The sequence below is a fragment of the Ideonella lacteola genome (assembly GCF_038066555.1).
Lineage (GTDB): Bacteria > Pseudomonadota > Gammaproteobacteria > Burkholderiales > Burkholderiaceae_C > Ideonella > Ideonella lacteola.
Map to the genome: position 1 here is coordinate 1 of NZ_JBBUTG010000022.1, position 57,671 is coordinate 57,671.

Consider the following 57,671-nt stretch of genomic DNA (forward strand, 5'->3'; position numbering starts at 1 on the left):
CAGGGCGCATGGCGGCGTTGCCCAACTTGCCCAGGCACCAGCCTGGGCGGCGTCGGGCGCCTTGCCCTGCATCCCTGGACAACCCGTTCGCACGGGGCTGCGTAGTGTGAACACGCCCTGGCCGGGCCGGCCCCGGCCTCCACCGCTTGAGCCTACCGTGCTGCCGGCTTCACGACCTTGACCGCCGTGCCGGTGCTGAAGCTGGCATCCGCGGCGTGCCATTGCTGGCCGTCAGCCGCCCGGTCGGCGTTGGCGAAGCGCACCGCGAAGCGGACGTCGCCACCATTCTTGGCAAAGGCATCGGGCGCGGCCAGCGACACATCGTAGGTGCCGGCAGGGGCGTCCGCGGGAATGGGCACGCTGACGTCGAAGCGGCTGGAGCCGGTGGCTTGAGCGGCCAGCTTGCTCAGCTTGCCGCCTCGCCCCGTCAGCACCTCGCCGGAGCTGCGGTGGGTGAGGCGAACTTCCAAGGCGCGGTCGACGAACATGCGAGCCCAGCCGACGTTGCGCAGGTCGACATGCACCGTGAGGTTGCCGCCTTGCTTGATCTTGCCGGGGTGGTTGAGCCGATCCAGCTGGATCCGGTACCCCATCTGGGCCGACACCGTCGAGTAACAGCCCTCGGACTTCCAGGTGTTCAGCACCGAGGGCGCGTAGTCGGCATTCAGCCATGCCAGGTGGTATTGCGGGCCTTCCTTGAGGATGTCGGCGCAAGAGCTTCGCACCGGTGTGTCGGCGTTTTCGCAAGTCTCACCACCGAAAGAGGCCTTGCGCGTCAGCTCCTGGATGTAGGTGCGAAGGTCGGGTGACGGGTAGGTGCCCGAATCGGTGGGGCCGGCCAGGAAGCAATCGTTGTGGGACGCGACCTGTTTCGGCGCATTCACATCCGGATACCAAAGCTTCAGGTCTCCGGGGTACCGGAAGGCGATTTGCGTGGTGGCGGGCACATTGGCCAACAGGGCGTCGCGAACGATCAACCGGTTGGCATCGGCCGTGTCGCAAGAGGTGTCGCCTGAGTGGTATCCGCAGGAATTGCCTGATTTCGACGAATGCCATTCACCCCATGCCCCGATGAAGCCCGCGCGCATGTACGGAATGACCTCGGCATGCGCCGCCAGCACCGGCTTCAGCTGCGCCAGGTGGCGCGCGATCTGGCTGGCTGTGGCGTCATTGCCGCCGGCGGTGAAATCGTAGGCCACCAGCAATTCGGCCTTCATGCCTTCTGCGCGGATCGCCTCCAGCCGAGAGCCCAGCGTCGTCAGCACCGAGGCGGGAATGTCCGTTTGCCGATACGCGGCCAACGACACCGGCGCATGCACCAACCGCTGCCCACGCGCATAGCCCGCTTTGACACTGCCGATGTCGAAATCGGTGATCAGGTCACTGCCGGCCCAGCTGTAAAACCCGCGATCCGGGTTCGGCAGATCGGCCGACGTGGGCGAGAAGGTGGCTGACACGGAGGCCGCCAGCGCGAGGGGCGTCGCGAGCGCGCAAGCCGCCGCGAAGGCCAGGGCGGTGACAGACGGCTTGGAGGATCGACGTGGGGTCATGGGGCGCCGGGTGGTGAGGTGAAGGTCAGCGGTATCGCATGGGAAGCGAAACGGCATGTTTCAAGCGGCAAGGCGTGACACAAAGTCCGCCGTCATGGCCCTGTCGTCCTGCGGACGCAGGTTGGGCGATGGCGCGGGGCGCCGGGTACGGCCACGGTACGATGCCCGTTCAACACCGATGAATGACGGAGGAAAGCATGTCCATCGTTTGGCGTGGCGCGGCCACCTGGGCCCGCACCGTGGTTTCCCTGGCGGCTTTGTGGGCGGCCCATGGCGCCATGGCGGCACTGCCGCTGTACAGGATTTCGGTCGTTCCCACCGAGGGTGACCTGGCGAGCGCGGAAGCGATCAACGACCAGGGCGTGATCGTCGGCACCTTGCACGGGGACAAGGCTCGGGCTTTTCGCTGGCGCGAGGGGCGGGCGGTCGAGTGGGCACCGCTGGATGACCCCCGCCGGGAACAGTTCGCGGTGTCGGTCGACGAGCAAGGGGCCATGTCGTATTGGGTCCAGTGGCCCGGCAACGTGTGGCCGGGCAAGTTCCTGCGCACGGAGGTCTGGGCCAAGGGGACGACGCCCGCCAAGAAGCTGCGCGGCGTGTTCTCGTACTTCGGCAACACCGCCGGTGATCTGATCGTCGATGGCCAGGAACGCACCTACGCGCTGCGCGAGCGCGATGGCACGGTCACCGAACTGGGGCTCGCCGACGACAAGGTCGAGCTGAATGACCTGAACAACCGGCAACAGGTCGTGGGCCATCGGAAATCCGGGCGGCCGGTGATGTGGACGCGGGGCGCGGGCTTCACCGACATTCCTGCGCTGCCCGATGAGCCGCAGGTCTCTGCACGGGCCGTCAACGACCGGGCCGAGGTGGCATTGATGACCGGCCCGTTCGACCTCTCTCTCAATGGGCCCGACAACGCGCCCAACGCGATCTACCTGTGGAGCGTCGGCAACGGCGTTCAATCGCTGGGATCGTCCGCTGACTGCGCGTGGTACCAGCCGATCAAGCTCGGAGCGCACGGCACGGTGGTCGGCCAGTGCTATGCCCAGCCTTCGCCGGTGAGTGCGCAACATGCCTTTGCAGCGGACGCCACCCACGGCGTCTACCTGCTGGAGTCTTGCGTCGACCCTGCCGACCCCCAGGCCGGGCGGTACGACATCTGGAAGGCCGTCGGCATCAATCAATCGGGACAGATCGCCGCGGAGGCGTACGACCGGGTCCAGCGTGTGCAGAAGGTGATCTTGCTGACGCCCGTGCGCTGAGCGCGGACGGTTCGAAGGCCAGACGGCCACCCCGGGGGCTTCGCGTTCCCGGTGTCACCCACCCCGGCAGCTGCCTCGTCGCCCAGCCCACGATGTCGAAATCACAGGGCGGTGGTCGTCGTGGGGGTGAGGGTCCTCCTCGGCCGACCACAGGAGATGTCATGGTTTCAAGAAAGCAGATCCAGTTCTCGACATTCATTGCCGCGCCGGTGTCCACGGTGTTCCGCACGATGATCGAGCCCGGCAGCTACCGACAGTGGGCCGCAGCCTTCATGGAAGGCTCGACCTTCGAAGGCACTTGGCAAGCCGGCGAGCGGATTCGATTCGTGGGCCCGGAAGGCGATGGAATGCTTTCCGAGATCGCGGCGAATCGGCCCGACGAGTTCATCTCGATCCGGCACCTGGGCTTTGTCACCAAGGGCGTCGAAGACACGACCAGCGACGCTGCCCGTGCCTGGGCGGGCGCCTGCGAGAACTATTCTTTCGCCGCCGTGCCGGGTGGCACCCAGCTGACGGTCGACCAAGACGTGGTCGCCGAGTTCGAAGGCTATTTGAGCGAGGCTTGGCCCAAGGCGCTGGCCAAGCTGAAGGCGCTGAGCGAGAGCCAGTGAGCAGGCCACCCTGGCTGGAAGGCGGCCGGGCTGCCTTTACGGTGCCTTGGCTCGTCGTGGCAACGTGGATGGCTGGCTGTGTTCCGTATCCGGTCTACAAGACGCTGCAGCCGGCGTCGACCGCGACGGTCCGCGATGAACAAGGTCGGCCGGTGGCCGATGCTGCCGTGACGCTGGTGTCCAGTGCCTACCCCTACGGCCGCGAGAAGTCACGCGAAACCCAGCTGACCTTGCCCGATGGCGTGGCCGCGTTTGCCGCCCGCCGCGAGTGGAGGACCGAGGTGCTGGCCTTGCACGGGTGGGAAGAGTACTTCTGGAATTGGTGTGTTCAGAAGGAAGGCTTTGCCACCTACCGAACCCGCTATGGAGCGGCGGCAGACTTCCCCACCGATGTGAATGTGGTCCTTCGGGCCGGTGAATCGCAGCCGTGCGCGGCAGGGCTTTCCGCAGATCAGCCGGGGAGCCCGCGGTAGACGAAGTCCTGGAATCGGGCTTCACCGCGGCCTGCACTGAACAGCGCGATGCGCAGGCTGAGGAAGCCGCCGAAGACGTTGTGGTGCAGTCCGGAAACCTCCATCTGCCAGGGGTGCGGTTTCCAGGTGACGCCGTCGGTGGAATGCGCGAAGTGGGCGACGTGGTCGCGGTAGGTCACCCGCAGGTGCACTCGGCCGCCGGCAAAGGGCTCGCGCATCCATCGCTGCTCCTGGCCGTAGCCATAGGTGATCGACTCGCGGGTGCTGAAGCCCAGGCCGACGCAGGCGCGCTGGTCGTAAAAGAGCGCCAGGCCGGCGTGGCCGTCGCCAGAGACGTCGAGCGTCACCCGCGCCTCGTAGTGGCGATCGCCGACGATGCAGGTCAACGGTGAGCAATCGGGCAACGATTCGCCGCGGCCTTGCATCACCACGCCCCGGCCGTCGTGGCGCAGCCGATCGGCCTCCTGCGGGCCGGCGGCGAAGAAACTCCAGCGCAGGCCCAGCGCGCCGCGTGAGAAATCGTCGGAGAGTGCCAGGCCAGCCGGCACCGCCTGGCCGCCCCGCGGCTTGCGCATCGGTGCGGACAACGTGCCGCCTCGGGCCCGAAACCAGCCATCGGCCGTCCACTCGATGGGCTCCAGCAGAGCCTGCCGGCCGAGGGTGCGGTAGCCGTTTTCGTAGCCGTGGTAGACCATCCACCAATCACCCGCCGGGCCTTCCACCACGCTGGCGTGTCCGCGAGACCACCAGGGTTCGTCGGCCGCTCGGGTGCGCACGATGGGGTTGTGCGGGCAGTGTTCCCAGGGCCCATGGATGGAGCGCGAGCGGGCCGCCACGACCATGTGGCTTGTGGGTGGGCCGGCGGTGCCACCCACTGCCGAGACGAGGTAGAACCAATCGCCGCGACGGAAGATCTTCGGTCCTTCGGGGGCGAACATCTCCACCACCCAGTCTTCCGGATAACGCCATGGCGTGCACGCGTGTTCAAGCGGGCCATCGGTCGACAGGCCGTCGTCGGCCAGTCGGACCCGCCGGATGCCATTGACGAAGAGATAGCGTTTGCCGTCTTCACCCACCGCGTGGCCGGGGTCGATGCAGCCGGGCAGTTTCAGGTCGACCGGGTCGCTCCAGGGGCCGCGGATGTCGCTGGCGTGGGTGACGAAGATGGTGGTGCCGTCGTCACGCAGCACGGGGATGTAGAGGTAGTACCGGCCGTCGTGCTTGATGAGGTCCATCGCCCACACCGTGCCGATCGGGCGGGTGAGTGCGGCGGTGATGGGCGCCCAGTTCACCAGGTCGCGCGAGTGCCAGAGGATGGCGCCGGGGTACGACTGGAAGGACGAGAACGTCATGTAGTAGTCGGCCCCGTCCTTGAGGATGGTCGGGTCCGGCCGGTCGCCGCTGACGATGGGGTTCAGGAAGCGTCCATCGCCCAGGTCGGCGCGGCGCTGCCCCTCGACGCCGGTGGCAAATCGCGGCGGTGCCGCGCAGGTGGCACGGGCCGCGACCACGGCGGCCGGTGCCTGGACGGCGGCCGTCCCCGCCAGGGCGGTGACGAGGGCATCGCGCCGGGAGAGTCGGGGTGAGGCCGCCACCATGATCACTTCGCCGCGTTGACGATGGCGCTGACGACGCCAGCGTGCACCTGGGCGCCGGTCGTGCGGTTGAACAGGCCCATGGTGTGGTCGCCGGTGTAGCCGTTGTCCCAGTAGACCGGGACGATGCGGCGGGTGAAGGCCGAGCGGGTGATGGTCTGGTCCCAGTAGGTGCGGTAGCGTTGGCTGCTGTCGACCGACAGGCGCGAGATGGCGCCGTATTCACCCATCAGCACGCCCATGCCCAGGCCGTCGATGAAGCGAGTCTTCATCTTGTTCATCTGCGCGTCGACATAGCTTTCGTTGGCCCAGGTTTCGGTGTTGCCGGCGCTGGTGGCGATGCTGCCCCATTGCCAGATGGTGTCGTTCGAATCGTTGAGGGTGAAGTTGTACGGGTCGTAGTAGTGCACCTCGACCATCAGCTTCTTCGTGGCCGAATCCGTGGGCACGGTGAAGAAGTTGATCGTGTGGTCGATGTTGGTGTTGAAACCTTGCACGATGAGGTGGCGGCTGGCGTTGTAGCCGCCGGTGGCGCGCACCGCATTCACGAAGGTCTGGTTGAAGCTGTTCTGCACGGTGACGTATTCGGTGGTGGGGGTGCCCCAGTCGCCCTCCTTCATCACCTCGTTCGTGCCGGCGAACATCAGGTAGTCGTCGTAGGTCTTGAAGTTGTTGGCGATCTGGGTCCAGAACTTGGTGATGCGGGCGTTGACCGTGGCCTGCTGCGCATAGGTCGGCTGCATCCAGCCGCCATCCCAGTGGATGTTGATGATGGCGTAGAGCCCGGCGTTGCGAGCGTAGTTGACCACCTCGGTCACGCGGGCCATCCAGCTGGCACTGATGTTGTCGTTGGCGTCGGCGTACTGCTTCCAAGACACCGGGATGCGCACGCTCTTGAAGCCGGCCGACTTGATGCCGTTCATGATGGCCTGGTTGGCCTTGGGGTTGCCCCAGGCGGTTTCACCGCCGATGGCTTCGAGCGTGTTGCCCAGGTTCCAGCCCGGCGACATATTGGCCGAGATCTGCAGGCTCGTCAGGCTGCGCATGCCGGCGCGGGCCGTGGCGGCGGTGTTGGAGTTGTAGCTGGTGCTGCCGACGCTGAACTTGACCCAGTACCAGTACGGCGTGCCTGAGGTGGCGCCCGTGTCGGTGTAGCTGCGGGCGCTGTTGGCCAAGGTGGCGAGTCGGCCGCGGCCCGCGGGGTCGCTGTCGGTGTCGCGGTAGACCTGCACGTTCGTGATAGCGCCGCTGGCCGTCCAGCTCAGCTGAACGTTGCTGGCACTGCCGGTGGCGGTGAGACACACGGTCACGCCGCCGCCGGTGCCGCAGCCCTGCGCGTGCGCGCCAATGCTGGCACCCAACGCCAACGTGATGAGGAGTTTCGATACCCAGGACTTCATCTCGCTCTGACCTTTCTTGGTAAGTGCCCGGCCCGGTTGTCTCCTCCGGGTGGCGGGCGGTGGGGGAGCACTTCAGCCAGGTTCGCCGACGCGTACGACGACGATCGATTTCGGGGGCAGTTCGAGCACCATCCCGCCAGACGCGGCGGGCGCTTCGAAGCGCGATGGCTCCAGCGCGTGCGGCTGCGAGAAGCTGTTGTGGGCGTCCATGGCGGCGGCGGTCAGCAGCCGACCCTCGGCCGGCCCGGCGAGGTTGGCGGTCACGCGGGCCGGGCGCTGCGGGTCGAGGTTGACGAGCGCGAGCCAGACGCGGCCGTCGGTGGCGCGGGCCACGCTGGCATCCACGGCGGGGAGGTCTTGCCCAGACTCTTTTCCGATCTCTCCCCAGCGAGGCGTCTGCAGTTGCAGCTTCAGCGGCGTGGCGCCTTTGAAGGGCTGGTACAGATCGAAGGCGTGGTACGTGGGGGTGAGCAGCATGCGTGGCCCATCGGTCAGCACCAGGGCCTGCAGCACATTCACCATCTGCGCCACATTGGCCATCTTCACCCGGGTGGTGTGGCGATGGAACACGTTGAAGGTGAGGGCGGCGACGAGGGCGTCGCGCAGCGAGTTCTGCTGCTGCAGAAAGCCGGGGGTCGACCCGGGCTCGGGGTCATGCCAGGTGCCCCACTCATCCACGTACAGGGCCACGCGGCCGGCAGGGTCATGCCGGTCCATGATGCGGCGCGTGGCTTCGATGCGCGCCTCGATGCCCATCGCACCGCGAAGCGCCCGGGCCCAATACTCCGGCGTGAATCCGAGTGCGCTGCCCTTGTGCTCCCATGACGGGCCCGGCACGGTGTAGTAGTGCAGGGTGATCGCATCCATGTCCTGGCCGGCGCGCGCCATCAAGGTGTCGATCACCTCGTCGCGACCCTCGCCGTCGCCCGAGGCCACCCTCACCACCGGGGTGTGCAGCCAGGTCACGTACTGGCGGTGCAGGTCGGCCTGGTATTCGGGCCGCATGTGGCCGCCGCAGCCCCAGCTCTCATTGCCGATGCCGAGGTACTTCACCTTCCAGGGCTTGTCGCGGCCGTTGCGGCGGCGCTCTTCGGCCAGGCTCGACCGGCTGTCGGAGGTCATGTACTCCAGCCACTGCGACAGTGCGCGTGGCGTCATCGAGCCCATGTTGCCTGCCAGGTAGGCCTCGGCCCCCAGTTGCTCGACGAGGTCCATGAACTCGTGCGTGCCGACCTCGTTCGGCTCGGGCACCATGCCCCAGAACTTGTTCAGGCGCACGGGTCGCTGAGAGCGGGGCCCGATGCCGTCACGCCAGTCGTAGTCGTCGGCAAAACAACCGCCGGGCCAACGTACGACCGGCACGCCGATGCGCTTGAGTGCCTGGATCACGTCGTTGCGCCAGCCGCGCGTGTGGGGGATGGTCGAACCGGTGCCCACCCAAAGGCCGCCATAGATGCCGGTGCCCAGGTGTTCGGCAAAGTGGCCGTAGACCGTCGGCTCGATCACCGGGCCGGCAGCTTCAGCACTGACCTGCAGTCGAACCTGGGCGGGGGCGAGCGGCTCGGCCGCCGCGGGGGCACCCGCGGCGAGCAGGGCGTTCGCCCCGCCGGCCAGGGCGAGGCCGGCCAGCAGCCGGGTGATCGAGGTCTTCACGTCGTTGGCTTGGTGGACTGAAAAGTTGCTGCAGGCTGCCTGGTCAGACGCGCCCGCGGCGGGATTCCAGTTGGTTGCGGATCAACTGCATGCCAGCCTCGGTGAGCGGCAGGCGCATGAGGATGACGATGGCGATCAGGAGGCCGATGGCCGGCACGCCCGACAGCAGGATCCGGATGAGAAAGAGCGCCTCGTCGCTCTGCAGCGGCAGCTTGGCGTCGAAGCCGGTGAATTGCAGGATCCAGCCGGAGGTGCCATTGCCCAGGGCCAGGCCCACCTTGCTGATCCAAGACTGGCAGGCCGCGAACGAGCCCTCACGCCGCAAGCCGGTGTTCAACTCGTCGTCGTCGACGACGTCGGCCAGGGTCGAGCCATAGATGATCCAGAAGCCCGCTCCGGTGAAGGCCACGCAACCGCTGGCCAGCAACTGCAGCCAGGGCAGCTCAGGGTTGTAGAAGAACCAGTCGCCGATGAACGCGCAGATGGCCAGCGCCAGGATGATGGCCAGCGCGTTGCGCTTGCCGAAGCGCCGCGCCGCCCAGGCGGCGAAGGGGATGCCCGCAAAGCCCATCACCATGCCCGAGATGCCCATCATGGAGTTCCATCGGGCACCGGCCGCCACATCTCCCTTGCAGACGTAGTACACCGTGGCGTAGTAGCCCAGCAGGCCGACCATCGAGGTGGCCACGGCATAGGCCAGCATCGTGCCCAGCAGCGCGCGGAACGGGCGGTTCTTCAGCGTGCGGTACAGGGTGTCCTTGAAGGGCACCTTGTTGAAGGTCTGCGTGACGACGACGGTCTCGTAGTAGCGCTCGCGCACCAGCACGAAGATCGCGATCGACATCGCCACCATGATGGTCCCGAGGATGCCGGTGTAGACCTGGGCGCCCAGCAGGATGTCGGGCTTGCCGTCGGCGCCGTTGAAGATGGCCAGCGTGGTGAACTGCGCCGCGACGAACATCGCCAGCTCGGGGATCTTCTGGATCGCGTTCTTCACCGACATCACGCTGGTGCGCTCGTGGTAGTCGGGCGTCATCTCCGAGCCGAGGCTGACCCACGGCATGTTGAAGGCGCTCATGACCGGCACGTACAGGACGAGCGAGATCAGCATGAACCAGAAGTACTGCTGGTCGCTCCAGCCCCGCCCGACAGCGAACATCAGCGGCAACCCGATGCCGGCCAGCACGCCGCCGATCAGGATGAACGGCCGGCGCCGGCCCCAGCGCGAGCGCAGGTTGTCCGACAGCCATCCGAAGAGGGCATCGGCCGCCGCGTCGATGAAGATCTTGATCCCCAGCACCGTGGAGATCAAACCAGGCGCCACGCCCAGGCCGACGTTGAACACGTGAAAGGCCAGCGACTGGTACAGCCAATGGCCCCACATGTCCAGGAACGAGCCCAGGCCGTAGCCCACCTTCTGTTTCAGGGGCACGCGGTCGCGTGGGGCGGGTGCCGTGCTCGCGGGCGAGGCCGGCTGGGGTAAGTCGAGGGCAGCAGAGTCGGCCACGGGTGTTCCTTCAGAGCACGGTGCGCGTGCGCATCACGTCGGTGTAGTAGCGGGCCGAGAGTTTCGGCGTGCGGGCCTGGGTGTCGAAATCGCAATGCACGATGCCGAAGCGGCGCTGGTAGCCGTCTTCCCACTCGAAGTTGTCGATGAACGACCACAGAAAGTAGCCGTCCACCGGCACGCCATCGGCAATGGCACGGTGCACTTCGCGCAGGTGGTTGCGCAGGTAGTCGCGCCGGTGCAGGTCGATCACCTCGCCGTTGACGACCGGCTCTTCGTTGTAGCCGCAGCCGTTCTCGGTGATGTAGATCGAGCCATGGCCGTACAGCTCGTGGCACATGCGGGTGGCCCAGTAGATGGCCTGCGGCACCAGGTGCAGCCAGGCGCTGTCGGCGCGCGGGTAGTTCGGCGGCAGGTTCAGTGCTTCGTACGGCTGGCCTTCGCGGCCAGCTCGCACATAGGTGGCGGTGTAGATGTTCAGGCCCAGGAAATCGGTGGGCAGGCTGATCAGGTCGAAGTCACCCGGCTCGACCTTCGGCGCGTCGGCCCCCACGCGTTGCAGGTAGGCGGGCGCGTAGCCACGGCCGTGGATGGCGCCCAGCACATGCAGGTTCTTGTCGAGGAACCAGGCCTGCGCGGCGGCGATGTCGGCGGGGGATTCGGTGACGGGCACGCTCACGTCGCAGTTGTCGGTCAGGCCCACGCGAGCGCCTTCTCCGCCGTGCGCGCGCACCGCCCGCACGCCGTGCCCGTGGCACAGCAGCGCATGGTGAAAGGTCTGGTTCACCACGGCCGCGCTCTCGCGGCGGCCAGGGGCCTTGGTGCCGTAGCCATAGGCCAGCATCGTGAAGCAGCGGATCTCGTTGAGGGTGATCCAGTTTTTCACGCGTTGGCCGAATTCACGAACCACCGTGTCGGCGTAGCGCGCGAAGGCGTCCACCGTGACGCGCGAGGTCCAGCCGCCACGGTCTTCGAGCGATTGGGGCAGGTCCCAGTGGAACAGCGTGACCCAGGGTGTGATGCCGTGCCGCTCCATGCTGTCGAACAGGCGGTGGTAGAAGGCCAGGCCCGCCGGGTTGAGGTCTCCGTCGCCCTCAGGGTAGAGGCGAGGCCAGGCGATCGACAGCCGGTAGTGCTTCACGCCCATCGCCGCCATCAAGGCGAAGTCTTCGTCGAAGCGGTGGTAGTGGTCGCAGGCCACGTCCAGCGTGTCGCCGTGCGCCACCTTGCCGGGTTGGCGTGCGAATCGATCCCAGATCGACTCGCCCTTGCCATCTGCGAAGGCGGCGCCTTCGATTTGCGCCGAGGCGGCGGCCACGCCGAACACGAAGGTGTCCGGGAAGGGGCTGGAGTAGGTGAAGGTGGTGTCGATCATGATCGGAGACAGCATGGGCAGGGCTCTCGGAAGCTGTGGAAGCAGGCAGCGGTTCAGGGCAGGGCGGTCAGAAGGAGCGGGCCGGTGCGAAGCCGGCGGTGGCAAGGCAGATCAGGGGCATCGTGGTCAAGGCGGAAGGCAGGATCACAGCTTCGGGGTGGAGGCTCAGCGTGGCTGGGCCATCAGACGATCGAGGGTGGGGCGCATGGCATCGGCCCAGAGGCCGTAGCCCTTCTCGCTCAGGTGAAGCCAATCGGGCATCACATCGCGCGACAAGGTGCCGTCGGGGTTCATCAGGCTGCGGCCGATGTCCAGGAACTGAACCTGCCGCCCATCGGCCAATGCCGCGAGGTGCTGATTGAGCTGTTCATTGATGCGGCGCATCGGGGTGCCGGGCTTCTCGTCGCGCGGGAACACGGCCAGCAGCAGCACCGGCGTGCCAGGCATGCGCCGGGCGATCTCGCCGAGCAGGGCGCGCACGCCGGCCGCGGTGGTCTGCGGGTCTTCTTGCCGATGGCCGGTGTTGTTGGTGCCGATCATCAGCACCACCGCTTTCGGCTTCAGCCCATCGATCTCGCCATGCTGCAGGCGCCACAGAACGTTCTCGGTGCGGTCGCCGCCGAAGCCGAGGTTGAGGGCGTTGAAGCGGGCGAAGTGGCGCTCCCAGACGGGGCGGCCCTCGTTCTCCCAGCCCTGGGTGATCGAGTCGCCGATGAACACCAGCTCGATCGGCTCGTTGGCCTGGCGGCGTTGCTGGATCTCGGCCAGCTTCTTGTCATGGCGGGGTTGCCACCACTCGACCGACCACACCTCTTCAAGCGGTGCGGGTGTGATGGATTCGGTGCGGTAGTCCGGGCAGGGCGTGTTCGGTGTGCCCTGGGGTTTGAAGACCACCCGCGCCAGCTCGACATGTCCGGTGCCGCTGGTCTCCAGCGTGAAGGGCTGCTTCACCTGGCGAAAGTCGCTGCCTTCGCGCTGGAAGCACTGCATCGAGAACGACCAGTGCTGCCAGCCGCGTCCGGCCAGCGAGCGCGAGGGCACCACGCGGTTCACCTTGCGGTGGCAGTCCGGGCCACAGCCCACCGAGATGTTCAAGCCAGAGTGCGCGAGATCGTCGGAGCGCACGTCGAATTCCAGCGTGCCCTGGGCGAGATAGCCACTCAGGTCGATCGGCGTCTCGCTCTCGAAACGGATGGCGGCGTACCAGGCCTCCTTGTAGTGCAGCGCGATGGCCGCGCCGTTGCGCAGCGCCCGCACTTCACTGGCCGGCACCTGCGGCTTGGCGGGCTTGGGGACGACCAGGGGCTCGTTGCCCAGCGGAGCCTGGCCTTCGTGGTCGAGGATGGTCACCCGCAGGCCGGTGCCCGGCTGTCCATCGAACAGCGTCCGGTCGTCCAGGGCCCACGCGGTGGTGCTCAAAGCCAGACTGGAGGCGAGACCAGAGGCCAGTGCGATGCAACGGGCGAGGGAAGGCGAGGTAGAGGTCATGTGATGCTCAGGAAGACAGGGGTCGCAGGCTGGCGGAGAGTTGTTGGGCCTCACCGGCCCGCAGCGACAGGTTCAGCGTTCGATCGCCCAGGCGCAGCACCGCGCGGCCGGGGCCGGCCACGGCACGCACCTGCGCCCAGGTGAGCCGGCCTTCGGCCCAGCGCAGGTCGACTTCGAAGCCACCGCGCGCGCGAAGCCCTTGCACCGCGCCCGAGCGCCACGGCGCGGGCAACGCGGGCAGAAGCTGGATCTCGCCGTCGTGCGACTGCAGCAGCATCTCGGCGAGTGCGGCGGTGTAGCCGAAGTTGCCGTCGATCTGGAACGGCGGGTGGGCATCGAAGAGATTGGGGTAGGTGCCCCCTGCGTTGTTGCTCTCGCTGCCAGGGCCGGTCTGCTGGGCCGCGCGCGCACCCGGCGTGGCCAGCAGCCCACGCAGCATGCGGTAAGCCCGATCGCCGTCTTGCAGGCGGGCCCAGAAGGCCATCTTCCAGGCCATCGACCAGCCGGTGCCGGCATCGCCCCGGGCCTCGAGGCTGCGGCGGGCGGCGGCGGCCAGCTCAGGGGTGCGGCGCGGCGATATCTGGCGGCCCGGATACAGGCCGAACAGGTGCGAGACGTGGCGGTGCGTATCGTGCGGCGTGTCGAGCACCGGATCGTTCTTCTCGCTCAACCACTCGAGCAACTGGCCCCAACGCCCGATCTGCGGCGGGGCCAGCCGGTCGCGCGCCTGCGCGATCTGCCGGCGGAACGCGGTGTCGTGGCCCAGCGCATCGGCGGCTTCGAGCGTGTTGCTGAAAAGATCCCAGACGATCTGCTGGTCGTAGCTCACGCCGTCTTCGACCGGCCCGTGTTCGGGAGACCAGCCGTCCGGCGCCACCAGGCGGCCCTTCAACGGGCCTTCGGCCACCGGCTTCAAGGTGTCCAGCCAGAACAGGCAGGCTTCCTTCATCACCGGGTAAGCCACTTCGCGCAGGAAGCGCAGGTCGCGGGTGTAGGCGTAGTGCTCCCAGAAGTGGCGGGCGTACCAGGCGTTGCCGGTCTTGTTCCACAGGTAGCCCATGGCGCCGAAGGGGTTCGATTCGGTGCGCACCGTCCAGCCGCGGACGGGCCGGCCCTGGGCGGTGAGAAAGGTCTCCTCGCGCGTCTTGAAGCTTTCGCCCCAGGGTGTGATGCCGGGCCGCTCGACACCAGGGTGCGCCAGCGCATCGGCGGCGATGTCGGCCACCGTGCGGCGATACACCGGCGCCTGGCTGCGAACGAACTGGAACAGTGGCCGGTGCAGCTCGGCCAGGTGGGTCGGCTCGGCCGGCCAGTAGTTCATCTGCACATTGATGTTGGTGTGGTAATCGGCATTCCACGGCGGGGTGAGGCTCGCGTTCCACAGCCCCTGCAGATTGGCCGGCAGCGCGTCGCGCGAGCTGGAGACCAGCAGGTAGCGGCCGTACTGGAAGTGCAGGGCTTCGAGCTCGGGGTCTTGCCCGTCGTGGGTGTAGGCGGCCAGACGCTGGTCTGTCGGTTGGCTGCGGCGCTCGGCGGCGGTGGCGCCGAGGTCCAGCGTGACCCGGCCCATCAGCTGCGCCACGTCGCGCTCGTGTTCGGCGAGCAGCTCGGCCCAGGGCCGGCTCGCCGCGGCGCTGACTTGGGCCGTCACCCTTGCCAGAGGATGCTCGCCCTGAAAGCGGCGGGCGGCATCGGGCAGGTAGCTGGTGCCGGCGCCCAGGATCAATGTCACCGAATCGCAGCGCTCGAACAACAGCCGGTCGCCTTCGATCCGGACGCTGCCGCCTTCATGCAGCAGTTGCAGCTGGCTGGCGTAGGCCAGGGTGTTGGTCGACGGCGCTGCACCCGCGTCTGCCGGCAGCGTCCAGCCGGCCAACGAGCCCGTGGCGTAGAGCCGGGTGCCGGCGGCGCGCCGGTGGGCGCCGTGCATGTCGGTGAGCGCCACCGCGCCGCTGTACTGGCCGGGCCGGTCGGCGGTCAGGCGCAGGGCCACCACCTGGGCCGGGTGGCTGGCGATGGCTTCGCGCAGGAACCGGACGCCGCCCAGCGCGTAGGCCACGCGGTGCACACCGCGGTCGAGCAGCAGCTCGCGCCGATAGTCGGTGGCGGTTGAATCGTGGCCGTTGAGTTCGAGGCGCACATCGCCGAAGGGCTGGTAGGCCCCCATCGTGCGATCGTCACCCGTCCACAGGCTGTTCTCGTTGAACTGCAGCCGTTCGTGGGCGAGCTGGCCGAAGATCATCGCGCCGAGACGGCCATTGCCGATGGGCAGCGCTTCGCGTTCCCAGCCGGCATCGGTGTCGGGCGCGGGCTGGCTGTAGTGCAGGCGCAGCTCGGGGGCCGCCAGGGCCGCTGGCGCACCGGTGAGCATCAGCGCCACCGCACAGGCCACCCACGCCGCTCTGGCGACTCGGCGAGCGGTGACGATCAGCGTGGCCCGGTCGCTCATGTCTCGACCCCGGGCCGTCCCACCAGCACGCCTCGGCCATGGGGTGCGATGTAGACGACGCCATGCTGCCGGCTGTCGGCCGTCATCGAGAGCAGCCGGCCGTACCGATGGGCATCGTCGTTGATGCGCACGAAGCTCGCGCCTTCGTCATCCGAGCGGAAGAAGCCTTCCGCCACCGGCGCATGGCCGGCCCGGGCACGGCCCCACAGGTAGAGGCTGTGGGCTGATCGGGCGCCTGGCGCACCGGGGCCGGCGGCCACCATCCAGGCGGCCTCCACCGCCTCGATGCGGCGCGGCGCGGCGCCCGCGCCCGCTACATGGAGCAGCCGGTCGTTCAGGGCCAACCACAGGGCGTGGGGCCGCCCCGGGATGCTGATGAGCTGGGCTTCGGCCGAAGCGGCCACTCGGGGCAGCCCCGTGAGCAGAGGCTGAAACAGCCGGCCGCCGTCGGTGCTGGTCAACACACGGCCGCTATCGCGATCGAGCAGGTAGAAGACGCCTTCGATGTTGCGGTCGGCCTCGGGTTTCAGCGGCACACTGGCGTCCGCAGGCCAGCCGGCGCAAGCGGCCCAGTGCCCGCCGCGATCGGCCGTCCAAAGCCCGGGCCCCTTATTCGGGGCGTAGACGAATGTGGCACCGCGCGCGCACACCGCCACATGGCCGATCTCTGCCGGTGCATGCCCCGGTACGTCGCGCGGTGACATGGCGAAGGGTTGCCAATGGCGGCCCCCGTCGTCCGACCAGTGCCCGCCCGAGCGGCCGTCGCCGGTGCGTGCCATGAGCTGCGGCGCCAGTTCGGCGTAGTCGACCGAACGGTTCGTCTCCTTGGTGGGGACGAAGAAGGTCGCGCCGGGCGGCTGGCTCGGGTCCGCCCAGGCGGCGCCCGCCACGTCGCCCATGGCGGCCAGCAGGCGAGGGCCCTGGGACGGGCTGCGGATCTCCAGCGTGGCGGTCTCTTCCATGCCTTGCACGGTGAAGGCCCAGCGCAGGCGGCGGCCATCCACGGCCTGGGGCAGGTCACGGGTCATCCAGACGCCGTAGCCGGTGCCGTACAGCGCTCGGCTGCCGTCGAACGGGTCCAGCGCGAGCGCCGAGGTCCAGTGCCCCATGCGGCGTTCGGTGCGCATGTAGTCGAGCAGCCAGGGGTGACCCGGGGCGTGGTGCTCGGTGCGGGGGGACAAGGCCTGCCAGCTCGCGCCACCATCGTTCGAGAGGAAGATCTCGTCGCCCTCGACGCGGCGCTCGAAGGTGGACACGATCAGGCGCCGTGGTTGTTGGCGATCGACCGCCACGCCGGCGTAGCCGAAGCCTTGAGGCTCGGCGCCGGGGAGCTCGGGCGTGATGTCGCTCCAGCGGCCGTCGGGCGAACGTTTCCAGACGCTGCCGGTGCGCGCGTAGCTGGGGTTCGTGGCGATCGGCGAATCACCCAGCGCAAAGGTCACGTAGAGCGTGCCGTCGGCCGCTGCGGCCAGGCGCTGCGGCGCTTGCGCCGGCGCGCCTGCCACGCGCTCGAACCGGGCTCCGGCGTCTTGCGACACCCAGAGCCCGGGCTGATCGTGGGTGCCGACGTAGACGGTGCGCGACGCATGCCCCGCAGAGCCAGATCCCGGATCGACCCACACCAGCGACACATGCTGCGCCGGCAGCGGCTGCGGGCTGAAACGCCGGCCTCGATCGGTGCTCTTGAGCAGGCCGTGGCGCGAGGTGCCGAGCCACAGCACCTGGCCGTCGTTCGGGTCCACCTGCAGCCGTTCGCCCGAGGCGCGGCCGGCGGAGTTGCCGCCGAGGTGGACGCCCAGCTCATGCACCCGCCAGGTGGCGCCACGGTCGTCCGAGGCCATCAGGGCGCCGGGGCGATTCTCGGCCCCCAGGTAGAGGCCGCAAGCCGCATACAGGCGATCCGGGGCGTTCGGGTCGACCGCGAGGCTCAGGACGCCCATCAGGTCGGCGTCGTCGATGCCCAGGTGATCCATCAGCGGGATCCACGCCTGGTGGGCTTCGTCGAACCGGTAGGCGCCGCCGATGTCGGTGCGCACGTAGAGCAGGCCGCGCTCGCTCGGGTGGAAGAGGAAGCCGGTGACGAAGCCGCCGGCGCCGTAGGGCACGCTGCGCCAGCGGTACGCAGGCTGGGCGGCGGCGGCGGCGGCCTCGTCCCCGGCAACGGGCTTGAGGGGCGCCAGCGCGCAGCCGGCCAGGGCGCCCAGCCCGGCCCAGCCGGCGCCTTGGATGAGTTCGCGACGCCGCATCGTCAATACCGGCCGAGGCGGACCTTCAAGGTCAGCGGGGTGGCGGTGAGGTTCAGGCCATAGTCGACCTGGTCACCGTTCCACAGGCGATCGACCTGCCATTGGCCCTGGATGTCGTGGTGCCCTTCTTCGACTCGTGCCAGCATGCTGCCCAGTTGACCCGGGGCGAGGTCGGGTTCAAACCGCACCCGCGCATACTGGCCCACGACGACGAATTCATCGTCGCCGGTCTGGGCGATGGCCACACCGCCCAGTCGCTGGCCGGCGTGCGGCGGCGCTTCCTTGGCGTTGCCGGGCCAGTCTTTCTCGCCGAACTGCCACTGCCCGAAGGACACGCGGGCTTTCCAGCCCTTGAAGGTGATCAACTGGTCAGCGCCGTCGTCTCCCTCGGCCACGCCACGGGTGCGGCCCTCAAAGGCCCACTGGGCCCATTGCCGCTGGATCGGCCGAAACGCCGCGAACACCTTGCCGAACGGCTCGACCATGCGCTGGTCGGTGAGTTTCGAGCCGAGCGGAAAGTTGCTGTAGTCGGCGTAGTCGAGCCCGAAGGGAGACACGCCGAGGGCGCCGCGGCCGATGACTTCGTACAGGAACCGGGCGTAGACGGCCGCATTGCCGATCTCGGGCACCCACAGCGCGTTGTCGCGGCGCTGGAAATGGCCCAGCGTGGCGCTGACCTGGGCCGAGGCCGGGTTGTAGATGTCCGGGCTGACGATGTCGATCTTCGGCGCGGCGGCCTTGTAGATGTCGATCACATCGTAGGTGGGGCCGCCGCTGGCGAAGTTGTTGTTCCACGGCGCGATCGGTTCGAGCGAATCGCGCAGCGCATTGTTCACGTACATCGGCAGGTCGTACACCTCGCGGCCTGCGCGGGCGATGTCGCCGATGTAGCGTGCCGTGGCCCAGGAGTGGAAGTATTCGTCGGCGTAGTCGCCGTACACCGCTTTCCACGAACCGGAGGCCGCACCGGCCGAGCGCGGCTTCTGGCGTGCCAGCACCTCAGCGGGCACGTCCTTGTCGAACGCGGCCTGCGCCGTGGGGCCGAAGTCACGCACGAGGCCGTAGCTGCCGACCTCGTTTTGCACCTGCACCATGATGACCGTGTGGTGCGCCTCGTCGATCTTCTTCAGGTGCCCCATCAAGGCGACGAAGGCGCGCTTGTCGGCCGCCAGCGTCTGATCGCCGAACGGCGACAGCACGTAGTGCGGCTTGCCGTCGCGGCCCACCATGCGGGGGAAGCGTCGGTTGTCGAATTTGACCCAGCCCGGCGCGTACTGGGGGCTGGTGTTCTTCCAGGTGGCGAACCACAGCAACACCAGGCGAACCTGGCGCTGCCGGGCTTCGCGCACCAGCGTGTCGAGAAAACTGAAGTCGAAGCGGCCTTCGACGGGCTCGATCTGTTCCCACGCCACGGGCACCAGCACGGTGTTGGCACGCGCATCCGCCACCGCCGGCCAGACCTTCTGCAGCGCCTGCGGGTGGTTGCTGGAGTTGTGGACTTGCGCGCCCAGCATCAGGTAGGGCGCACCGTCGACGAAGAGCGCGAAGCGCCCATCGCGTTCAACGAGCCGTGGCGCCGATGAGGCAGCGCCCGCGGGGGCCGAGAACATGAAGCAGCCTGCGAGCAGGCCGCACAAGGTTTTGAGCATCACGAGGGCCGCCTGATCGTCAGAAGGTGTAGCGCAGGGTGACCGTGTAGCGCGGGCCGTTGGAGTTCCAGGCCCGGCCCATCAGGCCGATGTGCTGCTGCATCAACTGCTTGTTGACCGAGTCGGTGAGGTTCTGCCCTTCCAGGCCGATCTGCAACTGCTCGTTCCACTTGTAGGAGATGCCGGCATCGACCTGGCCGTAGTCGTCCTGCCACGTCGGCAGGGCCCAGGCCACGTTGCGCTGCCCGTTGGAGGGGCTGGCGGGGTTGGTGTCGGTGCCATCGGTGCCGTTGGTGCCGTTGGCATTCACCGCCTGCAGGTACTTCGAGCGCCAGCTGTAGGCCACCCGCGCCGACCACGGTCCTTCGTCGTACAGCAGCGCCAGGTTGAAGGCGTGGCGTGACAGCCCCTCGATCGGCAGGTCGCCGAAGGTGCGGCCATCCGTGTCGCAACCGTTCAGGTTGAGGTTGAGGTTGGACGCGGTGTTGCCGCCGCTGCAGTACGGCGAGTAGACCGGGTTGTACAGGCGGCGCTTGCTGTCGACGAAGGTGTAGTTGGCCTGCAAGCCCAGGCCCTTGGCCCAGTCGGGCAGCATGTCGAAGTACTGCTGGTAGGCCACCTCGAAGCCGGCCGCGTGGCCCTTGGCGCCGTTGATGGGCGCCGTGACCACGAAGTCTTGCGGGTTGCCGCTGGTGTCGGTCAGCTGCTGAACGTACGTCTGTTTGACGATGATGTCCTTGAGCTGCTTGTAGAAGGCGGCGAAGGTGATGGATTCGGTACGGCCAAAGTACCACTCGGCCGTCAGGTCCACCTGCTGCGACTTGACCGGCTTGAGCATCGGATTGCCCTTGGCCTCGCCGGTGTGAGAGACGCTGTCGATGCGGGTGATCGCCGGTGTGGTCGGGTCGTTGTCATCGTCAATCGACGTGGCGCTGAAGCTCTGCTTCAACTCGGTGTAGGCCTGCATGTCGCTGAAATCGGGCCGCGAGATGCCGGTGGCGTAGCCGAAGCGGAACTGCAGGTCCTTGCCGGCCTTCATGCGCAGGTTCAGGCTGGGCAGCACGTTGACGTAGGTGTGCTCGTAGTCCTGCGCCCGCGAGAACGCGGCGATCTCGGGCACCGGCACGCCGATCGCGTCAGCTGGCACGCCGGTGGCCGGCGAGAAGACGGTGTAGCCGTTGGCCTTGTTGCGGGTGTTCACCACGCGCAGGCCGACGTTGCCATCCACCGGGTACTGCCAGTCGTCGAAGGCGAAGCGAAGCTGGGTGTAGGCCGACTGGGTCTGCTCGTTCTGGCGGTTCTGGTACTGCGGTTGCGAGGCGTCGCGCACGGTCCACGTATCAAAGCAGGAACTGTCGTCGCCGTTGTGGTACTCGGTGCACAGCGTCTTGGCGTACGAGTGCAAGGTGGCGTAGCTGTCGGGGTAGCCGCTGGCCATCTCCACATTCGGGAAGATCAGTGACGGCATCGACATCCGGCCATTGAAGAAGTTGTCGAAGCTGCGCAGATGGGCACCGTCGGCAAAGCGCGGGTCGTTCAGGTAGGCCAGGCTGCCGGGCGCCAGGTACCACCAGGCCATCCACGGTTGGGTGACCGGCGTCCAGTTGTAGCCGGTGTTGACCGTGTGGGCGTCGCGGTCGGTCAGGCGAACGCCAAAGCGCAGGTCGACCAGCACCGGGTCATCGAACTTGTACTTCGCATCGGCACGCCACGCTTTTTCGTTGGCCTTGCTTTTGTCGAAGTGCTCCATCGTGAACGCCCAGTAGTAGTTGGCTGGGTCGGACAGGCGGGCGCGGTCTGCGTCGTCGAAGATCAGGCGCGGCAGCTTGCCTGACAGGTCGATGGTTTCCTTGGGCATTTGCACGCCGGTGGCCACTGTCGAATCGAAGCTGTTCGTGTTGGCGCGGATGTACTGCAGATCGGTGCTGAAGCTCCACTGCTCAGAGGCCTTCCACTTCAGGTTCCAGCCCAGGTCCTGGGTGGCCGATTCACGGGTCATCACCCGGGTGTCGGCGCCGAAGTTGATGCCGCCGTCGGCATCGGCGCGCATCGTGCCCTTGATCAGGTTGCCGTTCTTGCCCCAGGTGGCGCCATCGTCCACCGTGATGTTGTAGGCGTTGGACTGGGCGAACAGGGCGTTCTCCATCCAATCCATCTTGTAGTCGGAGCGAAAGAGGGTGAACGACGATTCGACGTCGCCAAACTTCCACTGCAATGCCCCGTAGGCGCCCTGGCGCGTTCGGTCGAAGTCTTCCGTGCGCCACTGCGCGCCCTTGGGCACAAAGACCGTCTGGCCGTTGACGATGTCCGTGCGGGGGTAGTAGGGCTCGACTTGGATCTTGTCGTTGCGGGTCGCGCTCTCCGAGTAGGCCAGGTCGATCAACGCGCCGAACTTGCCCATACCCTCGGTGACCCAGGTGTTGGACAACAGCAGGGATCCGGACGGCGAAGTCTTCTCGCGCAGCGGCGAGTAGGTCGATTGCAGTGACAGGGCGCCTTTGAAGCCCTGGTAGTCGAAGGGCAGGGCGGTGCGCAGGTTGACCAGGCCACCGATGGCGCCTTCAATCTGCTCGGCCGACGGGTTCTTGTAGACATCCACGCCGGCCATCAACTCGGGTGGCACATCTTCGAAGTTCAACGATCGGCCGCCGTTGGCGCTGAAGGAATCGCGGCCATTCAGCTCTGAGCGCACCCAGCTCAGGCCTCGGATGTTCACACCGGAGCCTTCGACCGAATAGTGCTCGGGGTCGTTCTTGGCCATCGTGCGGTCGATGGTCACGCCGACGATGCGCTGAAGCACTTCGGTGACCGATCGATCGGGCAGCTTGCCGATGTCATCGGCGACGATCGAATCGACGATTTCTTCCGCCTCCTGCTTCACTTTCTGGGCGGACGACAGCGCGGCGCGCTGACCCTTGACGATGACGGTGGTGGATTCTTCAGACGGTGCAGGGGCTGGCGTGGTTTGCGCCAGCCCCGTTCCGCACCACAGCATGGCCACCTGCGCGGCGGCGATAGACAACGTTGTCTTCTGAACTTGTCTCATCTCTATCTTTCTTTGGTGGTTCAGACACATCCCTCGCGGGACCACATGTGCTGCGCCGGCGGCTGTCCGGCACATTCCTCAAGCCGTTGGAGCGCTTCGACGCGGCTCGTCCCCGCGCGGCGCTCCTTATGGGTGTGCGAGTGCCCGAGAGATCAGGCCCCGCAGAAGCGATTGACGAGGTTTTCGAGGTATTCCTGGCGGCCCGACACAGGGGCCACGTCCTGGTTGCGCGACAGCGCCGCGTCGGCCAGTTCATCGAGCGGCACCCGGCCGGCGAGGATGTCCTTCGCCTGCGGCGTGTTCCAGCCGGCGTAGCGTGCGTCGACGGCGGCCTTCAGCAGGCCGTGCTCGATCATCTGTTCGGCGATCAGCAGCGCCTTGGCGCACACGTCCATGCCGCCGATGTGGCCGTGGAAGAGGTCTTCCGCGTCGATCGACTGGCGGCGCACCTTCGCGTCGAAGTTCAGGCCGCCCGTGCCCAGGCCGCCCGCCTGGAGGATGTGGTAGAGCGCCAGCGCGGTCTCAGGCACGTTGTGGGGGAACTGGTCGGTGTCCCAGCCGAGCTGCGGGTCGCCTCGGTTCATGTCGATGCTGCCCAGAATGCCGAGCGAAGCCGCGGTCGCGATCTCGTGCTCGAAGCTGTGGCCCGAGAGCGTGGCGTGGTTGGCCTCGATGTTGACCTTGACCTCCTTGTCCAGGCCATAACGCACCAGGAATCCGTAGACGGTGGCGGTGTCGAAGTCGTACTGGTGCTTGCTGGGTTCGCGGGGCTTGGGCTCGATGAGGATGGTGCCTTTGAACCCGATCTTGTGCTTGTGCTCCACCGCCATCGTGAGGAAGCGGCCGAGCTGATCCATCTCGCGTGAGAGATCGGTGTTCAACAGCGTTTCGTATCCCTCTCTACCCCCCCACAACACATAGTTTTCGCCGCCGAGTTCCTTCGTGGCGTTCATCGCATCACGCACCTGCAACGCCGCCAGCGAGAAGATGGCCGGGTCCGGGTTGGTGGCCGCGCCGCTCATGAAGCGACGGTGGCTGAACAGATTCGCCGTGCCCCACAGCAGCTTCATGCCGGTGCGTTCCTGCTGCAGGCCGAGCACCTCGACCATGCGGCGGAAGTTGTCCTGGCTCTCGCGCGGGTTGGCGCCTTCCGGGGCCACGTCGCGGTCGTGGAAGCAGTAGTACGGCGCGCCCAGCTTGGAGAAGAAGTCGAACGCGGCGTCCGTCTTCTGCATCGCCAGCTCCATCGGCGAGCCGCCTTCGAACCAGGGGCGCTGGAACGTGCCCAAGCCGAAGGGGTCGAGCCCGTTCCAGCAGAAGGTATGCCAGTAGCAGACGGCAAAGCGCAGGTGGTCTTCCATGCGCTTGCCGAGCACCACGCGGTCCTTGTCGTAGTGGCGGAAAGCCAGCGGCTCGGTCGCGTCGGGCCCGCGGTAGGTGATAGGGGCGATGTGTTCGAAGTAGCGCTTCATGATCGGCGAAAGAGTGCGCGGGCGTCAGGCCGCTCCGCGCGGGTTCAGGGACTGGACAGCGGGGTACAGCGCGCGAAAGCGCTGCAGGCGCGCGCCGAGGGCGGCATGGCGGGCTGAATCGGGCTGATACCGGGCCGTGACATCGGGCTTGGTGCAGACGGTGGCCTCGTCTGCGCCGGTGGCCAGCCAGGCGAGCCTCGCGGCGCCCAGCGCGCCGCCCGCTTCGGCGCCGGTGTGCACCACGATCTCGACATCCAGCACATCGGCGATCAGCTGTGCCCACAGGCCACTGCGGGCGCCGCCGCCCACCAGCGACAGACGCGAGACCTGCGTGCCCGCCGCCTGCAGCGCTGCCAGACCATCGGCCAGGCCGAAAGCCACGCCCTCCAGCACGGCGTAGGCGCAGCTGGCGCGGGTGCTTTCGTGGGTGAGGCCGTGCAACGTGCCCTGGGCGAAGGCGTCGTTGTGCGGGGTGCGTTCGCCGGCGAGGTAGGGCAGGAACAGTGGCGCGGCGGCGAAGCTGGTGGCAGGCAGGGCGGCCACCTCGGCCAGCAGGGCGGCTTCGTTGGCGGCGCCGCTCAGGCGCGTGAACCAGCGCAGGCAGCTGGCGGCCGAGAGCATCACGCTCATCTGGTGCCAACGACCGGGCAGGGCGTGGCAGAAGGCGTGGACGGCCGAGGCAGGGTTCGGGCGGAAGCGGTCGTTGACGACGAACAGCACGCCCGAGGTGCCCAGCGAGATGAATCCGTCACCGGGCCGGTTGGCGCCGATGCCGATGGCGCTGGCCGCGTTGTCGCCGGCACCGCTGGCCACGGCGACCTCGCCTCGCAGGCCCCAGGCGTGGGCGAGCGCCGGCCGCAGCACACCGGCCGGCCGGTCGCTTTCGACCAGGCGTGGCATGTGGGCGCGCGACAGGCCGGTGGCGGCCAGCAGCTCGTCGGACCAGTCTCGCGCTGCGACATCGAGCCACAAGGTGCCCGAGGCATCGGAGGGGTCGCCGACCTTGTCGCCGGTCAGCATGAAGGCGAGGTAGTCCTTGGGCAGCAACACGGTGCGCACCCGCGCGTAGGTGTCGGGCTCATGCTTGCGCAACCACAGCAGCTTGGGCGCGGTGAAGCCGGGCATCGCCAGGTTGCCCGCCAACTGGTGCAGTCGTGGCGCGGCTGCAGTCAGCTCGTCGCATTCCGCGTGGCTGCGGCCATCGTTCCAGAGAATGGCGGGCCGCAAGACCTCATCGGCGGCGCCCAGCAGCACGGCACCGTGCATCTGGCCGGACAGGCCCACGGCGCGCACCTGCGCCCAGGCCAGAGGCTGCGCCTCGCGCAGTTTGGCGACGACTGTTTCTGTGGCGGCCCACCAGGCGGCCGGATCCTGTTCGGACCACAGTGCCTGCGGACGGGACACGTCCAGTGGTTCGCCGGCCTGGGCCACGATGCGCCCGTCGGGCCCCACGAGCAGGCCCTTGACTTCCGAAGTGCCGAGGTCGATTCCGAAATACATCTGAAAACCGGTGAAGGGGACGAGGGGAGGAGCGCGCCGCCTTGCTCAGTGCCCGGCCAGCGGGCGTGTGAGGTGGTAGCGCGCCAGCGCGGCAGCGCCCACGGCCACCGCATCGGCACCGAAACGCGACACCTGCACGGAGGTCGGTTCCAGGTTGGCGGCCGCGGCGTAGTCGTTCAGCGTTTTCAGGGCCGGCTGCAGGAAGACGTCGCCCAACTCCACCACCGATCCGCCCAGCACGATGCAGGCGGGGTCGTAGGCCGCCGAGAGGTTCTGCAGCAGCACGCCGAGGTAGCTGCCCGCCTTCTTCACCGCGCGGGCGGTCTCGGAGTCGTCATCGGCCAACCGCTGGCGCAACTCGGCAAGCGGCGCGGCTTCTTCGCCCTCGGTAGAGCGGGACAGCGCGCGAAGGCCGATCAAGGCCTCGGCGCAGCCGCGCCGGCCACACGAACACTGCGGCCCGTTGATCTGCAAGACGATGTGGCCCACCTCGCCGGCGAACCCCCGGCTGCCGGTGAGCAGCCGGTCGCCCACGATCACGCCGGCGCCCACGCCCTGGTTGATGCTCACATAGAGCAAGGGGTTGGAGGCGCGCGCCGGGTTGAACTCGAGCTCGCCGATCGCGGCCACATCGGCCTCGTTCTGCACGAACAGCGGCACGCCTTCGAGCGAGGTGCCGGCGAGCTTTTCGGTCAGCTGGGCGCCGAAAGGCACATCACGCCATTGCAAATTGGGTGCAAAGTGGAGGAAACCACGCGCTTCGTCCACGCCGCCGGGCAGGCCGACGCCGATGCCGATGATCTGGTGCTGGCTTTCATCCAACTGCTTGCGCAGCTTGTTCAAGGCGGTGGCCAGCGCCGAGATGCAGGCCTTGGCGGTGGTGCCGTGGTTGGCCACCGTGCGGGCCAGGACCTCGCCGGTCAGCGAGGTGGCCACCACGCGGATGGTTTCAATGCCCACCTCGGCGCCCAGCAGCAGCAGGCGAGAGGGGTCGATGAACAAGGGAGTCGGGCGGCGGCCCAGATCGCCGGTGGCCACCACCTCACGCTCGACCAGCCAGCCTTCGTCGAGCAGCTCGCGCACCAGCATGCTGACGGTGGATTTGGTCAGACCGACGGCGGTGGCCAGATCGGCGCGCGACAGGCCCGGGTGAGCGCACAAATGCCTCACCAGCGCCATGCGGTTGATGTCCTTCAGCATTTGCTGATTGGGCGTGGCGGACGAGCTGCCAGGCGCTTCGGCAAGCAAGTGGTTGTCTCCGTTGTTGTCGATTGGAATGGAGGCGATATTAGTTCGGTGGTCGAACGAACTAAAGCCGTGTAAACACCTATCGATACCGAAGGCCGGGGCGCCAAAGATGTGCGGCTATGCACACAAGGCCTGTCCGACAGGGCCGGGTTGGAGACACTGGTGATGGACGGCAAGGCCATTCGCAAGATCGTGATCGTGGGCGGCGGCACCGCAGGGTGGATGGCCGCCGCGCCGCTGGCGCAGCGCCTGTGCCAGGGGCCGGGCCAGCGATGCGAGGTCGTGCTCATCGAGTCGCCCGACATCGGCACCATCGGCGTGGGCGAGGCCACACTGCCCACCATCCGCTTCTACAACCAGGCCCTGGGGCTGGACAACGCCGACTTCATCAAGAACACCCAGGCGAGCTTCAAGCTCGGCATCGAGTTCAAGGGTTGGGGGCACCTGGGCAACCGCTTCTTCCACGGCTTTGGTGAGTTCGGCCCCGCGGTGGACGGCATGGCGGGCCACATGCTGTGGCTGCGACTGCGGCTCAGCGGCATGACGGGGCTGCCGTCGCATGAAGACTGGTCGGCCGCCACCGTGATGGCGCGGCAAAACCGTTTCACGCTGCCGCAAAGCGGCCCGCCGTCGGCCGGCAACGCCTTTTCCTACGCCTTCCACTTCGATGCCGGCCTGTACGCCGCCTACCTTCGCGACTACGCGATGCAGCGCGGCGCCGTGCGTATCGAGGGCACGATCGTTGACGTCGAGTTGCGTGACACGGATGGATTCGTGGCCGCGGTGCGCCTGCAGGATGGCCGGCGGATCGACGGCGATCTGTTTCTCGATTGCTCGGGCTTCCGGGCCCTGCTGATCGAAGGGGTGATGAAGGCCGGCTACGAAGACTGGAGCGCCATGCTGCCGTGCAACAGCGCGCAGGCGGTGCCGAGCGCCCGGGCGCCGAGCCTGACACCCTTCACCACCTCCACCGCCCGCTCGGCCGGCTGGCTGTGGCGCATCCCGCTGCAGCACCGCACCGGCAACGGCCACGTCTACTGCAACCAGTTCACCAGCGATGCCGAGGCGAGCCGTGTCCTGCTGGACGGCCTGGACACCGAGGCACTCGACGAACCCCGGCAATTGCGCTTCACCACCGGGCGTCGGCGGCAGGCCTGGGTCAAGAATGTCGTGGCCGTCGGCCTGGCTTCGGGGTTTCTCGAGCCGCTGGAGTCGACCAGCATCCAGCTCATCATGGACGGCGTCGGCCGCCTGGTAGAGCTGATGCCCGACCGCGATTTCCACCCCGCGCTGGCGGCCGAGTACAACCGCCGCATGCAGGCGCAGTACGAGTCGATCCGCGATTTCATCGTGCTGCACTACAAGCTCACCCGGCGCGACGACAGCGAGTTCTGGCGCTACTGCGCGGCGATGCCCATCCCCGACACGTTGCGGCATCAGATCGAGCTGTTCCGCGCCGCGGGCCGCATCGTCATCCTCGATCGCGAGGGTTTCTCCGAGCCGTCGTGGTTCTCGCTGCTGATGGGGCTCGGTGTCGTGCCCCAGAGCCGAGACCCCTGGCTCGACCGCTTCGACGGCGACGCCCTGCGCACCCACCTTGAGCGGGTGCGCCGTGCCATCGCCGGCACGGTGGCGGGCATGCCCGACCACGGCGACTTCATCGCCCAGTTCGCTGCGGCGCCGCCGGTGGCGATGCCGCGGCCCGCATCGATGCCCCACTGAACCGCATTGCCGCCGCGCTGCACATTGGGGGCGGCGCGTTGGTGTTTCCTGTCCTCCACCCCGTTCCAACCGTTCTGACCGAGTATGAAGTTCACCGATGGGCAATGGATGCTCCAGCCCGGGGTCACGGCGCACTACGCAGCCGAGGCCTATGCCGTCGAGATCCACCCCGACAGGTTGGTCGTCCTGGCCACCACCCGCCCGATCAAGCACCGTGGCGACACGCTGCAGGGCCCCACGCTGACCGTCACCATCAGCTCGCCGCTGGAAGGGGTGGTGCGTGTCAGCGTCGAGCATTTCTCGGCGTCTCAGCCGCGGCGCCTGCATGTGCCGATGCCGGGCGCCCACCAGCCCGCCGTTCGCACCGGCGAGAACAGCACGCATGCCACGCTGACCACCGGCGCGTTGACGGTCGAGCTGAAGAAAGGCGAGGGCTGGAACCTCACCTTCCGCGAAGGCGACCGGGTGCTCACCCGCAGCGATTGGCGCAGCTTGGGCTACATCCAGTGGGCGGGCGACCGCGGCCACAAGACGGCGTATGTCCACGAGCAGTTGACGCTGCAGGTGGGCGAATCGGTCTATGGCCTGGGTGAGCGCTTCACACCGTGGGTGAAGAACGGCCAGGTGGTCGAAAACACCAACAAGGACGGCGGCACGGCCTGCGAGCAGGCCTACAAATCGGTGCCGTTCTACCTCTCCAGCCGCGGCTACGGCGTGCTGGTCAACGAGGCGGGCCCGGTGTCGTTCGAGGTGGCCTCCGAGAAGACCACGCGGGTGCAGTTCAGCCGCGAGGGCGAGAGCATCGACTACTGCGTGATCGCGGGCCCCCACCCGAAGGCCGTGCTGCAGCGGCTGACGGCGCTGACCGGCCGGGCGCCCTTGCCACCGGCCTGGAGCTTCGGCCTGTGGATGACGACCTCGTTCACCACCCAGTACGACGAGGCCACCGCCACGCACTTCATCGACGAGATGAAGCGGCGAGACCTGCCGTTGTCGGTGTTCCACTTCGACTGCTTCTGGATGCGCGAATTCCAGTGGTGCGATTTCGAATGGGACCGCCGCGGCTTCCCCGAACCCGAAGCCATGCTGGCCCGCCTGAAGGCCAAGGGCCTGCGGATCAGCCTTTGGATCAACCCGTATGTGGCCCAGAAGTCGCCGCTCTTCGCCGAAGGCGTGCGTGAGGGCTACTTCCTGAAGCGGCAAGGATCGGGCCTGACCTGGCAGACCGATCTCTGGCAGCCCGGCATGGCGATCGTCGACTTCACCAACCCTGCGGCCGTGGCCTGGTACCAGGGCCATTTGCGGCGCCTGCTGGCGATGGGCGTGGATTGCTTCAAGACCGACTTCGGTGAGCGCATTCCCAGCGAGGGCGTGGTCTACCACGATGGGTCGGATCCGGTGGAGATGCACAACCTCTACGCGCTGCGCTACAACGAGGTGGTGTTCGATCTGCTGCGCGAGGTGCGGGGGGCGGATGCGGTGGTCTTCGCCCGATCGACCTATGCATCGGGCCAGCGCTTCCCGGTGCACTGGGGCGGCGATTGCTGGTCCAACTTCGAGTCGATGGCCGAGAGCCTGCGTGGCGGCCTGTCGCTCACCGCCTGCGGCTTCGCCTTCTGGAGCCACGACATCGGCGGCTTCGAGGGCAACCCGCCACCGGCCGTCTACAAGCGGTGGATCCAGTTCGGCCTGTTGTCTTCCCACAGCCGCCTGCACGGCAGCAGCTCGTACCGGGTGCCCTGGCTGGTGGACGAGGAAAGCTGTGACGTGCTGCGGGCGTTCACCCGGCTCAAGCACCGCCTGATGCCTTACCTCTACGCCAAGGCGATCGAGGCCTGCGATACCGGCGTTCCGGTGATGCGGGCGATGGTGGTCGAGCACCCTGACGACCCGGCGTGCGCCACGCTCGACCGGCAGTACCACCTGGGCGAATCGCTGCTGGTGGCGCCGGTGTTCACCGAAAGCGGTGAGGTCGATGTCTACCTGCCCGGTCAAGGCGCCGGCCGTTGGACGCACCTGATCAGCGGCGAGCAGCAGGCCGGTGGCCGCTGGCACCGCGAGCAGCACGGCTTCCTCAGCCTGCCGCTGTATGTGCCGCCCAACACGGTGCTGCCCTGGGGCGCGGAAGACGAGCGCGCGGACTACGACTACACGCGCGGCCTGTCGTTGCGGGTGTTCGCGCTGGACGACGGCGCACGGGTGCCCTTCGTGGTGCCTTCGCCAGACGGGCGGATCGCGGCGCGCGGTGATGTGCTGCGTGAGGGGGCGCGTTACACCGCCCGCGTCACCGAGGGGGCCCTGTATGACTGGTGTCTGTTGGTCGATGGCCGCCGCAGCGCCGTGCAGGCCGACGGTGGTTGGCTGGCCTTCGAGGTGAACTGATCCATGCGCTTGTTTCAACGCGGCCGGGCCTGTGCGCTGGCCATCGCGTGCTGTCTTGCCGCTGCCATGACCGTGAATGCCGCCGACGCCCCCCGCCAGATCACCCTGGATCTTTCGACCGCCCAGCAGCCGGTCGATCGCTTCTTCGATCTCTCGGTGGGCGCGGACTTCCCCGGCACGCTGCGGCGAGACGACAGCCTGGCGCAGTTGAAGACGGCGGTCGACGAGCTGGGCTTCCGCTCCATCCGCTTTCATGCTCTCTTCCATGACGTGATGGGGGCGGTGAAAGTGGAGGGCGGGCGCACGGTGCACGACTTCTCCGCGATCGATCGGCTGTACGACGATCTGTTGTCGCGGGGGATCCGCCCCTTCGTCGAGCTCGGCTTCACCCCGCAGGCGCTGGCCACCTCGCAGCAGACCATCTTCTACTGGAAGGGCAACACCTCGCACCCGCGCCGGCAGGCCTGGGTGACGCTCGTCGATGCCTTCGTGCGCCATCTCATCCAGCGCTACGGTGCCGATGAGGTTCGCAAGTGGCCCTTCGAGGTGTGGAACGAGCCGAACCTTGATGGCTTCTGGGAGCGTGCCGACCAGCCGGCCTACTTCGAGCTTTACGCGGCCACGGCGCGCGCCATCAAGCGCATCGACAGCCGCCTCAGGGTGGGCGGGCCGTCCACGGCCGGGGCCGCCTGGGTGCCCGAGTTCCTGGCCTACGCCAAGGCCCACGAAACGCCGGTGGACTTCGTCACCACGCACACCTACGGCGTCGACCACGGCTTCCTGGACGAGTACGGCCAGGACGACCGCAAGCTCTCGCCCCACCCCGATTCGATCATCGGCGATGTGCGGCGGGTGAGGGCGCAGATCGAGGCCTCGCCGTTCCCGGGCATCCCGCTCTACATCACCGAATGGAGCACCAGCTACAACCCGCGCGACCTGGTCCACGACAGCTACATCAGCGCGCCGTGGATCCTCACCAAGCTGCGCGCCACGCGTGGCCTGGCGCAGGCGATGAGCTACTGGACCTACAGTGATCTGTTCGAGGAGGCCGGGCCTCCGCCCACGCCGTTCCACGGCGGCTTCGGGCTGTTGACGCGAGAGGGCGTACGCAAGCCGGCGTTCTTTGCCTACAAGTACCTCAACGCACTGCGTGGCAAGGACATCCCCGTCACCGATGCGGCCGTACTCGCGGCCGCCGATGGTCACCGTGTGGCGGCGGTGGTGTGGGATTGGCAGCCGCCCGACCAGAGCGGTGACAAGGCCACCAACCGCAGCTTCTTCGGCCGGCCGATTCCGTCTGTCGCCTCGAACCCGGTGGCGTTCAAGTGGCAGCACCTGGCGCCGGGGCGCTACCGGCTCCTGGTGCAGCGCACCGGTTACCGCAGCAATGACGCGCAGACGCTGTACTTCGAGATGGGCTCGCCGCCCAACTTGAGCGCCGAGCAGTTGCGCCGGTTGCAGAGCCAGACGCAGGACAAGCCCGAGGTGGACCGCCTCGTGACGGTGGACGGCTCTGGCACGCTGCGCTGGACGGTGCCGATGCGAAGCAACGACGTCGTGCTGGTCACGCTGCAGCCCGAGCGCGCCGCAGGGGTGGGCCAGCGCGCTGACCTCGCGCAGCCCGGTGCGCACGAGATCCAGCTGAACCAGGTGGGCTATCTGCCGGGGGCGGCCAAGATGGCGGCCGTGCCGGCCATCCCGCCGGGCATCGTGGAGGGGAACGGGGCCGCCCCGGCCGTTGCCCGGCGCTTCAGCGTGGTCGAGGCGGGCACCGGCCAGGTCGCGTTCGAAGGCGAGTTGGGCGCACCGGCCGTCTGGCCTCTGGCCCATGCCTCGGTGCAACTGGCCGATTTCAGCGCGTTGACGCGGCCGGGGCGCTATCGCCTGCGTGCCGAGGGTGCGGGCGATTCGGCCGTTTTCACGATCGACGCCCAGGCCTATGGGCCTTTGAGCGCGGCCAGCCTGAAGGCGTTTTACTTCAACCGGGCCAGCACGGCGCTGCTGCCGCAGCACGCCGGGGCCTATGCGCGGCCCGCCGGGCACCCCGACACGGAGGTGCGGGTGCACGCCTCGGCCGCCGGGCCGACCCGGCCCGAAGGCGCAGTCATCAGCGCGGCGAAGGGGTGGTACGACGCGGGCGACTACAACAAGTACATCGTCAACTCAGGCATCTCGACATACACCCTGCTCGCAGCCTACGAGCACTATCCGGCCTGGTTTCGCCAGCAGACGCTGAACATCCCGGAAAGCGGCGGCGCAGTGCCCGATGTGCTCGCCGAAACGCTGTGGAACCTCGATTGGATGCTGCAGATGCAGGATCCGGCCGACGGCGGCGTCTACCACAAGCTCACCGACAAGAGTTTTGATGGGGCGGTGATGCCGCATCAGTCGAACGCGCCGCGCTATGTGGTGCAGAAGACCACTGCGGCGGCGCTCGATTTCGCTGCGGTGATGGCCGCCGCCAGCCGCGTGTTGGCGGCGTACGAAGCGGCACGCCCGGGCCTCTCGGCGCGCATGCAGGCCGCCGCCGAGGCCGCGTGGCAGTGGGCCCAGGCGCATCCGAACATCGCCTATCGGCAGCCCGCTGATGTGCACACCGGTGCCTACGATGACGAGCACCTGGCCGACGAGTTCGTCTGGGCGGCCGCCGAGCTGTACATCACCACGCGCGACGACCGCTACTGGGCGGAGTTGCGCCAGGCCTTGCAAAAGGCCGGCGATGCCGCGCCGGACGCTTTGGCGGGTGTGCCCTCATGGGGCAGCGTCGCACCGCTGGCCTGGGTGTCGCTCGCGCACCACCGAGACCGGCTCACCCCCGCGGCCGACCGCGCGCTGATCGAACGCCGCATCCGGGCCCAGGCCGAGGCCTTGGCGGCGGCCTGGCGAGGCTCGGCTTACCGCGTCAGCCTGCAGGCGTCCGACCTGGTGTGGGGCAGCAATTCAGGCGCCCTGAACCAGGCGCTGATGCTGCTGCAGGGCTATCGCTTGGGCGGCGAGCGGGCCCAGCTCGATGCGGCCCAGTCGCTGCTCGACTATGTGCTGGGCCGCAACGCCGTGGGCATCAGCATGGTGACAGGCTTCGGCACGCGCTCCACCCAGCAGCCGCACCATCGGCCTTCGATGGCCGATGGGGTGGCTGCGCCCGTGCCCGGTTTCCTGGCCGGCGGCCCGAACCCGGGGCTGAACGACGCCGCGCACTGCCCGGTACCGTACCCGTCGGACATCCCGGCTCGCTCGTACCTCGACCACGACTGCAGCTACGCCAGCAATGAGGTGGCTATCAACTGGAATGCGCCGCTGGCCTACGTGGCCGCCGCGTTGCAGGTCTTGACCCCCGCGCCCGATGCGGGCCTCAGCCCCCAGACTGGATCCCCGCGACCATGAGTGAATTGAGCAACGAGCTGCCCGTCTCCTCGCGGGCCCATGCCGCGGCGTCCGAGGCGCCGGCACGCCACCCGCTGAGCTGGGTGCCGACGCTGTACCTGGCGATGGGCCTGCCCAACGTGACGGTGGGCGTGGTGGCGGCCATCATCTACAAGAACTTGGGCGTCTCCAACGAGGACATCGCGTTCTACACCTCGCAGATGTACCTGCCCTGGGTGCTCAAACCGCTGTGGTCACCGCTGCTGGAGCCCTTCAAGACCAAGCGCTGGTGGGTCATCGCGATGCAGTTCACGATGATGGCCTCGCTCGGGCTGGCGGCCTTCTGCCTGCCGTTGGACGACTTCTTCCGCATGTCGCTGGCGTTCTTCTGGGTCACCGGCTTTGCGTCGGCGACGCAGGACATCGTCGCCGACGGCGTCTTCATGACGACGATGCCCTTGCGCGATCAGGCGCGCTACGCCGGCTTGCAGGGCATGTGCTGGAACATGGGCGCGGTGATCGCCTCGGGGCTGCTGGTGTCGCTGACCGGCTGGCTGCACAACGGCCTGGGGCTCTCATGGGTGCATTGCTGGATGCTGGTGATGTTCGGCACCGCGTTCGTGATGGGCGCCTTCGCTTTGTGGCACCTGCGCACTTTGCCGGTCGGTGCGCCTTCGGCGGTGCAAGGGCAGGGCGTGGGCGCGGCCTTCGTGGCGTTGCGCGACTCGTGGGTCAGCTTCTTCCAGAAGCCCGGCATCTGGATGATGCTGGCCGTCGTCTTCTTCTACCGTTTCGGCGAAGGCTTCGTCGAAAAGTTCGGTCCGCTGTTCCTGCTCGATCCCGCCTCGCAAGGCGGCCTGGGCCTGAACAACGAGTCGCTCGGCTTCATCAACGGCACGGCCGGCACGCTGGCCTTCATCGCCGGCGCGTTCGTGGGCGGCTTCCTGGTGGCCCAGCGCACACTGCCCCGATCGTTCTTCCTGCTGGCGCTGGTGCTGAACCTGCCGCACCTGACCTACTTCTACCTGGCCTGGGCGCTGCCGACCGATCCGCTGTGGATCGGCACGGTGGTGGCGGTGGAGAAATTCGGGTTCGGCATGGGCTCGGTCGGCCACATGCTCTACATGATGCAGCAGATCGCGCCGGGCCCGTTCAAGATGACGCACTACGCCTTCGCCACCGGCGTGATGGCCATGACGAAGTGGGCCACGGGCACGGTCAGCGGCTGGGTGTTTGCCTGGTTCGGGCACCAGTACCTGAGCTTCTTCGCGTTCGTGCTGGCGGCGTCCATCCCGCCGATCCTGCTGGCGTGGCGGGCTCCGTTCCCGCACCGCGAATGGGGAGACACCACCGACACGGGAAAGGGCGCTGTGCATGGCTGAGTCTCGCGGTTTCCAAAGAGGCGCCTTGGGCAGCACCATGCATCGGGCCACGAAGTGTCTGGCCACGCTGTCGTTCACGCTGTCGTTGGGGGCAGGCGCTGCGCAGGCCGGTGCCGCCGACCCGGCCAACGGGGAGTGTGGCCCGCTGGCACTGGGAACCTCGCGCATCATGGCGATGCCCCGCGAGGCGGCTGCCTACGGCCGGGCCCAGCATCCGGCGCTGGGGCTGCAGCGCGGTGAAGTGGTGCTGACCTTCGACGACGGCCCGCGGCCGGAGAGCACCCCGCTCGTGCTGAAGGCACTGGCACGACACTGCGCACGGGCCACCTTCTTCATGAACGGCGAGCCGCTGTTGCGTGCACCCGACCTGGCGCGTGAGCTGGTGGCCCAGGGGCACACCGCGGCGATGCACGGCTTTGTGCATCACCATTTCCCGCAGTTGTCGCCCGAGCGCCAACTCGACGACTTGCGGCAGATGCAGCAGGCGTACCGCCAGGTGTTCGGCACCGAGCCCGCGGCGTATCGATTCCCGTTCCTCGAAGAGACACCGCCCTTGCGCGAGGCGCTGGCCGCCGCGCGCATCACCGTGTTCTCTGTCGATGTGGGCGTCGAGGATTGGCTGCCCGACCAGACGCCCGCCATGCTGACCGAGCGCCTGATCAAGCGTCTGCAGGAAACCGGCGGCGGCATCATCTTGCTGCACGACGCCCAGGACCAGACGGCGGCGGCGCTGCCCTCGATGCTGCAGGCGCTGCAGCACCACGGGTTCAAGCTGGTTCACCTGGAGTGGCGCTGAAGTAGCGCTGACGGGCCGCGGGGAGACCCCCGTTGGCCTCAGGGGCAGTCCGCCAGGCGGTCTTTCAGGTCCGGCAAGCCGGCGCTGTTGTCGGTGAACTGCCGGCGATGCGACTGCAGCAACTCATCGCTGCGGCGCAGGTGACGGCAGGCCTCGGCCCGGTCGGCCCGCGCTGCGGAGGGGCTGCCAGCACTCTTGGCGCGCAACTGCAGGGCATCCGCCATGAACAGGTGCGTCATGCCGTGGTCGCGCAGCGTCACCACGTTGCTTCGGGCCTCCTCGGGCACCCTGTCGAACGCTTCGAGGGCGAGCCGGCTGGCTTCGACCGCCGGCGCGGCCCGACCGGCCTCGACCAGCGCGTTGGACAGCTCGCCGTTGAAGGTGCCGTAGTCGATGCGCAGCATGACGTTGTCCGGGTCTTTCTCGACCATCGGCTGCAGCACCGCCACCGCCCGTTGGTAGGCGGCGACCGCCTCGTCGATGCGATCGAGCTCGCGCAGGGCATAGCCGGTGTGATCGTGCACCACCGCCAGGTTGGCCTTGACGATCGTGGCATCGGGATGGGCCTTCAGCAGGGTCTCGAGCACCTCGGCGCTGCGCTTCAAGTCGGCCAGGGCGGCCTGGGCGGTCTCGGGCATGCCGGGCACCTGCTGCAGTTGCTGGGCCCGCATGCCGTACATGCTCGCGAGGTTGCCGCCGATGGAGACATCGTCGGGCGTGAGCCGGTGCTGCTGTTCCAGCAGGCGGATGGCTTCTTCGATCGTGGGCTTGAAGGCGGCCTCGTCCCCCGCGAACAGGTGGATCTGCGCGAGCACGCCCATCAAGGTGGCGAGGTTGCGTGCGGCCGTCTGATCCGTCGGGTCGACCGCCAGGCGCCGCCGGGTGACCTCGACGCCGTGTTCGGCCTGCGCCCGTGCGGCTTTCGAATCACCTTGCGACGCCAGCACGGCGGCGAGCATGCGGGCGGTGCGTGCGATCTCTGCCGATACCGCCGCGGCGGTGGTGGGGGGCAGCGGCTCTGCCAACAGCGGATCCAGCAGCGCCAGGCCGCGCTCATAGCTGGCCCGTGCACCCTTCGGATCGCCCAGGTTCGAGCCGAACGGGCCGCCCTGGATGTCGCCGATCTGGCGGTAGCCGGTGGCCAGCTCTACCTTCAGCTGGGCGTCGTCACGGGCTTCGGCGCTCAGCCGTTCCAGGTAGGTCAACGCGTTCTTCACGATCAGCTGCCGCGCCGGTGTGGAGCCGGGCAACTGCTCGATCGCCCGGTGCACGTCGAACACCAGCATGTTGGCCAGCGCGCGGACGCTCGCGAAATGCGCCTCGGCACGCTCTTTCTGGCGCCGCGCCTCAATGCCTTCGTAGGCCGCCAGGCTCAGGCCCAGCACCAGCGCCAGGTTGGCGACCACGGCCGCGCCCATCGCCGCGCGATGCCGCACGACGAAGCGACTGGCCCGGTAGCTCCAGGCGCCGCGGCGCGCTTGCACCGGCAGGCCTTCGAGGTGGCGAAAGAGATCGTCCGACAGTTGCTCGACGCTGGCGTAGCGGTGCGAGGCCTGCTTGCGCAAGGCCATCATCACGACCGCGTCCAGGTCGCCCCGCAGCCGCTGACGCGCCGCCCAAGGCAGGCTGGCCACATCGCTGGGCGGAGTGGGCTCGGTGTCGCAGATGGCCTGGCTGAGGGTGAAGTCGCTTTGGGTGGCATCGCCCGGATAGGGGCTGCTTTCCGTGAGCAGCCGGTACAACACGACCCCCAGCGAATAGACATCGCTGGCGGGCGTGACCGGCTCGCCACGCACCTGCTCGGGGCTCGCGTAGGACAAGGTCATCACCCGCAGGCGTGTCGCCGTGGCTTCCGCCGCCGGCTCATCCACCCGCTTGGCGATGCCGAAGTCGACGAGCTTCACCACCCCCTGCTCGGTGACCAGGATGTTGGCCGGCTTCAGGTCGCGGTGCACCACGCCCTTCTGGTGCGCGTAGTGCACCACCGCGCAGACGGTACGAAACAGCGCCAGGCGGGCTGGCACATCCAGTTGATGGCGCCGGGCGTACTCGTCGATCGGCGCGCCCACCACGCGTTCCATCACGAAGTAGGGCAGGCCTTCTTCGGTGATGCCTCCGTCCAGCACTTTGGCGAGATTGGGGTGATCCAGGCTGGCCAGGATCTGGCGCTCGGCCTTGAAGCGCTCGACCTGGGCCGGGTCGAACAGGCTCTGCCGCATCAGCTTGACGGCCACCTGTTGCTCGTATTGACCATCCGCCCGCTCGCCCAGGTAGACCTGGCCCATGCCGCCCTGGGCGATCAGCGACACGAGGCGAAAGGCGCCCAGGCGACGGCCCAGCCACGGCCGGGTGTTCTGCTCGTCGATGGCCTCCAGGGCGTCGAGCGCCAGCTCGGCGGGCGGCTCGTCCAGCAGGCTGCGCGAAGGTTCTGCGGCGGCGAGCAGTGCGTTCAGCTCGGCCAGCAGCTCGGCATCGTCACCCGCCTGGTCGGCCACGTAGGCCTGGCGCAGGTCGGCCGGCTGTTCAAGCGCGTCGGCCAGCAGGCGCTTGATCTGTTGCCAGCGGTCGGCCGGCAGCGGTTCATTCATCTCGCGGCGTCCTTTCTTGGCGGGCCCAGCGTGCCTGCCGAACCCGGCATGGCCGGGCCACCGACAGGCCGGACGCCGCCAGGCGCGGCCCGAGGGCTGCGATTCACGCACAGCGGCGCAGCCGCCGCAAGGCTTGAAGGTCAACTTTCGTGATCGGCTACGAAATCTCGTAGCGCCACGAGGCGGCGGACACCGAGGCCTTCACGGCGTCAACGCCATTGATGCCCACGCTGCCCACGCCGGGCGTCGCCCGCGGGCAAGCCCGTCAGCGGGCCCGCGCCGACCAGTGCGCTGGTCGCCTCGACGGTGCTGCCCGAAGCGAAGGTGTCTCGCCCGTAGACGTCTTGCCAGACGGACCAGCCCATGTCGTTGCCGGAGCACTCGATGTCGTTGTGAGCCCAGGCGCTGGTCGTCTCGATCAGGTTGGCCGATGTCGTCATCGCGGTGGCAAAGCTGTCGGGCACTCGCTGGCACGACAAGCCCCAGTACGGCGCCTGCGCGCCGGAAGAAATGATGTTGAAGCTCACCCTCGAGCCGCGGCTGCCCGGGTTGAAGACGCCCCAGGCCTGCTCCATGTGCGACTCGGCCAAGGTGTTGTGGTGGACGTCGTGGTTGCGCATCGAGCAGGTGTCCTGCACGCATTGCGTGCCCAGCAGGATGTTGGCGTGGAGCAGCAGGTTGTGGTGGATGTGGACACCCTTCGATCCGCCTTGCGCCGAGACCTGCACGCCGTGGTGGGGCGACTCGGGCGGCGCTTCGATGTAGTTGCGGCGGTAGACGTTGAACTGCGAGTTGTCTTTGTCGTGAAAGCCGCCGTTGACATCGGCCCCCAGGCGCACCTGGTTGTTCTCGATGATCGAATCGAAGGCGTCGAAGAAGGTGGTCGCGTAGGCCGCACCCACGTAACGGCCGAAGTCGTTGTCCTGCACCAGCAGTTTGTGGCGCGGCTCCAGATCGCCCCAGGTGTGGATGAAGCCCGGGTTTTCAGATTGGGTAGGCCCCTCGAGCCCGTCCAGGAACCGCACGTGGCGGATCACCGCGCCGGCCCGCGCGGGGTCGACATTGATGCCGTACTGCAGCACGCCGGTGATGTCCACGCCTTCCACCCGCGGCATGGGCAGTTGGTCTGAGCGGATGTCCAGGCTGCTGCTGCGGGCGAGATCGAGCGTCACCACCTCGTCGGGGTAGGCCACGATCTGTTTGGCGCGTTCGTCGCCCAGCACGATGCCCGTCGCGCCGTAGCGGCCCTGGCGCAGCATGAGCACTTGATGCGGCCCGCTTTGGCTTTGGGCGTAGGCGATCGTCTGGAAAGGGGCCTGCAGGCTGCCGCGCCCCGCGGCGTCGACACCGTTCGGCGCCACAAAGAGGTGGTTCGCCTTCTTCACCCGGATGGCAAAGGTCTGCCGCAGCCGCTTGGGGGTTCGACCGCTGTCGCGCATGTCGAGCGTCAGCTCGTAGTTGCCGGCCTCGGCGGGCGTGAAGCGGATGGCGCCGGTGCGGAAGTCGAGTTCGACATCGCGGGTGTCGACCGGTGCGCCGTCGCGGGTGAGGCCGGCCAGCCGGAACTCGTATGGAAAGATGCCACCTGCCAGGCCAGGCCGGCTCTCGTAGGGCAGCCCGGGGTAGGCCCGGTCTTGCGGCGCAAAGCGCACCACGAGCGGATCGTTCGGCAAGGTGTCGGCCATCACGAGATGGGCCGCCGGCCGGGTGACGCAGCGAACGAAGATGGGCCGACCATCGGCCGGCACCACCGGGGGCGCCCCTTCGGACACCCGGCAGGTTTGGCTGTCGGGCTGGCGGCTGATGCGCAGGTCCAGCGGGCTGCCCGCGGGCACCTGCGGTTCGAAGCGATACGGCTCGTTCAGCGTGGCAGTGAGACGCGCCGTTTCGTGGCGCAGCACCAGTTGTTCACCCAGGGCGAGCCCCTGAACCCGCACGTTCAGCGCCACGGCGGGCGCGGTGGTCGCGGCCACGTCGCCTGGCGCGATGCCGGCAAAGATGGCAGCCAGAGCGACGCCGGTGCGCGCCGCTGTGAGGAAAAGAGGCGGCCGGGGACTGGAGGCAGAGGTGGCGGGCATCGGGCGGGTCCTGCGAACGGTGGGGTCAGGCCATCGACCGGCCGAGCCTGCGGGGGCACTGCCGGCTAGAAAACGTTTACATCAGATTGTGGCGGGGCTGAAGTCGGCATGCATGCCTGCGGCGCACGAAGCTGTAACCCAGCGTAGCCCGGGGGTGGCTGAAGGTGGTCGCCGTGGGGGCGAGATGGGGCGCAATCTGGCCGCGATGGCGGCGCCGTGGGTGGTTGCCTGGGGAGGTCGCGCCGATGCGCAGGCAGGGCGCGCGGGGACGTCTGGCGGTGTGCGGCGAGGAGCCGCGATGCCGAGGGGGGCCAGTGGCCCCAGTCGGGGGCGGTACCCGGTACGGGGTGGGGTACGGGTGTCGGGAGGGGCAGAAGGGGCAGAAGGCCCGCGTTGCGCCGCTCAGGCGCCCTTCATGAACTGGTCGATCGCCTGCTGGGCGGTGGAATTCACCTGGGTGAGCATCAAGCCGATCTTGAAGCCATCCTGGCGGCTCAGCACGCCGTGCACCACTTTGGCCTTGAGCAGCATGCGGTGGCTGCGTCCGTTTTCCATCAACGTGAACTCGACATCGCAATCGGTGCCGGAAGGAAGATTGCGGTCGGCCGTCACACACAGGCCTTGCTGGCTGATGTCGACGGTGCGGCCCGGGAGGCGATAGCCTCCGATGATGAGGGTGGCGGCGGTGCGAAGGGGTTTGCGCGGTGCCTGGCGCCGTTCGGCCGCCGCGGGTGCGGCGGCGGGAGACGCATTGGAATCAACTGGCAAGTGCTACCTCCTTCGCGAGCACCTCATTTTGAACTGATTGCGTCATCGATGATGGTCTGGCGTGAGACAAGAGTCGCATCCGTTGCCGCATCCGTTCACGCCCAGGTGATCTGTACAGACGGATTCGAGGCGACGAAGACGACATGTTCGCCTAGGGGTTCAGTGGGCGACCCCGGCCCGCATAGCATGCCCGCAGCGCCTCGCGCGAACAAGCATTGACCCTCGACAAAGCGCGCGCTGTCGTGCTCGGGCAACCTCCGTGCAGGCCCATCACTGTTTCCGCCGTCCCGACCCTCATGACCCGCTCCACCGCTTCTTCCATTGCCCCCCTGAAAGGCCGCGCCAGCCGCGCCGGCCGACTGGCGTTCCACCTGCTGGCAGTTGCCGCCATGGCCAGCTGCGGCGGCTCGCACCAAAGCGAGCCCGACGCTCTGGCGCTTGAAGACCTGCCCATGGCTGCCACGCCCAATGCGCTGGTGGATTACGGGCCCGGGCCGGGCAAGCCCTCTGCCGAACAAGCAACGGGTGAGCGCCGCGCGGCCCTGGCCGTCGGCCCCCAGGCGATCACCGTGCCCACCGGCCCGGCGGATGCGCACCTCAAAGGCGTGTTCGGCGAAGCCTTCAGCTGGCCGCTGATCCCGTTGCACACCATCTTGCTGCCCGATGGCCGGGTGCTCAGCTACGGCAGCAAGCCTGATGGCAACCAGGGCGCTCTGCTGCACTACGCGGTGTGGGACCCATCGCTCGGCACGGGCGCCGAATCGAAGTTGCTGCTGTCGAACACAACCGGCACCGATATTTTCTGCGCCGGTCAGGCGTTGCTGCCCAACGGCAACGTGCTGCTGGTGGGCGGAGACCGCATCGTCAATGGCAAGCGCAACTACGCCAACAACGACGTCAACCTCTTCACCCCGGCCGACAACCAGCTCACCAAGCAGGCCCAGTCGATGGCCTATCAACGCTGGTATGCCACCTTGATCACCACGCCCACCGGCGAGCAGGCGGTGATCGGCGGCCGCATCGATCGCCTGTACGAAGGCGACGCGCAGACGCCGCCCACCGACGACACCTATGCCAGCACCCCCGAGGTGTTCAGCACCGCCGCAGGCTGGCGCACGCTCACCGGCGCCACCAACGACTGGGCCTACGGCTCGAAGGTGCAGGCTTGGAACTACCCGCGGGCCTGGTGGGCGCCGCAGGGCAAGGTGCTGATCTTCACCCCCAAGGGCGAATTCTTCGGCCTCGATCTCACCGGCAACGGCAGCGTGGCCAAGGTGCCCGGCGTGTTGCCGACGGGCGCCTACAACCTGCCGGCGGCGATGTATCAGCCCGGCAAGATCCTCTCGGTCCGCGCCGATGCGAAAGCGGTGGTGGTCGATATCAACCAGGATCCACCGGTCGTCACGCCCACGGCCCCGTTGTCGGCGGACCGCCGCTTTGGCAACGCCACCATCCTGGCCGATGGCAAGGTGTGGGCCAATGGCGGCTCATCGACCGGCAATGACCTGGTTGGCGCCCGCTACGACTCGGAGACCTGGGACCCCGCCACCGGCAGCTGGACGACCGCGGCCATCGCGACCAAGCCGCGGCTTTACCACAGCGTCTCGATGCTGATGCCTGACGGCACGGTGCTGACCGGCGCCGGCGGCGCCCCGGGGCCGGTGGTGAACATGAACGCCGAGATCTACTTCCCACCGTACCTCTACAAGACCGATGGCACCGGCAAGTCGGCGGCGCGGCCTGTGATCGAAACGGCGCCGAGTGCCGGCACCTGGGGCCAGAGCGTGGCGGTCGCGATGGCCGACAAAAAGGCCGTGTCTCGCGTGACGCTGGTGCGCTTTGGCGCGGTGACCCACGCCTTCAGCAATGAGCAGCGGTTCACCGACCTGAGTTTCACCCAGAAGGGCAAGAACCTGCAGGTCACCCTGCCCGCGTCGGGCCATGTGGCGCCCCCGGGCTTCTACATGCTGTTCGCGATCAATTCGTCGGGCGTGCCCTCGGTGGCGAAGATCGTCCGCGTCGGCCCGGCTTGAATGTCTGGCGTGAGCGCCTGAAGTGAGCGCCCGAGGCCGGGCGCCTTCAGGCGTCGGGCCTCGGCCGAGAATACGGGCCGCCATGACGGCCCGTCGATCCGCCCACCACCACCATGTCTATGTGGTCGAGCTGTCCGACCGCGTCTGGAACGTGCCAGCGTTCCGCCGAGCCAACCCCGGCTACGTGCTGGGGCGGCCGCTGGTGTATGTCGGCATGACGGGGCTCGACCCGGATTGGCGTTTCGATCGCCACAAGGCCGGGATCCAGTCGAATCGCTTCGTGCGCGAATACGGGCTGCGGTTGCTGCCCGAGCTGTACGAGGTCTACAACCCCATGCCCTACGAGGCCGCCCGCGAGATGGAGGTCGAGCTGGCCATCGGCCTGCGGGAAGCGGGCTACGGCGTCTGGCAGGCGTGAATGCCGCCAGGGTGACCTTTGGGGAAAATGACAGAGAGGTGACGGGAGGTTCGCACAATTGCCGTGGCGGAAAGGGGTTCATCCCGGGTTCCGGTTCGCCCCAAGGGGTCAGAAATGTGCGATCTTCGGGGCTGCGGTCTCCGTGAGGAGGCCATGTTCATCGGTTCGTGGGCCGCATCGCGGCCTTTGCAGCGGGCGAAGGGGCTGGATGCTCAAGAAGATCTCGGTCAACGAGGTTCGGGTCGGCATGTACTTGCATGCGCTGGAGGGCAACTGGCTCGATCATCCTTTTTGGAAGACCCGCTTCGTCCTGAAAGATCCGCAGGATCTGGCGAAGTTGCGCGCCAGCGGCCTCGATGGCGTGTGGATCGACGTGAGCAAAGGGCTGGATGTCGCCCCGGTGATCACCGAAGACGCGGTGGTGGCGCCGCCGGTCACCTTCAGCGCGACAGCACCGGCGCCGGTGCTGTCGTCGGCCATGCCCCGGCCGACGTCGCCGCGCCCACCGCCCGAGCCTTCCCGCTCGATGGAAGAAGAGCTGCGCCAGGCGGCGGCCTTGTGCCGCCAGGGGCGTGACAAGGTTCAATCGATGTTCGGCGAGGCCCGGCTGGGCCGGGCGGTCGATACCGAGCAGTGCCTGCCCCTGGTCAATGACATCGCGAACTCGGTGTTTCGCAATCCGGGCGCGCTGGTCAGCCTGGCACGCCTGAAGACGCAGGACGACTACACCTACATGCACTCGATGGCGGTCTGCGCCTTGATGGTGGCGCTGGGCCGCGAGCTGGGGCTGTCGGAAGACGCCTGCCGCGAAGCCGGCCTCGCCGGCATGATGCACGACCTGGGCAAGGCGGCCATCCCCATCGATGTTCTGAACAAGCCCGGCAAGCTCACCACCGAAGAGTTTGAGCTGATCAAGACCCACCCGGTCCGCGGACACGAGATGCTCATCGAGGGCAAGGGGGCCGGCGAGCTGGTGCTGGATGTGTGTCTGCATCACCATGAGCGAGTCGACGGGGCGGGCTACCCGCACGGGCTGTCCGACGAGGCCCTCACCACCGCCGCCCGCATGGGGGCGGTGTGCGACGTGTACGACGCCATCACCTCGAACCGGCCCTACAAGGCCGGCTGGGATCCGGCCGCATCGATCGCTGCCATGGCCTCGTGGAAAGGCCACTTCGACCCGGACATCTTCAAGGCCTTCGTCAAGAGCCTGGGCATCTACCCGATCGGTTCGCTGGTGCGGCTGCAGTCCGGCCGGCTGGCGGTGGTGACGGCGCAGCATGAAACCAGCCTCGTCGCACCGATCGTCAAGGCCTTCTTCTCGACCAAGTCCAACATGCCTATCACGCCGCAACTGATCGACCTCTCGCGCGGCCCGGACAAGATCGTCGCGCGCGAAGATCCCAAGACCTGGGGCTTCCCGCATCTGGACGAGCTCTGGGCCGGTGATGCGGTGACGAAGAAGTAGTCCGCGGTTGCGCGGGCTCGCGCACGGGCCGCCTGGCTGCTTTCACACCCGCAGAAGCCTTCGCCGTCCAGCCTCCGCTTGATCGTTCGCGCACTCGTCGCCAGCGATCAACGCCAGGCGTCTTGGTTGGCCACAGTGCGGGCTTTCGTGGCACAGTCGGTCGCCTTTGTCTGTGGAGCCTGCCGATGCATGAAGGATCCTGCCACTGTGGCGCCGTGCGCTTGACCCTGCCTTCCACCCCCGAGGTCGCGACGGCGTGCAACTGTTCGCTGTGCCGGCGCATCGGGGGCCCGTGGGTGTATTTCGAGTACGGTTCGGTGAAGATATCGGGTCACCCGGAGTCGACCGCGGCGTACATCTGGGGCGACAAGACGCTGCGCTCCATCCATTGCACCACCTGCGGTTGTGTCACCCACTGGGAGCCGCTGGAGCCCACCGCAGGCTGCAAGCATGGCGTGAACCTGGGCAACTTCGATCCGGCGCTCATCGCGGCGGTGCGGGTCAGGCGGTTCGATGGGGCCGACACGTGGACCTTCATCGATCCCTGAGCGGCTGAGAGTCTTTCGCCGATGCCCGTTTTGAACCCCTGAACGCCCCGGCGCCACCGAAAAATTCTCGGCCTCTGGGCAGAATCCCGCGGGCCACCACTTGAGGAGCAACACCCCATGAAGCGAGTCACCGGCATTGGCGGCATCTTCTTCAAGGCGAAAGATCCGGTCGCGCTGCGGGCCTGGTACCAGCGCCATTTGGGCATCGATGTACAGGCCTGGGGCGGCACAGCCTTCAGCTGGGCTGATGCGGACGGTCGGCCGGTGGGTGGCACGACAGTCTGGTCCATCGGCGGGGCCGATGGCGACGCGTTTGCGCCCAGCTCGGCCGCTTTCATGGTGAACTACCGCGTCGACGACCTCGATGCCTTGCTGAAGGCGCTGCGCGCCGAAGGCTGCCAGGTGCTGGACAAGACCGACGACTCCGAATATGGCAAGTTCGGTTGGGTCATCGATCCCGAGGGCCACAAGGTGGAGCTGTGGCAGCCGCCGGCCGGGCAGTGAGGCGAGGCACCAGCGCGATCACTCACGCGGTCGTTGACGCGGTTGTTTGCGCCAGACCCACCGTGGCGCGCGCCACGGCCGCTCGGGCCACACGCTTGCGCCACCACAGGTAGACACCGGTGGCGCTGAAGCCGGCGATCACCAGGCCCAGCACCGAGATCAGGATCCGGCCGGGAAGGCCGAGGATGCGGCCCGAGTGCAGCGGGAACATGCTTTGCAAAAAGATGTCGCCCGCGCTGCCTTCGCCGGGCACCTGCGCGCCTGCGGGCTCTCCGGTGCGTGCATCGAAGTAGAGCCAGGGGTTGCCCAGGCCGCCGTCGCCGTGGTCTCGGCCTGGCTCGAAGAAGCCCACGCCCCACACGCCGAACTCGGGTGAGAAAAAGACGGCGCCAGCGGGGGCCGTCCAGCCGCGCTGAATGGCTTCCTTCTGCGCCTTGGCCACGATCTCGGCCGACGACACCTGCGGTTCGACCGGCGCATGGGCCGGCGCAGGTGCTCGCGTGTCGAAGGGCGATGGCGTGAGTGTCGAGAACCACGAGACGACCGGACGAACCACCTGGGTGTTGAGGTTCATCGCCACCGAGGTGATCGCCAGCATCAGCACCAGCGCGAAAAGCCACACGCCACCCGAGCGGTGCAGGTCGAACACCAGGCGGTGGCCGCCGGCGCGCCACCGAAACGCCAGCGACCGTGCCCATTGGCGCGGATTCGGAAAGGAGATGGACAGCGCGATCAGGGTATCGAACACCCAGACGATGCCCACCAGCCCCATCAGCCAGATGCCCCACTCGATGCCGCCGCCCTCGGGCAGGTGCATCGTGTAGTGCAGCTTGTAGAGAAAGGGCAGCAGGTTCTCACGGTCCAGCGAGACCGCGCCCCACATGCGGCGGCCCTGAACTTGACCGTTGACCGGGTCGACAGCCAGCTGATTGAAGCCGACGTCAAACGGCGTGCCGGTGGCGGGGTTGATGCGCGGCGCGACGAAGACGCCGAAGGCGTGCCCCGGCTCGACGGAGAGGGGGTGGTAGGTGATGCGCACCTGGGGCTCGGCCTGCTCGACGCGGGCCACGAGTTCGGCCACCGGCAAGGGCGTGCCGGCGGTGCGGGCCTCGAACAGGTGCGGGTTGAGCCACTCGTCCAGTTCGTGGTCCCACGAGATGATCGCGCCGGTCAGGCCAGCGATGAAAAGGAAGAGGGCGGTGCCCAGGCCGAACCAGCGATGCAGCCGGGTGAACCAGGCGCGCCAGTTGAGGCGTGCTGCAGCCTGGCGCCGCGGCGTCGCTGTCGGTGAACGGGGCGGCGGGTCGAGGGGGCCTGCCAGGGGTGGGGCTGCCGCAGACAGGGCCTGCGATGGCGGCATCGGCAGGGGGGCATCGTGCCCGGAAAGGTGAGCGCCCATCGCGCCAGCTCCTTGTTGCGTGGTTCAAGAATCGAACACCCGCGGGCTGGCTGAGGCTGGCTCAGGGTCGAAGTGCCATTGTAATGAGAATGATTCGCAAATTGATGGGTGGCGTGCAGCGTGGCGTGCGACCCAGGGCGTTCAGCGCCGTGCGCTCAGGTCCATGAAGTCAGAAGAGCAGCAAGGACAGACCCAGCACGATCATCCACACCGGCAGCAGGCCGTTGTTGACGTCGGCGACCGGCTGAACGCGGCCGGTGACGTGGCGCAACGCCCCCACGACGAACAGGCCTCCGAAGGCCATGCCCGCCCAGCCTATCCAGGCAGGGAAGCGCGGCTCCGCCAGCATGCCGGCACCGATCAGCGCGAAGAAGGCCGCCAGACACACCTCCCCCAGGAACTCGCCGACATAGGTGCCGAGGTAGAGGTTGAAGCCCCGAAACAGGGCCTCCAGTGCCATGTCGGAATCGTCTTCGATCCCCATGTGGGCCTGGGCCAGCGCCCAATGCATGCTGGGCCAGCGCATCAGGCCCAGGCACATCGCCAATGCGGCCACACAGGCCATGGCCGTGGCCAGCATCGCCAGCGCCGGGCTGGCGGGCAGGGCGGCTGCGCAGCCCACGGCGCCGGGGATCAGCAACAGCGGCAGCACCGAGTAGATGGCCCAAGCCCGGCGCAGTGGCGGGCCACCCTCGATCAGGCGCGGCAGCACTTCGCTGGCCGATCCGTCGAGGATGCGTGGGTAGTCAAAGCGCGCCGACAGGTAGGCAAAGACGGCCATGAAAGAAAACGCGCCCGCGATCAGGCTCACACCGCCTGCGCCCACGATCACCGCCGTGCTCATGATCTCGTCCCAACACTGCTGATACTGCGAGCCCCAGTGTGTCACCCGTCCGGAGCGAAGGCATTCAGGAAAGCGACCTTGACGACACCTGCCGTGATGCTGCGGGTTTCCGATGCCGTCGCCACCGGCCCGCAGGGGCCGGTGGGGACACAGCCCCATGCGATCATCGATGAGATGAAGCACCCTGACGTCTCGACTTCATTGGGCGACGAGCTCTGGGCCGAAACCTTTTCGGAGCTCAAGAAGCTCGCCCACGCGCGCTTGCACGCCGCCGGGGCGATGACACAGCTCAACACCACGGCCTTGGTGCACGAGAGCTACCTGAAGCTGTCGGATCGCGCCGGGCGTCTCACGTTTCCCAGCCGCAACCACTTCTTCGCCTACGCCTCCCGGGTGATGCGCTCGGTGATCGTCGATCTGGTGCGCGAGCGCGCTGCCGACCGCCGCGGCGGTGACCTGCAGCGCGTGACCCTGGATACCGCGGCGGGCGACGCCCTCGTGGCCGCCGACGAGCCCTTGCAGTTGGACGAAGCGCTCAGGTCGCTGGAACAGGTCGAGCCTCGATTGGCCCGCGTCGTCGAGATGCGCTACTACGCCGGCATGACCGACGCAGAAATTGCCGAGGTGCTCGGGCTCACCGACCGGACCGTGCGGCGCGATTGGGACAAGGCCCGCGGGATCCTGCGGACGATGCTGGAGTGAAGCGGACGAGTTCGTCGTCGCCGTGTCCGCTTTGCCGGCGCTTTGACGTTGGCCCTCCGATGACCACAGCGTGCCGCCCATGAAGCCTCTGCCTTGCCCCCCTGAGCGTTGGCCCACCTTTTCTCGGTTGCTCGACGAGGCCCAGGCCTTGCCACCCGAACAGCGAGCCCGGTGGCTGGCCGACCTGGATCCTGAGTTCTCAGACCTGCGCGCTGCGCTCGGCCAGGTCGTGGCGGGATGGGCATCGGCAGCCGCCGCGCCCGAGTTCCTCTCGGGCCCGAGCTTGAAGGCGCCGCCGGAAGAAGGCGATGTGGCCGACCTGCATCCGGGCATGCAGGTCGGGCCTTACGAACTGCTTCGAGTGCTCGGGCGCGGCGGTATGGGTGAGGTGTGGCTGGCGCGCCGTGTCGACGGCGCCTACCAGCGCGAAGTGGCGCTCAAGTTGCCGCACGCCCACCTGCTGGCCGGTGCGGTTCGAGAGCGTTTCCTGCGCGAACGCGACATCTTGGCCAGCCTGACCCATCCGCACATCGCGCGTTTCTACGATGCCGGGCTGTCGGCGTCGGGCCAGCCCTATCTGGCGCTGGAAGCGGTCGAGGGGCTGCCCATCACACGCTGGGCACAGGACAAGCGGCTGGGCATCAGCGAGCGCCTGGTGCTCTTCATGCAGGTGGCAGCGGCGGTAGAGCACGCGCACGGCAAACTCATCGCCCACCGAGATCTGAAGCCAGCCAATGTGCTGGTCAGGGACGATGGCGAGGTGCGCCTGCTCGACTTCGGCATCGCCAAGATGCTGCACGAGGGCGACGATGCGGCATCGCCGCTCACCCGTGCAGATCATCGATTGGCCACGCCGGCCTATGCCGCGCCTGAGCAGCTCGCGGGCGGCCAGGTGACGGTGGCGACCGACATCTACGCGCTGGCGGCGATGCTGTTCGAGCTGCTCGCCGGAGCCCCGCCGTTCGAGGCCGAGGCTTCGCGTCCGCGCTTGCGCACCGGCAGCGTCGCAGAGCGCGGCGACCCGCCGCTGGCATCCACGAAAGCCACGGCAGCGCAGGCACAGACGGTGGGCCGCACGCCAGCACAGCTTCGCCGCGCCTTGGTCGGCGACCTGGATGCCATTCTCAGCAAAGGCTTGCAGACGCAACCGGCGGATCGCTACGCCTCGGTGGCCGCCTTTGCCGCCGATCTCGGCCGCCATCTTCGCAACGAGCCGATCGAGGCCAGGCGCATCACCGTGCCGATGCGCCTGGCCAAGTTCATTCGGCGCCACCGTGTCAGTGTTGCGTTTTCGGGCCTGCTCGCGGCCAGTCTCGTGGCGGGCGTCGTGGGTGTGGTGTGGCAAGGCCAGAGGGCCCAGGCCCAGGCCCGGCGCGCCGAGGCGGTGAAGGACTTTCTGCTCGACGTGTTCAAAGCCAGTGATCCGCGCGTGGCCTCGGACACCCCGCGCGGGCAGATCACGGCCAAGGCGTTGCTGGACATCAGTGCCCCTCGCATCGAGCCTCGCTTCCAGGACGACCCCGAGATTCAGATCGAACTGCTGCGCACGGCGGCGGACATCTACCGCGAACTCGGGGAGAACGAGGCGTACGAGACGCTGCAGAACCGCCAGATCGACCTGGCGCGAGCGATCTACGGGCCGCTGCATGAGAACGTACTGAACGGGCAGCTCGAAGCGGCCACGCAAGCGATGGCGAGGGCCGATTTCGCCACGTGCCGCCAACTGCTCGACGAGGTCGACGCTCCCATCACTCAAGCCGGGCGCAACGAGAGCGATCTGCGCGGGCATTGGTGGTTGGCGCGGTCCATCTGTTTGCGCGATGTGCCGAAGGCCGAGGCCGAGCGCGGGCAGGCGCTGCAGAAGGCGCTGGACATCTTCGAGCGGTTCGCGCCCATGGATCGCGGCCACGTGACCACGCTGGCCGAGATGGCCACCGAGTCCAGCCACCAGAATCGTTTTGAGGCGTCGATCGCCCTGAACCGACGCGCAATCGCATTGGCCGAGCGTCTGCCGGATCGCAATGACGCCGAACTGCAGACGCTGTACGGCAACGTGGCGGTGGCGCTGATGAGCATCGGCGACCTTTCCAACGCAGAGGCCGAGTATGCGAAGTCGGCCGAGATTGCTCGTCGCACCAGCGGTGAGCAGGCACGCAGCGCCTGGTCGCCCGCCGGCAAGCGCGCCCGTGTGGCCCACCTGGGTGGGGCGAGAGAGCACGCTCAGCAGTTGTTCGACCAGGTGCTGAAGAACCTTCCGCCGGAATCGGACCACGATCCCGAGGCGCAAAACGTGCGCGAGGATCGCGCCGAGCGCTATGCCGCCGAAGGCCAGCCCCTGTTGGCCATCCCGCTGCTGGAGGCGGTCGAACGCAGCTGGTTGGTTCACTCGCCGCAGGACTTCACGCTGCGCCGCGTCCGCTTGCGCCTCGGCGATGCCTACGCCCGTGCCGGTCGCAGCGCCGAGGCCCGCAAGGCCTTCAAGCAGGCCTTGGCTGATTTCGAAGCCAACGCGCCGGCCGATAGCCAGCCCGTGGCGGCCATGCGCGAGCGTTGGGGCCGTTTCCTGCTTGAACAAGGCGAGCCCGACGCCGCGCGCGCCCAGTTCGAACGCGTGTTGGCCGATTCCGCAGACAAGCGGTGGAGCCATGTGGCGCTGGCCCAGGCGGGATGGGCCCGTGTCGCGCTTGAACAGGCCGATGCGGCCACGGCCAGCCGCCTCAGCGAGCAGGCCTTGCAGACCTGGTCGGGACTAAACGGCTTTCGGGATGTCCGCATGGAGCCCTACCTGTGGCGCGTTCGCGCTGCGGTGCTGGCGCGGCTCGGCGACACCCAAGCCGCCGAACAGCTGCGGGACCAGGCTCTGGAAGCCAGCCGCCGGTATGACGCACCGACCAGCCCCACGGTGAGAGACCGGCTCTACGTCGGGCTGTGAGCGCCCCGCTGGCGGAAGGCGCTCCAGCCCTGCTTCAGCGGCCCAGCCCCAGCCCGCGGTCCAGCCGCTGGGTGGCGCGCGGCAGCAGCGCTGCCGATGCCGCGCCGGCAGGGGCCGTCACCACCGCGGGTGAGGTCAGAACCTGGGTGCCGACCCCCGGTCGCGCCTGCGGCTGAGCCGGGGCGGTACCGGTGAGGGCGCCCGGCTGCGTGGCGCGCTCGCGCGGAGATTGCCAGCCATCGACACCCGCGTGGACCCACATGGCATACGCGCCGATGTTGCCTTCGCCGTACTTGACCCAGGCGTAGCCTGCCTCGGCGCCGCCGGCCCGCGTGCCCCACACCCGGCCCCAGGAGTTCTTCACCAGCCAGGCGCCGCGGCGGTCGTCCCAGCCGATCAGCGTGACGGCATGGTTCACCGCCAGCGGCGTGCGCATCAGGGCGTCTGGCCGGGTGGCCTTGCCGGCCTCGAAGGTGGCGTGCAGCCGCCCGGCACTGTCCAGCGCGAAGTAGGCGTCTTGGACTTTCCCGTTCTCGTCGCCCGCGGGCTCGACAAACACCTCGCCCACCATCAGGCCGTACTTGAAGACGTCACTGCTGCCACTGCCAAAGTCCGGGCCGTAGGCCTGAAAGAGATTGCCGGCGTACAGCGCCACAGCCAGCGGGCCGTGCTCGACGAGGGCACGCTTGAGCTGGTCGACACTGGGCAGGGGGTTGCGCTGATCGACATAGCCCCACGCCGCGGCATGGAACACGTGCACGCCCACGCTGTCTCGCCGCTGGCAATTGGGCGCCTTGACCGCCATATAGCCGGGGTAGTCACTGGCTGCGACGAAGCCATCGAGCAGCGCCCGTTCAAACACGATGCCGGAGTTGCCGCCGTTGCACGAGGCGACGGTGCAGTCCAGCAGCTCCTGTTCGGAGATGTCGAGGCTCGAGGATTTGCCGTTGCGCATGCGGTGGCTGGCCTCGAGTGCCGCAGCAGCGGCGAATGCCCAGCAACTGCCGCAGTTGCCTTGGCCCGCCGCATCCACCGGGGTCACGATGCCGGCGGCGCGCCAATCGAAACTCGCGGCCGTGGGTGATCGATCGAGGCGCGGCAGGTCGCGGGCCACGCCATGAACGAGCGGCGCCTGCGGGCCCAGGCGCGCCATTTCGCCGCGCTCGCGCTCCAGCGCCTGCTGGGCCTGCGTGTTGACCGCCGATGCCCTGGATTGCCAATGCCCGACCAGGGATTGCAGGTTGGCCAGCGGAATGGCCATCGCGCTGCCATCGTGGATCGCGTAGTCGAGTTGGCGCTTGGCGTGCTCGGCGCGGGCGCGTTCAAACGCCGACGTCGGCGACGCGGCACCGGGCAATCGGCTGGCCGCACGGTCGGTCAGGGGCGAAGCGCTTTGCCAAGGCGAGGCCGGCGCTGCAGCGTTGTTGGCCGGCAGGGTGGGGGCACCCACGTTGCCCCAGCCGATCGGCGGACGAGGTGCGGCGCTCGGCGCCTGGTTCTGAGCGATCGCCGGGTGGGCCATCAGGGCCAGCAGCATGCCCAGGTGGCAGGAGATGCCTTTCAAAGCAAATGAAGGGGTCAGTTTCATGGTCGTGTCAGTGAGAGGTTGAGCGTTGAAGCCATCACGGCCGGTAGAAAGAAGAGGGTCAAGGCCGGCTCACCACCGCGCGGCCCGCGGCTTCCAGGCGATCGGCCAGGCCCTGCGTCGAGCCGATGCCCGCGACACCCAGGGTGTAGACCACCGCCGCGTGGCGAACGACGAGCAGCGCGGTGTCGGCCCCCGCCACGTCATCGAGCTGCAGCCAGGCCTCATCGCCCAGGCCGGCAGGGGCTCGGCCCTTTCCGGGCACCCTTTCACCCGCCTTTTCGCCGAGCGCGGCGTTGACGTCTCGGCTCAGCTTGCTTTGCATGCCGGAGGTGGCCGCGAAAAGCTTGGCGGCGCTGGCCTCGTCGCCATAGGCGTTCACACTCAGGTTGAGGATCGGGAAGGGCGTGTCGGGTTGGCCGCTGTCCCAATGGCAGGCCTCAGCGTTTTCCGGGTGCGACTTCACAGCCGGTAGCGACAGCACTTGCGCCGCCTGCGCGTCGCTGAGGCGCGCGCAGGCATTGGTGGCGTGGCTGGCGGCGGCGGGTATCTCGCCACCAGGGCCGACGGCGGCGGGAGGGTTTCGGTCTTGGCAGCCGGCGAGCAGCACACCGGTGATCGAAAGCATGGCGAGGATGTGGTTCATCGGCGTACGGGTGCAGAGGGACATCGTGGAAGGGAGAGTGGCCGGGCGATTGGGGGGGCAGGCGCGCGGCCCCTCACGGCAGCACGGTGCCCGCCGGGCAGCTGAGCACCGTCTTGCGGCTCGAATAGGTGCTCATGCAGCTCCAGTCGAAATCGAGCGCACGGCCGGTCTTGACGCAGTAGTCGGCGCGCCAATCCACCACGGCGGTGCGCGCATCGGGATGGGTGGCCTTGAAGGTGGAGGGCGGGCCGTGATCGCCGCTGCTCCAGAACGTCTTCTCCACGGTGCAGCCCGAAGGGGCCCGCAGCCGATAGACATCGCGCCCCTGGAACGCGGACACCGCCTGGTCCAGGTCGACCCGCTGGTGCAGCGCGCCGAGTGCCGATGCCGGCAACGAAGAGAGCCACAGCCTGCCACCGAACAAGCCCATCGCATCGCCGGGGCCGAAGTGCTCGATGCGCCGGCTGCCTTGGCACAGGCCATCGGCAGGCGCACTGAGATCGCACTGCTCGACATCCCAGACCTTGGCCGAATCGACTTCGATGCTTTGCATCGCCGGGGCGGGCGGCGGCGGCGCTTCCCATGTGCCCGGCATTTCGTTGGACAGCGTGCCGTGGGCGTCCAGCAGTTGCACCACCACCGGGTGGCTGGCCACGCCCGTGGCCGCGGGGATCTCCGCGTAGACCACGTCGTGCCGCCAGACCGGTGTGGTCAACATCAACTGGCCGCCCGGGAAGTTGCCGATCAGGCGAACGCGGCCCGGCGCGGCGCCGAAACACTGGCCGTTGAGCACCACCGCGCCGCCGGGGCCGATGTGGCTTTGCCTCAGGTTCGCCACGCGGGGGCCGGTCAGCGCCGATCTGTCGGCGCCCCGCACGGCGTAGTCGACTCCATTGCAGCGTTGAATCACCGTCGGCCCGCGGCTCTCGCGCAGCAGATCCTTCGCCACCGACCCGGAGTTCTCGATGCTGCGCCGCAGGGTCGCGTTCGCGTCGTTGGAGGCGAGGGGGAGGGCGAGGGCAGGGATGGGTTGGGGCTGGCTGCGCGCGAGCCCGGCCCAGACGGCCTGGGCGGGCCCGGCACTGCCGCTGCGAAGCACCTGCGTCGTGACGCCTTCCGGCGCGGTCTTCAACGGGGTGGCGCGGTCTTCAAGACGCACGGCGTCCGCCGCGCCCGGCCCGGTCAAGCCTTGCGGCGCGCTGAGCCCTCGTGGGGTGCCGAAGTCACCTGCCCGAGGGGTGCCCTGCCGAGGTGCCGTGATCGCCGGTGGTGACAGATCAGCCGCGGCACTGCGCGCGGCGGCACGGTTGGCCAACGGGCTACCGGGCTTGCTGCCCAGGCCCGCCGGCCAGATGCCCATGATCTTCAACTCGTACATGCGCCAGCGCCCGGCGCCCGGAGCGGCCCACGGCACCTCGATCACATGATCCGAGGTGCTGCTCCACCGGCGCTCGCCAGCGAGCGGGCGCACGAACAGCTCGCGAAGGCCTTGCTCCTCGGGCCGGCCTTCCACCGCATTGCCGGTCCATGGGCGAACGTCGACCTCATCGGCATCCTGCGACACCCAGGCCGCCGTCCAGGCCGGCAGGGTGACGCCGAAACGATCGACGCCGTCTGCCCGGTGGTCCGGGGGCTGGGGCCACTCACCATCCTGAAAGTGGATGGCGCGAAGCTGGACGCCGACATGGCGGCTGAGACGGGCGAGAAAGGCGCCGCCGCGGTCTTGCAGACGCGCGCCCTTGAAGACGGGCTGTTCCTGCACGTCGCAACGCGACGCCGCCGTGGCGTGTGGCTCGGCACAGGCGAGCACCTTGAACTCGGCGGCCAACGGCCCCCATTCCCACAGGGGGTAGAAGCTCACACCGAGCGCCGGGCTGGTGCGCCCGTCCGCCCGCACGACCACCAGCGCAGCCGGGCCGGGGGCCACGCCGCGCACGTCATTCGGCACGAGCAACTCGATGCGCCCATCGCTCCACTGCTGCACCGTCGGCACGATCACCGGCGCCTGCGCCGCGGCCGCCACGGCACTTTGGCCCGGCGCCCTCGCTGGCGTTTGCAGCACCACCTTGACCTGCCCCGGCGCAGCACCGAAGCAGCGCCCCGTGACGATCAGGCGTTGGCCGGGGGCCACCACGTCGGTCTTGCCCTCGGGCAGCATCGGTGGCGAGACGTCGAACATGCGGCGATACATGTCGGCCAGATCCTCACCACCCAGCGCCTTTGCGATCTGTGGCGACGCGGCTTGCGAATTCGCACAGGTGTCAGTCGCCTGCGCGTTCTGGGCCAGGGCACGGTCCACGGGTGCCCGCGCCTGCCCGCCGGGCCGCTGCACGCTGCCCGGGGCCTGAAGCGCGGCGCCCAGAGGGGAGCGGTTGCCCTCCATGGGCCGCACCGCCGTGCTCGGCAAGGCGCCCGGCGCGGCCACGGAGGCGCCCCACGCGATGGGGCCCGAGGCCCGGGGCGCTGGTGGCAGCACCTGTGCCCCCAGTGGCGGGAGGCACAACAGTGTCAAGACAACGGCGCCAGTGCGCCGGGGCGGTGTTCGTGGAGACAAGGTCATGAGGACGGCCTTTGGATGACTGCTGCCCACGCCAACGCAAGCGCCCCACGAATCCGGACATCAGCTCCCCGCAGCGCCGCTGTGTGATGAGCGGCTTGATGTGCTGCTTGAGGCGCGGCGTGCCAAGCGGGCCTCGACCACGCCAGCGGTCCAGGCACCGGCCGCACCCGCCAGTGCCAGCGCCCCCATGACAGCCGGCCCGGCGTGGCTGAAGCGCAGCAACCCGCACCACAGGCCCGCGCCGCCCAGCAAACCCAGGCCCGCGCCGGCCGCACCGAGCCCCACCAGACGCCCGCGTCCCCAGCGCCGGCTGCGGCGAAGCAAGGGCACGCCCAACAGCCAGCCCAGTGGCAGGCCCCACAGCAAGCTGAACAGCGCCAGCACCGCGTGGGCCCCGATCGCGTCCTGCCAGGGCGCCACCCAGTC

At 68.1% G+C, this 57,671-nt stretch carries 38 protein-coding genes (1 of these 38 running past the window's edge); 15 read left to right on the forward strand and 23 right to left on the reverse strand.

Going from position 1 to position 57,671, the window contains the following annotated elements:
• Window positions 1–152: 152 nt before the first annotated feature.
• Entirely contained in the window at window positions 153–1,550 is a 1,398-nt protein-coding gene (locus AACH06_RS23680; protein WP_341428262.1) for a DUF4832 domain-containing protein, read from the reverse strand.
• A gap of 197 nt (window positions 1,551–1,747) precedes the next feature.
• On the opposite strand from AACH06_RS23680, the gene AACH06_RS23685 reads away from it, so the two are divergent.
• From AACH06_RS23685 to AACH06_RS23695, 3 genes are all read left to right on the forward strand, one after another.
• On the forward strand, window positions 1,748–2,815 hold the full coding sequence (locus tag AACH06_RS23685) for a hypothetical protein (RefSeq protein ID WP_341428263.1): 1,068 nt from the start codon (window positions 1,748–1,750) through the stop codon (window positions 2,813–2,815).
• A gap of 161 nt (window positions 2,816–2,976) precedes the next feature.
• Window positions 2,977–3,426: an SRPBCC family protein gene (locus tag AACH06_RS23690; RefSeq protein WP_341428264.1), complete on the forward strand. Its 450-nt coding sequence runs from the start codon at window positions 2,977–2,979 to the stop codon at window positions 3,424–3,426.
• 68 nt (window positions 3,427–3,494) lie between these two features.
• Entirely contained in the window at window positions 3,495–3,899 is a 405-nt protein-coding gene (locus tag AACH06_RS23695) for a carboxypeptidase regulatory-like domain-containing protein (RefSeq protein ID WP_341428265.1), read from the forward strand.
• Here the strand turns inward: AACH06_RS23695 and AACH06_RS23700 are convergent.
• The 13 genes from AACH06_RS23700 to AACH06_RS23760 form a co-directional block, all read right to left on the reverse strand.
• A complete protein-coding gene (locus tag AACH06_RS23700) occupies window positions 3,878–5,497 on the reverse strand; it encodes a family 43 glycosylhydrolase (RefSeq protein WP_341428266.1) in 1,620 nt (539 codons plus the stop codon). The genes AACH06_RS23695 and AACH06_RS23700 overlap by 22 nt on opposite strands.
• Window positions 5,498–5,499: 2 nt before the next feature.
• Window positions 5,500–6,894 carry a glycoside hydrolase family 5 protein gene (locus AACH06_RS23705; RefSeq protein WP_341428267.1) on the reverse strand — a complete coding sequence of 465 codons (1,395 nt, stop codon included), beginning with the start codon at window positions 6,892–6,894 and terminating at the stop codon, window positions 5,500–5,502.
• A gap of 72 nt (window positions 6,895–6,966) precedes the next feature.
• Entirely contained in the window at window positions 6,967–8,547 is a 1,581-nt protein-coding gene (locus AACH06_RS23710) for an alpha-N-arabinofuranosidase (protein WP_341428268.1), read from the reverse strand.
• Between the two features lie 43 nt (window positions 8,548–8,590).
• Window positions 8,591–10,054, reverse strand: coding sequence for an MFS transporter (locus tag AACH06_RS23715; RefSeq protein WP_341428269.1), 1,464 nt, complete (start codon window positions 10,052–10,054; stop codon window positions 8,591–8,593).
• Window positions 10,055–10,064: 10 nt separating this feature from the next.
• Window positions 10,065–11,444: a GH1 family beta-glucosidase gene (locus tag AACH06_RS23720; RefSeq protein ID WP_341428270.1), complete on the reverse strand. Its 1,380-nt coding sequence runs from the start codon at window positions 11,442–11,444 to the stop codon at window positions 10,065–10,067.
• 150 nt (window positions 11,445–11,594) lie between these two features.
• Entirely contained in the window at window positions 11,595–12,917 is a 1,323-nt protein-coding gene (locus tag AACH06_RS23725) for a GDSL-type esterase/lipase family protein (RefSeq protein ID WP_341428271.1), read from the reverse strand.
• A gap of 7 nt (window positions 12,918–12,924) precedes the next feature.
• Entirely contained in the window at window positions 12,925–15,366 is a 2,442-nt protein-coding gene (locus AACH06_RS23730) for a glycoside hydrolase family 95 protein (protein WP_341428272.1), read from the reverse strand.
• A complete protein-coding gene (locus AACH06_RS23735) occupies window positions 15,363–17,612 on the reverse strand; it encodes a beta propeller repeat protein (protein WP_341428273.1) in 2,250 nt (749 codons plus the stop codon). The genes AACH06_RS23730 and AACH06_RS23735 overlap by 4 nt, the downstream gene beginning before the upstream one ends.
• A 2-nt stretch (window positions 17,613–17,614) precedes the next feature.
• Window positions 17,615–19,261 (reverse strand): DUF5597 domain-containing protein, encoded by a 1,647-nt coding sequence (locus AACH06_RS23740; protein ID WP_341428274.1) that lies wholly within the window; start codon window positions 19,259–19,261, stop codon window positions 17,615–17,617.
• A 19-nt stretch (window positions 19,262–19,280) separates the two neighbouring features.
• Window positions 19,281–22,283: a TonB-dependent receptor gene (locus tag AACH06_RS23745; protein WP_341428275.1), complete on the reverse strand. Its 3,003-nt coding sequence runs from the start codon at window positions 22,281–22,283 to the stop codon at window positions 19,281–19,283.
• A 176-nt stretch (window positions 22,284–22,459) separates the two neighbouring features.
• Window positions 22,460–23,779 (reverse strand): xylose isomerase, encoded by a 1,320-nt coding sequence (gene xylA / locus AACH06_RS23750; RefSeq protein WP_341428276.1) that lies wholly within the window; start codon window positions 23,777–23,779, stop codon window positions 22,460–22,462.
• 24 nt (window positions 23,780–23,803) lie between these two features.
• Window positions 23,804–25,279 carry a xylulokinase gene (gene xylB / locus AACH06_RS23755; protein WP_341428277.1) on the reverse strand — a complete coding sequence of 492 codons (1,476 nt, stop codon included), beginning with the start codon at window positions 25,277–25,279 and terminating at the stop codon, window positions 23,804–23,806.
• Between the two features lie 45 nt (window positions 25,280–25,324).
• The gene (locus AACH06_RS23760) at window positions 25,325–26,527 is read right to left on the reverse strand and encodes an ROK family transcriptional regulator (protein WP_341428278.1); all 1,203 of its coding nucleotides are present in this window, start codon (window positions 26,525–26,527) and stop codon (window positions 25,325–25,327) included.
• A gap of 165 nt (window positions 26,528–26,692) precedes the next feature.
• Here AACH06_RS23760 and AACH06_RS23765 point away from each other — a divergent pair, with 165 nt between their 5' ends.
• The 5 genes from AACH06_RS23765 (at window position 26,693) to AACH06_RS23785 (ending at window position 36,172) form a co-directional block, all read left to right on the forward strand.
• Window positions 26,693–28,249, forward strand: a complete 1,557-nt coding sequence (locus AACH06_RS23765) for a tryptophan halogenase family protein (protein WP_341428279.1) — start codon at window positions 26,693–26,695, stop codon at window positions 28,247–28,249.
• Between the two features lie 84 nt (window positions 28,250–28,333).
• On the forward strand, window positions 28,334–30,631 hold the full coding sequence (gene yicI, locus AACH06_RS23770) for an alpha-xylosidase (protein ID WP_341428280.1): 2,298 nt from the start codon (window positions 28,334–28,336) through the stop codon (window positions 30,629–30,631).
• A 66-nt stretch (window positions 30,632–30,697) separates the two neighbouring features.
• Complete coding sequence (locus AACH06_RS23775; RefSeq protein ID WP_341428281.1) at window positions 30,698–34,015, forward strand: GH39 family glycosyl hydrolase; 3,318 nt, start codon at window positions 30,698–30,700, stop codon at window positions 34,013–34,015.
• Window positions 34,012–35,376, forward strand: coding sequence for an MFS transporter (locus AACH06_RS23780; RefSeq protein ID WP_341428282.1), 1,365 nt, complete (start codon window positions 34,012–34,014; stop codon window positions 35,374–35,376). Before AACH06_RS23775 ends, AACH06_RS23780 begins: the two co-directional genes overlap by 4 nt.
• A gap of 37 nt (window positions 35,377–35,413) precedes the next feature.
• A complete protein-coding gene (locus AACH06_RS23785; RefSeq protein ID WP_341428283.1) occupies window positions 35,414–36,172 on the forward strand; it encodes a polysaccharide deacetylase family protein in 759 nt (252 codons plus the stop codon).
• Between the two features lie 38 nt (window positions 36,173–36,210).
• Here the strand turns inward: AACH06_RS23785 and AACH06_RS23790 are convergent, their stop codons facing one another.
• The 3 genes from AACH06_RS23790 to AACH06_RS23800 all read right to left on the reverse strand — a co-directional run bounded on the left by AACH06_RS23790 (window position 36,211) and on the right by AACH06_RS23800 (window position 41,606).
• The gene (locus tag AACH06_RS23790; protein ID WP_341428284.1) at window positions 36,211–38,760 is read right to left on the reverse strand and encodes a protein kinase domain-containing protein; all 2,550 of its coding nucleotides are present in this window, start codon (window positions 38,758–38,760) and stop codon (window positions 36,211–36,213) included.
• 209 nt (window positions 38,761–38,969) lie between these two features.
• Complete coding sequence (locus AACH06_RS23795; RefSeq protein ID WP_341428285.1) at window positions 38,970–40,838, reverse strand: hypothetical protein; 1,869 nt, start codon at window positions 40,836–40,838, stop codon at window positions 38,970–38,972.
• A gap of 402 nt (window positions 40,839–41,240) precedes the next feature.
• Window positions 41,241–41,606 (reverse strand): PilZ domain-containing protein, encoded by a 366-nt coding sequence (locus AACH06_RS23800; RefSeq protein WP_341428286.1) that lies wholly within the window; start codon window positions 41,604–41,606, stop codon window positions 41,241–41,243.
• A gap of 296 nt (window positions 41,607–41,902) precedes the next feature.
• Here AACH06_RS23800 and AACH06_RS23805 point away from each other — a divergent pair, with 296 nt between their 5' ends.
• From AACH06_RS23805 to AACH06_RS23825, 5 genes are all read left to right on the forward strand, one after another.
• Complete coding sequence (locus AACH06_RS23805; protein WP_341428287.1) at window positions 41,903–43,639, forward strand: galactose oxidase-like domain-containing protein; 1,737 nt, start codon at window positions 41,903–41,905, stop codon at window positions 43,637–43,639.
• An 82-nt stretch (window positions 43,640–43,721) separates the two neighbouring features.
• A complete protein-coding gene (locus AACH06_RS23810; RefSeq protein ID WP_341428288.1) occupies window positions 43,722–44,057 on the forward strand; it encodes a hypothetical protein in 336 nt (111 codons plus the stop codon).
• A gap of 208 nt (window positions 44,058–44,265) precedes the next feature.
• The gene (locus AACH06_RS23815) at window positions 44,266–45,525 is read left to right on the forward strand and encodes a cyclic di-GMP phosphodiesterase (RefSeq protein ID WP_341428289.1); all 1,260 of its coding nucleotides are present in this window, start codon (window positions 44,266–44,268) and stop codon (window positions 45,523–45,525) included.
• 185 nt (window positions 45,526–45,710) lie between these two features.
• A complete protein-coding gene (locus AACH06_RS23820) occupies window positions 45,711–46,073 on the forward strand; it encodes a GFA family protein (RefSeq protein ID WP_341428290.1) in 363 nt (120 codons plus the stop codon).
• A gap of 117 nt (window positions 46,074–46,190) precedes the next feature.
• Window positions 46,191–46,577: a VOC family protein gene (locus tag AACH06_RS23825; RefSeq protein WP_341428291.1), complete on the forward strand. Its 387-nt coding sequence runs from the start codon at window positions 46,191–46,193 to the stop codon at window positions 46,575–46,577.
• Window positions 46,578–46,599: 22 nt separating this feature from the next.
• Here the strand turns inward: AACH06_RS23825 and AACH06_RS23830 are convergent, their stop codons facing one another.
• Together AACH06_RS23830 and AACH06_RS23835 are read right to left on the reverse strand one after the other, a co-directional pair.
• The gene (locus AACH06_RS23830) at window positions 46,600–47,976 is read right to left on the reverse strand and encodes a PepSY-associated TM helix domain-containing protein (RefSeq protein WP_341428292.1); all 1,377 of its coding nucleotides are present in this window, start codon (window positions 47,974–47,976) and stop codon (window positions 46,600–46,602) included.
• Window positions 47,977–48,145: 169 nt separating this feature from the next.
• Window positions 48,146–48,820, reverse strand: a complete 675-nt coding sequence (locus tag AACH06_RS23835) for a DUF4386 family protein (protein ID WP_341428293.1) — start codon at window positions 48,818–48,820, stop codon at window positions 48,146–48,148.
• Between the two features lie 78 nt (window positions 48,821–48,898).
• On the opposite strand from AACH06_RS23835, the gene AACH06_RS23840 reads away from it, so the two are divergent.
• Both AACH06_RS23840 and AACH06_RS23845 read left to right on the forward strand, forming a co-directional pair.
• On the forward strand, window positions 48,899–49,522 hold the full coding sequence (locus AACH06_RS23840) for an ECF-type sigma factor (RefSeq protein WP_341428294.1): 624 nt from the start codon (window positions 48,899–48,901) through the stop codon (window positions 49,520–49,522).
• Between the two features lie 79 nt (window positions 49,523–49,601).
• Window positions 49,602–52,454, forward strand: coding sequence for a protein kinase domain-containing protein (locus AACH06_RS23845; protein WP_341428295.1), 2,853 nt, complete (start codon window positions 49,602–49,604; stop codon window positions 52,452–52,454).
• A gap of 34 nt (window positions 52,455–52,488) precedes the next feature.
• On the opposite strand, the gene AACH06_RS23850 is transcribed toward AACH06_RS23845, so the two are convergent.
• The 4 genes from AACH06_RS23850 to AACH06_RS23865 all read right to left on the reverse strand — a co-directional run.
• The gene (locus AACH06_RS23850) at window positions 52,489–54,042 is read right to left on the reverse strand and encodes a C1 family peptidase (protein WP_341428296.1); all 1,554 of its coding nucleotides are present in this window, start codon (window positions 54,040–54,042) and stop codon (window positions 52,489–52,491) included.
• 58 nt (window positions 54,043–54,100) lie between these two features.
• On the reverse strand, window positions 54,101–54,667 hold the full coding sequence (locus AACH06_RS23855) for a hypothetical protein (protein ID WP_341428297.1): 567 nt from the start codon (window positions 54,665–54,667) through the stop codon (window positions 54,101–54,103).
• 91 nt (window positions 54,668–54,758) lie between these two features.
• Complete coding sequence (locus AACH06_RS23860) at window positions 54,759–57,197, reverse strand: hypothetical protein (protein WP_341428298.1); 2,439 nt, start codon at window positions 57,195–57,197, stop codon at window positions 54,759–54,761.
• Window positions 57,198–57,305: 108 nt separating this feature from the next.
• Window positions 57,306–57,671, reverse strand: partial view of a hypothetical protein gene (locus AACH06_RS23865; RefSeq protein WP_341428299.1) — the 3' portion only. The gene runs 108 nt beyond the window's last position; only the last 366 of its 474 coding nucleotides appear in the window; the start codon falls outside the window, past its right edge — the gene reads right to left on this strand; its stop codon occupies window positions 57,306–57,308.

Excerpts from the sequence above, each read along its gene's own strand:
- AACH06_RS23680 (WP_341428262.1), bottom strand. The coding sequence starts at position 1,550 with ATGACCCCACGTCGATCCTCCAAGCCGTCTGTCACCGCCCTGGCCTTC.
- AACH06_RS23685 (WP_341428263.1), top strand. The coding sequence starts at position 1,748 with ATGTCCATCGTTTGGCGTGGCGCGGCCACCTGGGCCCGCACCGTGGTT.
- AACH06_RS23690 (WP_341428264.1), top strand. The coding sequence starts at position 2,977 with ATGGTTTCAAGAAAGCAGATCCAGTTCTCGACATTCATTGCCGCGCCG.
- AACH06_RS23695 (WP_341428265.1), top strand. The coding sequence starts at position 3,495 with ATGGCTGGCTGTGTTCCGTATCCGGTCTACAAGACGCTGCAGCCGGCG.
- AACH06_RS23700 (WP_341428266.1), bottom strand. The coding sequence starts at position 5,497 with ATGGTGGCGGCCTCACCCCGACTCTCCCGGCGCGATGCCCTCGTCACC.
- AACH06_RS23705 (WP_341428267.1), bottom strand. The coding sequence starts at position 6,894 with ATGAAGTCCTGGGTATCGAAACTCCTCATCACGTTGGCGTTGGGTGCC.
- AACH06_RS23720 (WP_341428270.1), bottom strand. The coding sequence starts at position 11,444 with ATGCTGTCTCCGATCATGATCGACACCACCTTCACCTACTCCAGCCCC.
- AACH06_RS23725 (WP_341428271.1), bottom strand. The coding sequence starts at position 12,917 with ATGACCTCTACCTCGCCTTCCCTCGCCCGTTGCATCGCACTGGCCTCT.
- AACH06_RS23730 (WP_341428272.1), bottom strand. The coding sequence starts at position 15,366 with ATGAGCGACCGGGCCACGCTGATCGTCACCGCTCGCCGAGTCGCCAGA.
- AACH06_RS23735 (WP_341428273.1), bottom strand. The coding sequence starts at position 17,612 with ATGCGGCGTCGCGAACTCATCCAAGGCGCCGGCTGGGCCGGGCTGGGC.
- AACH06_RS23740 (WP_341428274.1), bottom strand. The coding sequence starts at position 19,261 with ATGCTCAAAACCTTGTGCGGCCTGCTCGCAGGCTGCTTCATGTTCTCG.
- xylA (WP_341428276.1), bottom strand. The coding sequence starts at position 23,779 with ATGAAGCGCTACTTCGAACACATCGCCCCTATCACCTACCGCGGGCCC.
- xylB (WP_341428277.1), bottom strand. The coding sequence starts at position 25,279 with ATGTATTTCGGAATCGACCTCGGCACTTCGGAAGTCAAGGGCCTGCTC.
- AACH06_RS23765 (WP_341428279.1), top strand. The coding sequence starts at position 26,693 with ATGGACGGCAAGGCCATTCGCAAGATCGTGATCGTGGGCGGCGGCACC.
- yicI (WP_341428280.1), top strand. The coding sequence starts at position 28,334 with ATGAAGTTCACCGATGGGCAATGGATGCTCCAGCCCGGGGTCACGGCG.
- AACH06_RS23775 (WP_341428281.1), top strand. The coding sequence starts at position 30,698 with ATGACCGTGAATGCCGCCGACGCCCCCCGCCAGATCACCCTGGATCTT.
- AACH06_RS23780 (WP_341428282.1), top strand. The coding sequence starts at position 34,012 with ATGAGTGAATTGAGCAACGAGCTGCCCGTCTCCTCGCGGGCCCATGCC.
- AACH06_RS23785 (WP_341428283.1), top strand. The coding sequence starts at position 35,414 with ATGCATCGGGCCACGAAGTGTCTGGCCACGCTGTCGTTCACGCTGTCG.
- AACH06_RS23790 (WP_341428284.1), bottom strand. The coding sequence starts at position 38,760 with ATGAATGAACCGCTGCCGGCCGACCGCTGGCAACAGATCAAGCGCCTG.
- AACH06_RS23795 (WP_341428285.1), bottom strand. The coding sequence starts at position 40,838 with ATGCCCGCCACCTCTGCCTCCAGTCCCCGGCCGCCTCTTTTCCTCACA.
- AACH06_RS23805 (WP_341428287.1), top strand. The coding sequence starts at position 41,903 with ATGACCCGCTCCACCGCTTCTTCCATTGCCCCCCTGAAAGGCCGCGCC.
- AACH06_RS23810 (WP_341428288.1), top strand. The coding sequence starts at position 43,722 with ATGACGGCCCGTCGATCCGCCCACCACCACCATGTCTATGTGGTCGAG.
- AACH06_RS23815 (WP_341428289.1), top strand. The coding sequence starts at position 44,266 with ATGCTCAAGAAGATCTCGGTCAACGAGGTTCGGGTCGGCATGTACTTG.
- AACH06_RS23820 (WP_341428290.1), top strand. The coding sequence starts at position 45,711 with ATGCATGAAGGATCCTGCCACTGTGGCGCCGTGCGCTTGACCCTGCCT.
- AACH06_RS23825 (WP_341428291.1), top strand. The coding sequence starts at position 46,191 with ATGAAGCGAGTCACCGGCATTGGCGGCATCTTCTTCAAGGCGAAAGAT.
- AACH06_RS23830 (WP_341428292.1), bottom strand. The coding sequence starts at position 47,976 with ATGGGCGCTCACCTTTCCGGGCACGATGCCCCCCTGCCGATGCCGCCA.
- AACH06_RS23835 (WP_341428293.1), bottom strand. The coding sequence starts at position 48,820 with ATGAGCACGGCGGTGATCGTGGGCGCAGGCGGTGTGAGCCTGATCGCG.
- AACH06_RS23845 (WP_341428295.1), top strand. The coding sequence starts at position 49,602 with ATGAAGCCTCTGCCTTGCCCCCCTGAGCGTTGGCCCACCTTTTCTCGG.
- AACH06_RS23850 (WP_341428296.1), bottom strand. The coding sequence starts at position 54,042 with ATGAAACTGACCCCTTCATTTGCTTTGAAAGGCATCTCCTGCCACCTG.
- AACH06_RS23855 (WP_341428297.1), bottom strand. The coding sequence starts at position 54,667 with ATGCTTTCGATCACCGGTGTGCTGCTCGCCGGCTGCCAAGACCGAAAC.